Raw genomic sequence first — 55,925 nt, 5'->3', positions numbered from 1 at the left:
GGTGTAGCGCACGTCTTCGGCGGTAATCGGTTTGCCATCGGCAAAGCGCGCCTTGGGATTGAGGTAAAAGCGCAGCGACAGGCCGTCCTCGGAACGCTCCATCTTCTCTGCCACCAGGCCGTACACGGTGTACGGCTCGTCCAGCGAGCGTTGGGCCAGCGGCGAATAGAGCAAGCCGTCGATCTGTGTGACGCCGATGCCTTTGTCGATGTAAGGCAAGACATGGTCGAACTGACCGATTTCGATCGCCGAGCGCCGCATCGTGCCGCCCTTGGGAGCCTGCGGGTTGGTGTAGGCGAAATGACTGAAGCCGGCAGGGTATTTTGCCGGTTCGCCGTACACGGTCATTGCCGGTTGCGGTGCCGCATTCACACCCGCGGCACCCGACAGCAGGGCCACGGTCGTGAACAACAAGGTAGGGAAAGCCAATCGCATTGTCAGCCTTAGAGCCGGGTGGTCGTTAACGCCAATTTGTACGCTAGCAGCGCGTCCCTCGGCAGCCGAATTACGTGTCGCAAACACAACGGCCCACCAAAAGGCGGGCCGTTGTGTGAATAGCTCAAGCGTCGATCAGTCCTGACGGCTGGTCACTTCCAGCAGGTGGTAACCGAACTGGGTCTTGACCGGGCCCTGGACCACGTTGATCGGGGCGCTGAAGACCACGGTGTCGAATTCCTTGACCATCTGGCCCGGACCGAACGAACCCAGGTCACCGCCCTGGCGGCTGGAAGGGCAGGTGGAGTTTGCCTTGGCAACCTCGGCGAAATCGGCGCCGGCCTCGATTTGAGCCTTGAGTTCGTTGCACTTGGCTTCCGAGGCAACAAGGATGTGACGGGCAGTGGCTTTAGCCATGGGAAAATACTCCTTTCAATACTCGATAAAGTGCTGAGCCTACCGGATTCAGTGAGCTATTTCTCCTCAAAGTTCCGTTCCACGCGGGATCCACAGCGGGTGACACCTCAAAGACCCGCGTCTTTCAAGCGCTCGGCATGCTGGACATACAGTTCAATCGGGTCGACACCTGTGCGCAGTTGACCGGCCGGCTGGCCAATGGTGTCCAGATGATCCAGCGCATAGTCGGACCGGATAACCGTGCCCAGATGGGAACTGAAGCGACCGACCAAACCGTCGTTCTGCTCGCTTTCCGTGACGAAGTAACCGGAAAGGGCCCGGCAGAAGGCGTGGAGCGGATCAAGCGCATTGAGCCCTTCCTTGAGAACATTCGACTGCAGCACGCCGCTCCACGAGTAGTAATGAACACCGTTGACCTGTTCGCGCCCCTTGCCCCCCCAGGTGGTAGGCAGTCCTTGCGGGTATTTGTCGTTGAAGGCGCCTACGCCTTCGGTGGTCAGCGCATTCAGGGCCGCAATGGCGCTCTGTGGTTGGTACTGATTGTCGCTTAATGTCGCGAGGAAGTCGGCGAAGAGGGTCACGACCGTCTCGGCCACATGTTCCGGGAGGTAGCCCGGTATCAAAGCCTTGCGCAGGAAATCGGCCAGTTCCGAGCCATGATTCGGCCCGCTGACGGAAGTCACCGACGCCACACTGTGTGGCGCAATCGCTGCGGCATAACGTGCGGTCAGTGCGCCCTGGCTATGGCCTATGAGGTTGACTTTGCGTGCACCGGTTCCTTTCAGTACCCGCTCGATCTGCGTGAGCAATTGGTCTCCGCGTACTTCGTTGTCATGGGTGGCCGACAAGTGGGGAACGAACACCCTTGCTCCGGCGTTCCTCAGCGCCTGCCTGATGTCGTGAAAAAGCTCGAACTTGCCGATTCTTTCGAAACCGAAAAGGCCGTGGACCAGCAGTATTGGATAACAGGTGTTTGCATTCCTTTGCATGTTCATACCTTTACGCAGAAGTTCATTGGGACTGCATGGCACTTCACTCTAAAGCACTCGAGGTTGGCGCGATGTATGAAAAGTCCGTCGAAGCTTGCGGAAAGCGGAATAGAACAGGTACGAGTATTCAAGAGTGGCTGAGGCATTTGTCGGAATAGTTTGACGATTTTTCACGACAATCAGGTTGCTACTGATCAAAGACCTACTTCGTATACATCGATTTTCCGAGCGAGCCGGAGAGAGAGGCCGACATCACGGCTGTTTGCCGTGGGCTTAAATAGTCATCATCCAAAACCGGCCACCCGTTCGGTGTTTATTCCAGGGACAGGAGTGAATGAATGACTGTTTACGAACCCGACACCTTGAGTCTCGCGCAGCAACCCTTGCCACCTCCCATACTTGAACAGGCGGAAAATGGCGTTCTGAACCCCGCTGACAGAAAAGCCGTCATCAGGGTCTTGCCTTATCCAGGCATGACCTGCGGCGACAAATTGCTATTGAGTTGGGCGGGGCTGGATGCCGATGGCCTCGCCTGCAATCATCAGGTGGCGCGCTTTGTCAGTGAGGACCGGGTTGGCGAGGACGTCATTTTCACCGTGAGTCGCGCACATATCGCGGCGCTTGACGGTGGCTCACTCGAAATCGGTTACTCACTCATGAGCACCTGTTTTGCCGGGCCTTTGAATTCCCATCGTTTGCAACTGAGTGTTGGTGATGTGCAATCCGACCTGTTGCCTGCGACCGTGAACGATGCGATGGGTAAAACACTTGATCCGGGTCGGGTGGAAGAAGGGGCGATCGTTACGATCAAACCCTATGCGCGCATGGCGGCAGGCGACTGGGTGTTGCTGACCTGGGCTGGCGTTTCGATCGAAGGAAGTTTCAGTGATGCACTCAAGGTCGAGTCCTTTGCCGTAGGGGGCGAACTGGCTTTCTGGGTCAGCCCGGAGTGCATTGCGGCCAACCTGGGCTCCTCCGTGTCCGTCGACTATTGCGTCAAGCAAGCAGGGCAGGGGCCTCGTTACTCTGAAGTAACGACATTGATGATTGGCAAGCTGGAGCGGGGGGCACTGCCAGCACCCACTGTGCTGGAAGCAGACGAAGGTTGGGTGGATCTGCTTGATGCGCAGGATGGCGTGACCATCGTCATCGAAAACGCCAGGGCTGAAAAAGGGGAGCTGGTTTACCTGAAATGCGAGGGGGAGAAACTCAATCACTGTGACGACCGCGAAATAACCAGAGACACCGCCGGCGAACCGTTGGTGTTCATAGTTCCCTACTGCTTCTGGAGCGAGCATCGAGATTCTGCGATCCGTGTTTCCTATTCCGTCGAGCGCCTTGATGACACTTGCCAGCAATCCGGGGTGACACTGGTTCAGGTGCAGTCCCTGATGGGGCATTGATTGCCATTTTGCCCTCCAGTCTTCCCATGAAGGCCGGAGGGCGGACGGATGATGCGGACTATTGAGTGTTGTCTTGCGCTCGCAACCGATCTGCCGCTTCAAGCAGCAGTTGTTCTGTTCCTCAAGTACATCGTTGAGCACGGTCTGCAATCGACCATGATTCGAGCCGGAATCCTGAGTCTGGTCAGGTGGCTTTTTACCTGGGAGACCATGCGGTCAGTGCTCCGTGGTGATGTCCTATGAGGTTGACTTTGTGTGCACCGGTTTCTTCCAGTACCCGCTCAATCTGCGTGAGCAATTGATCATCGAGTGCTTCGTTGTCATAGGTGGCTGATAGGTGGGGAACGAACACCCTTGCTCCGGCGTTCCTCCGCGTCTGCCTGATGTCGTGAAATAGCTCGAACTTGCCGATTCTTTCGAAACCGAAAAGGCCGTGGGCCAGCAGTATTGAATAGCAGGTGCTTGCATTCCTTTGTCTATCGTACCTTTCCGCAGACGTTCGCGTCAGTGATATTGCGCCTAACTCTAAAACCCTCGATGGTAGTGGGGTATATGAAAGTTTCAATGAGTTTTGAAGAAAGTGGAACAGAATCAGTAGGGATATTCGCATTCATGGGCGGTCTTCGTCGGAATATCTCGACGTAATTCGTCAGAGAGCAAATTGTAAAGCGCTAATTCCTACCGCATCAATATCAATATTCTCCGTGGTGCGAAGTGCTCTCCCGACATCGCGAGATTTTTTATGACACTTAATAGGCTTCGTTCGATGCCGATTGTTGGGCGGCGAACTTTCAATGGATTGATAGGGGGAAATTACACATGGCAGATAACGGATTTGTTCGAGGCGAAACTTACTACATTAAACCTACGCACATTGTTGCTGGGCGTCAGCAAACCTTCGGTCCGGGTGGTGGCGGTGGTTACAGCGGAAATAATAGTGGATGGGGGCTGCAGGAAGGGCCACGTAGAGGGGAGGGAGGCCCAAGTGGAATTCGGGACATCGCGTTGCCAAACGTTATGGCTGAGTTTATGAATGAACAAATCTACAGTCAGTTGCAGATTGATAGTGAATACAATGCACGATTCAATACACTCATCACCGATACCGCGCGTGAACTGGAGGAAAGAAAAGTCGCCGCAAAAAGCGCTCAAGTTTTAGCTCCCCCAGAATCTGCTGCCGTAGACCAGCAGGTCACCCTAGAGCTTATTGACTCAAAAAAGAAACAATACATATCCATCGCACCAAATATCTATGGCCTTTTTGGTTAGAGCCCCTTCTTCATGATGGAGGTGCTGCTGCGTCAGAAGATGCGTGAGTTTCTGAACTCCGGTAGCGCCGACCGCCAAGGTCTCATAAGCCTATATGCCATATTTGACAATGTCTATAAGTCGGCATTGGAACTCAAAGCGCTTTCACTCTCGGTGGACATTCTGGCTGGCAAACTCGCAGATCTAGCTAACAGCAGAAATCAAGCGGAGTCGGTAGTTCCTCTGGATGGTCCCGCATGGTTCGCTGTGCAGAACCAGAGACTCAGCATCATTGGTTTGGAGCTGGATATTCACGCTCAGCAACTTCCCGAGTTTCTTCAAACAGAGCTCGTTGCTGCAGCAGGTTCCCTGACAGGCATGACCCAAACTCAAGTATTGTTACATTACAAGGCGACGCTAGAGCGTATGGCTTCGACAAAAATGGCAGAGATCAAACCTGTCGTTGCACCGCCTCCATACAAAAGCGGTGGGATAACCATCAATTTTCCAGCGAATAACCCGAAAATCAGCGCGCCTTTGAGCAAGCCGGAATTAGAGGCCCTCAACGAGTTGGTTTATTTGCAAACCCACACCCCGATTGGGACAAAGTGGCTCAGCTACCACGACGCCTTGTTGAAGACCGAATCTGCGAGGCACCTGACTTCAACTTCAAATGCATTGGGTGGCTTGGCAGAACGGTCAAATGAAGCTGAACAGATCCAGGGTGCGATCAAGTTCACTGCTGATTTTTACAAAGAAGTAGCGGTAAAGTTTGGTGATAAAGCCTCGGCGCTGGCGAAGGAATTGTCCGAAAATGTCAAAGGGAAAACGATCCGTAATGCGGAAGAAGCGATCAAGGCATTTGACAAGTACAACGATGTTCTGAACAGAAAATTCAGCGTTCAGGATAGAGAAGCCATTGCTAGGGCCATCGACGCGCTTGATAAGGATATGATGGCGAAGACTCTGGAAAAGTTTGGAAGAGGGTTCGGTGCGGTGGGTCATGCCGTCAACTTCTTTGACTTGAGGGATGAAGTCAAAAAATCGACTCAAAGCGGGGACTGGAAACCGTTTTTCGTCAAGGTGGAAACCATTGCCGCGGGTCAAGCGGTTGCAAGTTTGTTGGCGTTCATGTTTAGCTTTACGGTCCTGACACCGTTGGGGGTTCTGGGCTTCGCTTTACTGATGGCTGTCGTCAGTTCATTTATAGATGATGAGCTAGTTGATAAATTTAATGACTTCATAATAAGCATTTAACGGGAGGAAGGGGGCGCTTTAGTCGTCCCCTTGCTGAAAATCATAAAGGTTAAATATATGCTGCCGATTGGGATGGCAAAAACAATGCAAAAAAAATCAAACAATGCAGTGATCCCGCTAATGTCCGAATACTGTAGGCCAAAAGCTTTTTCCAGAAAATCGGGCTCCTGAGTTTGTAGGCGGTCGCTTCGATCAATTGCCTGGAGAATGGATACAGTAACGTGCTGAGAGCCATGAATAAAACCAGTTTTACATTCTTGTAAAACAGATCATCATCCAGGTAAAAACCGATTGATGCCGTAATCAAATACAAGCAGCCCATTGAGAAGTGTTTGATGAAATAATTTTTGTCCATCTTCATTCTCGCTAATTTATGGCAAAAACCTAGCGCCCGTGATGTGCGTGGCGACGCCTCGTGCAATCAACGGCCATGATTTCAAGCTTTAGGTTGTGATGAAACTCTTGTTTGTGAGTCAATATTACAAAATTTCTGGACAGCCTTTTCTAAAGCTCCCAATGCTCCTCGTGAGTTCACCTTGCACTACTAAATGCAGTGCAAGGAGTTTTTTGATCCTTTTGATTTCGCAAGATTACGCTGGTTGTTGAGTGCTGCGTGGAATTCGCAGTCGTTCCGCGGCCTGCCGCAGCAGTCGATCAGTCCCGACCCAGCTAAGACAGCCATCCGTCACCGAAACGCCGTACTGCAACGTCGAACCCAATGGTTGGCAGCCCTCGAACAAATGACTCTCGATCATCATGCCGATCAGCGAACGATCACCTTGCAGGCGTTGTTCAAGTACGTCGTTGAATACCGCCGGTTGACGCAGCGGGTCCTTGCCGCTGTTGGCATGACTGCAATCGACCATGATCCGCGCCGGGATCTTCAGTCTGGTCAGGTCGCTATTCACCTGTGCGACGCTGGCGCTGTCGTAGTTCGGCCCGCGATGGCCGCCGCGCAATACCAGGTGCGTGTCCGCATTGCCCGGGGTTTGAATGATCGCCGGGTGTCCCAGGCTATCGACACCGAAATGGCGATGGGGATGGGCGGCGGAACGCATGGCGTCGCTGGCGACAGCGACACCTCCGTCTGTCCCGTTCTTGAACCCTACAGGCATGCCAAGGCCGCTGGCCATTTCCCGGTGTATCTGCGACTCCGTGGTCCGGGCGCCAATCGCCACCCAGCTCAACAGATCGTCGAAGTAGCCGGCGGCCATCGGTTGCAGCAATTCAGTGGCAACGGGCAGGCCCAGGCGGAGCATTTCGCGCATCAGCTCGCGGGACAACGTCAGGCCGGCGGCCATGTCATCGCTGCCATCGAGGTGCGGGTCGTAGGCCAGGCCTTTCCAGCCAACCGTGGTCCGGGGTTTTTCGACGTAGGCGCGCATCACCAGCAGCATTTGGTCGCTGACTTCGGCAGCGAGGCGAGCAAGGTTACCGGCGTATTCGAGGGCTGATTGCGGATCGTGTATCGAGCAGGGGCCGACGATGACCAGCAAGCGGGAATCTTCACCGTTGAGGATCGCGCGAACCGCCTGGCGGTGGGCGGCGACTTGCCGGGTCAGGGCGTTGCTGAGGGGCAATTGCTGTTTGAGTTGCAATGAACCGGGCAGGCGCAGGGTCAGCGCTTCATTGGCAGGGCTCAAGGTGGACAGCGGCAGTGCAGAGACGGACGAGTTCATATTCAAGGCTTCCTGGGCTGGTGGCGGGTTCGTGCCCGCGCGCTCGGCCCTACTGGGGTGTTCGACAATTGGCCGGATTGGCTGCGTGTGTGTGCTTGCCACCTGTGGGTGACCGATCGGAGGCGGCAGGCTGTCCCGAGCGGAGGGTGGTAAATCGCCAGGCGGTAAAACTGTCGTAACGGTAATAAGTGGCGTAGTTCATGTTCTGAATCCTCTGAATGTCTGATGTGTCGCTAAAAGTCTTGGGGCTGAAAAAACGAAACCCCCGGTCGGGAGGCCGACCGGGGGTTGAGAATCTCTGGTGGCGACCCGTTTAAAGTGGGCGCCGTGTGGGTATCAGGCGCGCCAGTGGCTAAACCAATACCCAAAATAAAAGCTTACCGGAGCACAACCGTCGTTCACCCGGGCAGCCGCAACCGAGCGCAGGGCGCTGTCGCTACGAAGCTGTAAGAGGGCGTTGAACATGGTCTGTCTCCGGTGGATGGACCGAGCTTACTAGAGGCCGGTACGCAGATTCAATCAGAAAATGCTATCGGCCAACGACGGCGCTTTCTATCGTTTGAGTGCCCCGAAGGTTGTGACACACTCTGCACCTCAACAACAAACATACCGTCACAAGGACGCACCATGACGCCACTGACCCTCGCCGTGGAGCTGGAATGATGGAACGCCAATGGCGTCCGGCAATACCGGATGACCTGGAATTCGCCCGCGAACTGACCTGTAGAGGCATGCTGCGTTACTACATCGAGCATGATCTGTTGTGGCAGGACGAAGCATTCGACGTGGCCTGGGCAGGACGAGACAACCGATTGATTGCAAGGGGCGACAATGTCCTGGGTTATGTCAGCCTGAGTCGTGATGCCAGAGCCTTGTATATCCGCGAATTGCATATCGTCGAAGCGTTTCGTGGGCAGGGCACAGGATCCTGGGTGATCGATCAGGTACTGGCTCTTGCGCGCAAGGAGCGGCGCCCGGCGTTGCGCCTGACGGTTTTCGAAAACAACCCGGCGCAAGCGCTGTACGAGCGTAAGGGATTGAGGGTGGTAGGCAAGGACGAATGTTTCCTGAGGATGCAGCTGGAGATCCCGGGCCCGCATTGCTGAAGCACGCTTGCAACAAGCCTTTCAAGATGAATTGAAACTTTTAATCTGAAGCTTTCCGCTAGGTCTGCCAGATGCTTTTTGCTAAGGTGTCTGGCAACCCAATAAGACCATATCGCGAGGTGTCTGCTTGATTAGGGTGCTAGTAGTCGATGACCATGATCTCGTTCGTACAGGCATTACACGAATGCTGGCTGACATCGATGGCCTGCAAGTAGTCGGCCAGGCCGAGTCGGGTGAGGAATCCCTGCTCAAGGCGCGTGAGCTGAAACCCGATGTGGTGTTGATGGACGTCAAGATGCCGGGTATCGGCGGGCTCGAAGCCACTCGCAAATTGCTGCGCAGCCATCCGGATATCAAGGTCGTCGCGGTGACCGTGTGTGAAGAGGACCCGTTTCCTACGCGGCTGTTGCAGGCCGGTGCGGCAGGGTACCTGACCAAAGGGGCAGGATTGCCGGAAATGGTCCAGGCCATCCGCCTGGTGTTCGCCGGGCAACGCTACATCAGCCCGCAGATTGCCCAGCAGTTGGCGATCAAGTCCTTCCAGCCTACCAACGATTCGCCTTTCGATGCATTGTCGGAGCGGGAAATCCAGATCGCGCTGATGATCGTCGGTTGCCAGAAAGTACAGATCATCTCCGACAAATTGTGCCTGTCCCCGAAAACCGTGAACACCTACCGTTACCGCATCTTCGAAAAGCTTTCGATCAGCAGTGATGTCGAGTTGACGCTGTTGGCGGTTCGACATGGCATGGTCGACGCCAGCCTCTGAAAATGACCGAAACCTTTGATCCGAGCGCCTTTCTGTCGACCGTTAGCGGTCGCCCCGGCGTGTACCGCATGTTCGACAGCGAAGCGCGGTTGCTCTACGTCGGCAAGGCGAAAAACCTCAAGAATCGCCTGTCGAGTTACTTTCGCAAGACCGGGCTTGCCCCCAAGACCGCCGCACTGGTAGCGCGAATCGCCCAGGTCGAAACCACAATCACGGCCAACGAAACCGAAGCCTTGCTGCTTGAGCAGACGCTGATCAAGGAATGGCGCCCGCCCTACAACATCCTGCTGCGCGACGATAAGTCCTACCCCTACGTCTATCTCTCTGACGGAGAGTTTCCGCGCCTGAGCATTCATCGCGGTGCAAAAAAGGCCAAGAGCAAGTATTTTGGTCCTTACCCGAGCGCCGGTGCGATCCGCGAGAGCCTGAGCCTGCTGCAAAAGACGTTTTTCGTTCGGCAATGCGAAGACAGTTTTTACAAGAACCGCACCCGTCCTTGCCTGCAATACCAGATCAAGCGTTGCAAGGCGCCCTGCGTCGGGCTGGTGGAGCCCCAGGTGTATGCCGAAGATGTGCGCCACTCGGTGATGTTTCTTGAGGGGCGCAGCAATGCGTTGACCGACGAGTTGTCCGCCGGGATGGAAGAGGCGGCAATCAATCTCGAGTTCGAACGAGCAGCCGAGTTGCGGGACCAGATTGCGTTGCTGCGCCGGGTTCAGGATCAACAGAGCATGGAAGGCGGGACCGGAGACGTCGATGTGATTGCCGCCTTCGTCAACCCTGGCGGTGCCTGTGTTCACTTGATCAGCGTGCGGGGCGGGCGGGTACTGGGCAGCAAGAACTTCTTCCCTCAGGTTGGCATTGAAGAAGACGTTTCTGAAGTCATGGCCGCGTTTCTCGGCCAGTACTTCATCAGCAGTCCTGAGCGCGACTTGCCGAGCGAGCTGATCGTCAATGTGGTTCACGATGACTTTCCAACACTGATCGCCGCCATCGACGAGCTGCGCGGTCGTGAACTGACCATCAGCCATCGCGTGCGTGGTACGCGAGCGCGCTGGCAGCAATTGGCGGTGACCAATGCCGAGCAGGCACTGAGTGCACGCCTGGCGAATCGTCAGCACATTACGGCACGCTTCGATGCGCTGGCAGAGGTGCTGAAGCTGGATGAGCCGCCGCAACGACTTGAGTGCTATGACATCAGTCATTCCAGTGGCGAGGCGACGGTGGCGTCCTGCGTGGTCTTCGGCCCCGAAGGTCCGATCAAGGCCGATTACCGTCGGTACAACATCGAGGGCGTTACGGCCGGCGATGATTACGCGGCAATGCATCAGGCGTTGACCCGACGCTTCAGCAAGCTGAAGGACGGGGAGGGCAAGTTGCCGGATATCCTGCTGGTGGATGGCGGTAAAGGCCAGTTGTCCATGGCCCGCGACGTACTCGATGAACTGGCCGTACCTGATCTGATTCTGCTGGGCGTGGCAAAAGGCGCGACGCGCAAGGCCGGTTTCGAAACCCTGTACCTGAACGATGCTGCACATGAGTTCACGTTGCGCGGCGATTCTCCCGCGTTGCACCTGATCCAGCAGATTCGCGACGAAGCCCACCGATTTGCCATTACCGGGCACCGCGCCCGACGTGGAAAAACCCGTCGGACGTCTACACTGGAAGGCGTCGCCGGCGTCGGACCCACACGTCGGCGGGATTTGTTGAAACATTTTGGTGGATTGCAGGAGCTGTCTCGTGCAAGCATCGAAGAAATTGCCAAAGCCCCCGGGATCAGTAAAAAGCTCGCAGAGTTGATTTATGCAAATCTGCACAGCGAGTAGAATGCCCCCTCACCTCGTAGCCAGTTGTGCCGATGAATATCCCTAATCTGATTACCGTTCTACGCGTTCTGCTCATACCGATCTTCATTTTGCTGTTCTACCTGCCTTACCAATGGAGCTACCTGGCATCCGCCTCGGTCTTCGCATTCGCTGCCGCCACCGACTGGCTGGACGGATACCTGGCCCGCCGCCTGGAACAAAGCACACCGTTCGGGGCTTTTCTCGATCCGGTTGCCGACAAGCTGATGGTGGCGGTTGCACTGGTACTGTTGGTACAGGAACACGGAAACCTGTGGCTCACATTGCCTGCCGCGGTGATCATCGGTCGAGAGATTGTCGTCTCGGCACTGCGCGAATGGATGGCCGAACTGGGCGCTCGTGCCCACGTTGCCGTGTCGAACCTGGGCAAATGGAAAACCGCCGCGCAAATGCTGGCGCTGGTGATCCTGCTGGCCAACTCCAAGGATTTCAGTTTCTGGGTCTTGCTGGGCTACACCTTGCTGATGGTGTCGGCTGGCCTGACTTTGTGGTCGATGGTCCAGTACCTGCGGGCTGCCTGGCCACATCTGAAGACCGACGTTGAAAAGAAATAAAACTTTTTTGAATCAAAGGGTTGACGGGGCTTCTGGATTCTATAGAATGCGCCACACCAAGACGCGGGAATAGCTCAGTTGGTAGAGCACGACCTTGCCAAGGTCGGGGTCGCGAGTTCGAGTCTCGTTTCCCGCTCCAAGTTTGTACGCATTTGATGTCGCGCTACTAGACGCCAAATGTTTTGAGGCCGAGTAGCAAAATGGTTATGCAGCGGATTGCAAATCCGCCTACGCCGGTTCGATTCCGACCTCGGCCTCCACTATAAACAACCCCGTAGATCAATGATCTACGGGGTTTTTTATTGCCATCAGGAAAGTGATGTGTTCCGCAATTTTCTAAAGGTGTTCCGCAACTAGCCTATAGTTGTCTGTTGCGACGGGCTGCAATAACCCAAGGCTGCCATTGGACAAAGGCAGAAATCGGCCAGAAGCAGACCCTGTTTCCTCTAACGATTTTTAACCATCGCGATCCACCCGGTTTTTTATTATAACCATACTTCACATCTCCCTCACTTTGCTCTGGCTACTCGAGTTCAATTAAATGGCCATTATCCATTGCCAACAAAGGTGCTACTGATTTTTATGATATTTTGGCCAGGCAGATCAGCGTCATTTAGATAGATGCTTTCAAATATACGCACCTCAGTCGAGCCCGGGCGAAAAACCAAGGCTTTAATATGGAAGCCGGATTTGGATACTAATACTAACTCATGTGACGCACTTGGACTTAACGATCTATTCAGAATCGCTTGTGAATTCACCGGGTAATAAAGATCCAAAATTGAAATCTTGAGGTCCTCATGGTCGACATTTTCGATCGGGACTCTCTTTGTATGATGCATCATAGGTTGTCCACTTTTAGAACATTATAATCTCATGCGCAAATCAAAGCGTAGTGTCGTGGTGCTTATTAAGAAAGTTGCCGCAGCAGATTAGCTTTTTAAGCTTAAGCGTAATCACGCGCTCATTATTACCAAAAAACCCTTATAAAAATTGAAATAATAATGCCGTACTAATGTTGTTAGCAATGATTCAGCCGCAGATCCTGGTGGCGGCGCCGCTTAGACTTGGTCTCTTTTCAACTAAGTCGATATCAAGCAATGTCTGCCTTATTCAGTATCGCTCCGAGTATTTCCAAATTCTATACAGGCCAACGTGACCATTGTCGCTAGGTTTTTTACCAATTTACTGAAACGTGTCGCGGTGCCACGGTTTTCTTTCAGTCGGCCGAATACTCCGGTTTTCTAGACACTAGAAATAGCGTATTCAAATCCCACTGGAGATAGTTGTATAGCACTGCTGTGTTGACGCTTTTTAGGCGCTAGCCCTGTCGACAATGTCGTAGTCGCACGTTACATCGCATTTGGCGGTATCAGTCGCGGTTTCGTCAGTGCGTATGAGATCGTTTTGAATGCCGTATTCAGGTTGACGTTACCCCCTGCTGTGTTCGGGCAAGTGTCAGAGAAAAAATAGGAGGGGCCTGTTGCGATCTGTTGCATGGTGTTGCAAGGCGTAAAATCGCTACTACCGTCACTGCACGGCGCCGAAGTGGAACCACTACCGATATAGGCCACACTATAGATTTGCGTACTGGTCTGCTTGACGGTATTTGCTGCAGTAACGGCCGTCTTGCATTCCGATCCATATTGGCTTTTGTAGGTGTTGCCTAGTTGACTTTGCGATGAGGATGCGTCGCCGTCGCTCATCAGGACGATCACGTTTTGCCCGGGCGGCGACTGCCCTTGTGACATGCTCAGCAGGGCTGCCTGCGCGGATACAATCGCCTGAGTATAATACGTGCCTAAGCCGCCAACTGCCTGGATGCCGCTGCAGCCGCCTTTACCTAGCGCCTGCGCGATGCTTGAAGTCGTGTTGATTTGGCCGTTATTGAGAAAGCCGGAACTGAGCCCGGATATTTGATAGGTGGCGCCGCTCGTTACAACTCCCTGCGCCACAGCCGAGTAACTGCTGGCTATAGATTGCTTCGAGCCGCATGAATAGTTGGTATTTGTTCCGCTTCCTGCGAGCGGCGGGTATGTCATCAAGCCAACGTTATCGCCAGCGTTCGTCAAGTTTGTTATGAGTGTGAGTGCTGCCTGCTGGGCACATTGGAGTCGGGTCATTGACTTTCCATTTGCCCCCGGGCAATTAACGTCGGTGGTATTCATCGATGCTGTCGTGTCGAGCAAAATAATGACATTGTATTTGCTTGGCACGGCTCCGCCGCCGGCTGCAGCCTTCGAGGCAGCGGTAATTTGCATTGAAGGGAAACCAAGTATTTGGGCAAAGTAGAGCGGCACCGTGGCTTGCTGTACTACCTGGATACCATTGAATTTCGACACTGCTCCGGCTGCGGGCAACTGAGCATTTACCAATTGCAGACCTGTGATGCTGGCCGGCGACACTGTGACGTTGGAAGCCAACGTGTTCTTCCCCTGTCCGGCGGAGTACGCAGCGGCATTCGTTTTCGCCGTTGCAAACGGACTGTTCCAAAGGTCGGCGGCTCCGGCCAGCGCGGCAGCATCAGTGGCGGCCTGTAGGCGCTTCTGATTGTAGAGAACGTAGCCAGCATCGATGCTCAGGGCGACAAAACTCAGCAGGATGGGCATCGCGATGGCTACCAAGACAACCACGGCGCCACGTTGGTGGCCTATGGTCTGCTGCCGGTCAGAAATTCTTGACATGATGGTGTACTCCTTGAGTTGAGAGATTTGATAAGGAGTGTTCACTGCGCTCGCTCTACGACAGTGAAGCTCAGTGACGAAGGGAGCAGGTTCGTAATACCGGGAAAAGACCCTAAGAAAAGGGGCTTATAAGGGGAGTACGTCACCGTTACCGTGGCATTTGTGATTGCCCCATTCAGCACTGCATTGTTCAGGCCGACCGCGCAAGTAGCGTCAGCGCTGCATGAGGCGTTTCCCACGGAGGTCGAGTACGATAGATTCGCTACGGTCAAGTAGGCCGCCGATTTCTGTATCTGTGTTTTGGTGTCCGTGTATGGGGTGGTTGTCCCGCGCTGGCTTGCGAAGAAGCGCGCGCCTGACGACGCGACATTTATGACCATCACGTCGTTAACGAGCAACCAGCCAAACTCCGCAAGACAGATGAGTGATAGAATGAGCACTGGGGCCACGATGGAGAATTCGACGACCGCTATGCCTTTTTGCATCTTTTGCATCTTTTGCATCTTTCGCATCATGATCGTCCCCAACTTGGCATGGTGTTCGTTACTGATGCCCTTATCGCTCAAACGTCACAACGTTTTTGCTAGGTGTGGCCTAGTGTGGCAGTTACGACTCAAAGCCAGCCGGTTATTGCACAAGCTCCGACATTGTCGCATTCAAACTCGAGGGCACGATTAACCCGAGGCTGCCTAATGAACCACCAAATACCGGAGCGAACAGGTAACTAAGAGAAATACTGGCTTGTGTGCCGACAGCGGGGGCCTGGCTGGCCGTGCCCAGAGCGGTGGCGCAGGCGGCGTCGCTCTGGCACAACGCTCCATTCACGGATATGTTGATAGTCAACGTATTATTCAGGCTTGCTAAAGGCGCGATGACTCCCGCAGCTGAAAGCACCGCGTTTTTTGTGTCTGAATACGGGGTGGCATAACCACGCTGGGTGGCCAATAGACGTGCCCCAGTCGACGCTGCACTTGTTAACACGGCGTAGTTGAAGAGCAGCCAGCCAGACTGGAAGATCCCAAAGAGGAGCATCATCAGCAACGGTGCGACGAGTGTGAACTCCACAATCGTTGTACCGGTTTGGTGCTTGGAATTCATCATGTCCCCTCCCAATATCACTGTCCGCCGTGAAAAACTTCATTAGCCCACGCTATTCGCTTGAACATCTGCACGAAATCATTGTTCGTCAATGACTTCCTTATGCAATCAGGGAGTTTGCTTCATGCACTGCTTGTCTGAATCCTAGTCAGCGGGCAACAGATGGGTTAGGACTTTTTTGCCGATCACTATAATTTTTTTGCGGCCATGACTAGGGTCTGTTTGTAGTGGTCAACTAATCCCGGACACGACGTTAAGTTTTTTCTCGGCCTGAGCTGGGGCCAGCCCATCGTTGAACTGGTGCGGTCGAATCCAGTTGTACCGATGCATCAGGTAATGGCTGATGTCTCGGTGCGCTTCTTGGGCCGTCATGTAGCCCACGGTCGGTATCCATTCAGTTTTCAGGCTGCGAAACATGCGCTCCATCGGCGCATTATCCCAACAGTTTCCACGACGGCTCATGCTTTGGCGCAGGCGGTAACGCCAGAGCCGTTGGCGAAACTGGCGGCTGCCATATTGCGAGCCCTGATCCGAGTGGAACAGCAGTCCTTGAGGCCTGCCACGCTGCTCATAAGCCATGTCCAACGCCTTGATCACCAACTCGGCATCAGGCTTGTTCGACAGCGCCCAGCCCACAATTCGGCGCGTGTAGAGATCCAGAACGACAGCCAGGTAATGCCATTTACCCTGCGCCCAGATGCAGGTGATGTCGCCACACCAGACCTGATTGGGTGCCGGCACTTCAAACTCTCGATTCAAGAGGTTCGGAATATCAGGTCGCTCGACCGTCGCTTGTTTGTAGGCATGTGATCCAGGTTGTTTGCTGACTAACGCCAGTTCCCGCATCAAGCCACGCACCTTGAACCGCCCGATTTGCTCGCCATCTTCCTGCATCATCGACACGATGCTGCGACTACCGGCGGCGCTTCGACTTTGCGTAAACAGTTCATTGACCCGACTACGCAACCGAAGCCGCTCAACGTCCGGAGTTCGGCGTCTGAGGCGGTGGGCGTAGTAACACGAGCGAGTAATGTCAAAGACCGCGCAAAGCCAATCGACTGGCTCCTGGGCGCTTAACTGATCAATCAGCGTGTGCGCTCGTGCTCTTCCGACATCAAGAGCGCGGTAGCCTTTTTTAAAATGGATTTCTCCCGCTCAAGGCGAGCGATTCGAGCTTCCAGTTCCTGGATTTTCTGCTGCTCAGGTGTCAAAGCTTTGCTCTGCGGAGTAACGCCGTTGCGCTCTTGCTGGAGTTGGTTAACCCAGCGACGCAACGCGGACTCGACCACCCCAAGCGAGCGACTGGCTTCGATATGGCTATAGCCTTGATCGAGCACGAGGCCGAGAAAAACTTAACGTCGTGTCCTGGATTAGTTGACCACTACAGCTAAAGGCCGTCATGTAGAATGGCAAAAACTGATCAGCATTCCAAGCGCTATCTAAAGCACCTGAATTTCTTGGGGGGAGGATGGGAGGGAGCTGGTGATGGCGCAAACAAAGCGTTCCGCAACCCAAACACAGCCCCTTCAAAGCCGTGGGCTGTAGGTCTTTGAAAATCAGTAGCTTGCGGAACAGGGCATATGCTAACCTACTGATCTGCTTAGCTTTGTTAGTGGATTGCAAATCCGCCTACGCCGGTTCGATTCCGACCTCGGCCTCCACTAATAAACAAGCTCCGTAGATCTATGATTTACGGAGCTTTTTTATTTGCAGTAGCCTGCAAGATTTAGTCTTGAAAAGGGTATTTGCGAACTTGCTTCACCGGGGCGGGATGTATATATTTCCACCTCTGCTGCACAGGCGTCAGAACTGCCAGATCGTTGTTTGGCAAAACCTGGACGCTTCACCGCGCTACCGCCCGAATGGCGAAACTGGTAGACGCATGGGACTTAAAATCCCCCGCTCGTAAGGGCGTGCCGGTTCGATTCCGGCTTCGGGCACCATATAAATCAAGGGTTTGCGAGCGAAAGCTAGGCAAACCCTTGTTCGTTTCTGGTCCGCAATTATTGAATTGGTCCGCAATTCACTTGGTTGGTGAGACTTTCTTCCCCTTACGGTTTCGGATGTACTGCTCAGTCATTACGACGGTCGTATGCCCAAGTTGATCTCTGGCCTGCAAAATGTCGCCGCTTGATTCGGCCTTGTCAGTGCCAGCTTTAGCGCGTAAGTCGCGCATTTGGAACTCGGACTTTGCGACTCCGGCCGCTTCTCTGGCTAAGTCAAATCTTCCGCGCAACATCGCCACTGACATTGGTGTGCCATCCTCTGTAACGATCAGCCGCGTCGAGCGGACCTTGTGTTCTGACTTCCGGGACATAATTCGATCAATCAAAACCTTCAACTCACCAGTGATTTCAATTCGCCGCTTGGCGTTTGTCTTGCCCTGGAGGACCCATATCAGCCCTTCGCGGACGTCTCGCTCATCCATCAATCGTGTGTCGGTCACCCGTTGACCAGTCAAATAAGCAAGGTCCATCGCATCCCGAAGACCCACATCTGCTTTCTCGTACACGCGCTTGAACAGTGCATCCTCGATATAGATGTCCCGCCCCGTCTCCTTGTTGCCCTTTATCCCGGCGCAAGGATTGGCGAGTGCGGTATAGCCAATATCACGGGCGAAGTTCCAGATTGCACTGAGCAGGGCCTTCTCCCTGTTGGCACGCACCGGAGCGGCCTTACGCCAGGTCAGGTACTGGCGGACGTGCAGCGGCTGGATTGTTTCGAGTGGGGCCGGAGGGTCGTCGAAAAATGACATCAGGTTTTTTAACTCCCTGACGTTGTCCTTTTGCGTTGCTGGTTTCTTTGACGGCACCACGTCGACTAAGTACTTCTCGGCCACGTAGCGGAAGGTAATCACCTTGGCCACCAGGTCGGTAGCGGTGCGATCACGCTCGAGTTTCGCGTACTCCATAATCGCCAGGCCGTAGTCGCAGCCTAACGGAATCTCTTTGCGGTCCTTGCCGCCGGTGTCGTAATAATAGAAAACCCGGCCGCTGGCTTTCTTGCGCTCTCTAAACCGGGCAATTGATCCGGGTTTGCTTGGTCGTCGTCCCATGTCAGCTAGCCTTGCGTGGTTTCCATACGAGGTTCTCTGGCTCAAACATACCGACCGCTGTCACAGCCAACGCCGTAACACTTGGCCAGCCATTCACCTTAATGGTGTGCCTGACGCCGTTCTTCTTCAGGTTGAGGATCTGGCCTGCCTTGGTCCGCGCGCCGGTAAGCTCGCAGACCTCTGTGTGGGAAAGAAACTGGATGTTCATGAGCGTCTCCATGCCGCGCTTGGCGGCAGAATGTGGGTGAGTGGAGGTGGCAGTTCGTTTGCTGAAGGCAGCAGGTCGGAGACTGTCGCGCTGATGCTAATTAGCGACTTGCGGGTTCGGGTGAAACCGGGTGGATCGATTTTCTGTGGGCATGGGGATGTCCTTCGCCGATGATCGGCTACAGTTGATGGGTCACTGATATGGAGATCGGATATGAATTGCTTAATCTGTCAGGCTGCCGCCAGGATTGTTCACGCGCTTGGAGACTGGTCGGAGGTCAAATGCTCAGCTGGTTGTGGACACTTCAGAGTCTCAGCGAACCTTGTTGCGAAGATGAAGTTCAAGAACGAATTTTTTGACGTTGAACGAACAAGGCAATGGCTCGCGATGGCTCGGCGGGAGGCGGCGGTACCGTTGATTTCGACCTACGATTACAGTGTTTCTTTATTGCACCGCTCTGCTAATGAGCGATCCCCCAGCTTGCGGAGCCGCTCTGATAAGCCGATAACTACGGAATAAATGGACTTCTAACTTCGGCCCGCTGATGCGCGGGCCGGTGAAGGGTGGGTAGGCGTCACGCTCAACGGCGCAGACGGTGCGCCACCCGAGGAGGTGGCCTCCGAGAATTCCGCCACCAGAGCCTGCGAAAAGAGCCAGCTCATTCATTAATCCTCCATGCAGCCATCGGCCTCGCCGGCTGGCGTGATTCGTTGAAGTGGGGTATTTGTGTTCGTCTTGGCATGGGGCCGGGACAAGGAGGCCTATCAGTGAAAATCAACTCAAGCTGGAGCGGTAACGAGGGGGCCTCTGCTGGGGCTTTGGACACTCTTCGTGCTGCAGCGCCCCGAGAACTACCCTCTGAGTACTACCAGTTGCTGGAATTCAGCAATGGTGGAGAAGGCCCGCTTCCCGATCCTCTCTTTAATTTTTGTCTTGATCCAGCTGAAACGGCCTCGGACTTTGAGCAAATAAGCATGTTTGCGAAAACTGCTCCTGGTCTATTTGTTTTTGGAGGTGATGGCGGTGGTCAGCTGTTTGCTTTCAACCTGCGGGTGGCGGCTCCTTGGTCGATAGTTACCTTCGATGGTGTAGACCCAGACGGGAGCATGCAGACGGTGGCAAACAGCTTTGCTGAATTCACAGCGTTAATCGGTTAGACGTCGCCTTCCGTGACCGGATGCGCAGTGTAGTGGCAAAATAATGCTGCACGGTCTACAAAGATATGGCTTTTGTTCGTCCGATAACGGACTTAATCGGAGTATGTGCAATGGATTTCACACGAGACCCAAACGATTTCCTCAATTACATCACCAAAGTCAAAATGGACTGGGCTCGTGCTTCTTCTGAGTTGCTCGGCCTCGTTGAGCATTGGCAGGATTTGTCGATGAAGCATTTTGCAGGTATGACTTCTATAGCTGCGAAGGAGCGCAGCATCGAGGGAGAGGTCTTGGGTAAGCAGTTTTCCATCGAAATCAACCCAATCTCCCTGGATAAAGTTGGACTGGCAGAAGCTGTATTGTTCTTGCGCCAAGTCGGAGGTTCAAAATCGGAATTGGGTCGATTTAGCGTTCGTCGTGATGGAGCGATTTTAAGCGGCGATGGATCGGTTCTCGTACATCCGCAAGATGATCACTACAGCTACCAAATATTCACCACGATCATGCACGCTGTGGTTGAGGCGCCCACTCCAGTCGATGCCGGATAAACGACAGGTGTCATAGCAGCAGCCGCGTAACTCGTCATACCTGTATGCCCGTTCCAATTTTCGCGACACGTTTTCGCTGATCGTGATTTCGTGTCGCGGCATGTTGGCGAATTGGGCAGACTCCTCGGTGGGAGCCGCTGCTAGGTTAAGGATGAAGGTTGACACCGTCTCCTGCCATTCCTCGAAATCGCGGCGTTGGCCGAGCACCTGAAGTACATCAGTCAGCGCTTTCGACACTATCAGTGCGCGTTTCTCGGCCTATGCGGTCGAGCAAGGCCTGTTCCTTGGCGCACTTGTCGCTCTGAACATCCTTGCTGCACTTGGCAATGGACTACCTCTTCAATTCCGTGAGCAGGTAGATCCAGCCATGTCTGTCGTCGGCGCTGGCGTACCTGGTTGCTGATGCTTCTCATGCTGTCCTCTGCTGATTCCAGACACCCACGGCGTCGAACACCTGGGCGGCTTGCTCTTCAGTCAGCGATATTTCGGCGGGAATGGCGATCCAGCCCGAAGCAACCCGATGATTCGGATTGCTCTCGGCGACCAGGTCTTTGTAGGTTTCCTCGATCACGTCTTCGAGGTGCGCGGCCAGATAGTTGCCTTGGGGAGCAACCTCTACTGATTTAGTGTAGCGGTGCCCTTGTTGATCGCGACACTGGACGCTGACATAGATCGTCCAGCGGTGGGCAATGTCGCAGACTGCTTCTGCCATGCGCTGCCCTGGCGGGATGCTCTTGCAGCTCTTTCTGTTGATCATCCCTTGGCGTCCGCTCGGGTCGATGTGGACCACCGCGACGTGATTGGCATTGAGCAGTGCCCGGCTCGCTCGCTCTAACCGGGTACGCATGTTGTTTGGCTTCCGCTTTTTCATAGAGTCACTGCAACTTGGCGATTCGCTTTTGCTTCGAACTGCATGGCAAGGTCGTGAGCGGCCTTGTAGTCGGCACGGAAGGCGCAAGTCTTGCCGGTGGTGAGGTCTTTAATCTGATACATACCGAAGCTTCCGCCGGCGACTTGGTAGCGCACCGGTTTGGCTGGGGCTCGTCGATCAATACGACTGTAGAACCCGGAGCGGGCGGCCTTTGTTCGTTGCAGCAGTTCACCGACTTCATCGATGCGCTCTTGAGATGATGGATGCATGGTTGATCCCTCGGAGGAGGTTAGGCGTATTCATCAGCACTCCGACCACCTGCTGGTGGCCATTGGGCAGGGAAGGGGGGGATTGATAAAAGGCGGGCGTAAAAAAGCCCGATCGGAGCCGGGCCATTGTTTGCGTCAAAAAGACCTGCTTAAGTGATCGAAGGTGTTGCCATCGCGGACTTCGACAAACCCGCCTGAATGCGCTGCGTGATTTCTTCTCGATGCACCTGGACATCCTTTGGTGCGCTAGTTCCGATACGGACCTGTTTGCCGCTAACACCCAGCACTGTGATCGTGATGTTGTTGCCTATGTTGATGCTTTCGCCTTCTTTGCGAGTCAAAATCAGCATTGTCCATTTCCTTTCGTGAGTGGGTTTCCCAATGCCGCCTTGCAAGAAGCGGCATCAGTGAAACGTCACTGCATTACGCGGATTTCAGTGCGAGGGAACCACTCACCGTCGAGTTTCACCATGCAGCCAACAAACGCGGCGTAGCGAGTTTCTCGGTCAGTCTGGAAGCCGTAGTAAGAGCAAATTGCCCGAGAGGCAAGACTGCTCAGCAACATGCCACCCAGGATCAGTGCCAGCAGGATTAACAGAACCTTTGTCGCGTACTTCACACCTCGATACCGTAGTCAGCCAGGCGCAGGCCGAAGTGCATGCTTATTTCCTTCAGCACCACAAACTCTGCTGGCTCGATCAGGCCGTCAGCCTGGGCAATGGCAAGAATGTTGACGAAGGCTTCCTCCGCATCGGCCGGAACGTTTTTGATGTCGGCCAGTTCCCGCTTGATCGCCAATCGGCCTACTTGAAAGTTGGCGTTCAACTGACCTGTAAAACGATTGATGGTTTCGGTGATCTCGCTGCCGAAGTGCGTCAAATTCGGGTTGGAGCGAATCAATTCATCCAGCTTGGAAACCTCGCTGGCTTCAATCTCACCATCAGCCGCAGCGACCAATAGGCCGCCACCGACAATGGCCTGCATCAAGTCGCGGTTAACGACCTTCTTCATTTCGGCCTGGGCGTTGCCGACTTGTTTTCCGAAGAGTTTTTTCATTCCGAACATGGTGTTTCCTCATACAGGGGAGGGGATTTCCCACATGGCTCTGTTGCCAAGGCTATGTAGTGAAATCTGTTTGGGCTGTCAGCGGGACTCAGATACGGCGCACTTAGGTGGGAGTCGCCCACGCCTGGTGCGTTAGTCTTTTTGCAGCTGACAGCTTTGAATCGATTGGGTTGTTAAAGAGCGGCGGGTGGCCCCGTATTGCCGCTGCGATTCACTGCGGCGAACAAATATTGCCGCCGGGGATATTTAAAGTCAATGCCGCCGGAGATATATTTACGCTCTATGAAAAAAGCCCGTGCTGAGCGGGCTTGCTTTGGGCTAGATATTTGCGGGGAGGTCCCAAGAGATGCGCGCGGTGCAGTCATCTTCTCGATGCACTAGTACGTGCTCGGTTTCTGCTATCTCTTCAAGGAGCCGTTTCCAGTCCTTAAGGCATTCATCTGCTTCCCTGCAAATGACTGCCGTTTTTCGTTTTTGGGCGGCGGGGGCGCTGATGATTTTTTGGATGCGGAATCCAAGAAGCTCAAACGAATTTGGCGGTGTTGGTTTGTTTTTTGGCTTTGCCATAGCACTGCTCCTTTTATGTATGGATACACAGTGAATGGCTTGAATCCTAAGCGCTAAAGATTAACGATTAAAAACAATCATTTAACAGAAAGAAGCCCGCAATTTGCGGGCTTCAGGAGGGAGGTGTCCAAGGGAGTTAGAGACAAATCGAAGGGCTCAAATTTAGATTCTGCCCAGCACCTTGCTGGGGGCAAGAATTGCCCCTACGTAATGGATTCTCTCGATATCAATTCGAGCTACTGTCAGCCGCTCGCCGTAAGCGGAGTTGATCGACATGAGGCTGACCTCTTCTTCGGTCTCGAAGAGAAGTTCTTTAACCATGCTTTGTCCATCAACGGTGGTGACCATCACATACTCACCTGGCACTAGGCGGTGATTGGGTTCGCAGACAGCGACCCACCCGCTACGGATCGCTGGTGCCATTGAGTCACCCTTGAGCCGAAGTGCGTAGGCGTCCTCATCTCTGGAGTAGGTCTCAACCCAGCCAGCTGCCTGGTCAAGGCTTGTCCAATATCCCTCGCTGCCGAGCTGTGCGGTACCTTCGATATTGATTCTGCGAGGTGAGGAATAGATGGGGGGACCAGCCTCGACATTAGATTCGAAGCTGGACTGCGCCATTTTCGCAATCTCATCAGCCAGTCGAGGGCTGAATGACTCCACGGGTTTGGAAATCAATCCGGCAATTGCGCTAGCGACTTTCGCATTCAGTGCGTTGTAGCCGTTCAGGTACGAACTGACGGAGCCCTGATTTATGCCTAGGGCATCTGCGATTTTTCCCTGAGTCAGGGCGTCACGCCGCGATTTGCCTGTGTTGAAGGCATCCACAGCCGCTTTGAGTGCTGAGCACTCTTCTTTTTCCCAGTCTTCGAGTTCGCGTTTTTTCATTCCACGATTATTCCTAGCGGCGATATTTAATCAAATGCCGCCGGGCTTGATTAATTAAATTCCGCCGGAGATACTTGGTGGGTGTTTAATAAAGGAGATCGGCGAGATGAGCCGAAAAAGTCTGGATGAGTTTGCCCGTGCACGTGGGCAAACCAACGCAGCAAATCTGCTTGGGATGTCACAAGGGTCGCTCAACAAAGCTCTGCAGGTTGGTCGTGACATTTTTGTTACTGAACACGCAGATGGCTCTTTCACAGCTGAAGAGCTCAGACCATTCCCGGTCCAAAGCGCAAAAAGGTCGCGTCACCGGATGCTGCCCATTTCATGAGCAAACTTTGAGCGCAACGGCGCCGAGAGAAAACTAGACGATGAAATTGCCAGTACTAGACACCCGCCGCAAAGCCGTCATTGCCGCTGCCAATGCATTTCCGGGCGGACTTGCATACGCCTCTGACTTCCTGGGTGAGGTGAATCTCAAGCGATTCAAGAACCGGATTTACGAGTCGGCAGGGGTCAAGCCCCTCACCGACGATGAGATCTGCACGCTTGAGACTGAAGCGAAAACTACCTTCTTACCGGATTACATCTGCGCAATGTATGGCGGTGTGTTTGTCCGCCTGCCTGAGGTTGCCGATCTGGACAACGTCGACATCCATCGGCGCTCTTTGCGTACCTCTGTGAAACGCGGCCGGGTTGACCAGCTTCTCGCCATGGCACTGGATGACGGCGAAATCACTGCAGCGGAAGCGGCAGATATTTTGGCCGGGCATGCCAAGTACTTGGCTGCACGACACGAGGAGGTGATCGCACAGATTGAATTGTACAAGTCGAATGGCCCCGCCCGAATCCCAAGCGGGAAGGGTTGATATGCAGTTCACCATCACGATCAACCAAGTGAAAGCGCTGGAGTGGGGATTGAACTCCCAGCAGGCGCAATTGTTTTCCTTCGTTTACGAATGCCCCAGCTGGGCCAAAGCAATCAAGACCGATAACGGGATTTTCTTTGTCTTGACCAAGGCAAAGATCATTGAGGAATTGCCTCTGCTCACCGATAAACCCGATACGGCGTATCGGCTTCTCAAAGGGCTCGAAAAAGCAGGTTTGGTGGAGTTATCCAGCACCGCGAACGTTTCGTTGTTTCGCCTGACCGAGAAAGCCAAAGAATGGAATCGCAAGCTGGATGGGTCGGAAAAATATCCGACCTCTGAGGCGTTTGAGGGGCGGAAAAAAATCCGATCTACCTCGGAAAAATCTCCGGGCAAGGTCGGAAAAATCTCCGAACAGGGTCGGAAAAATATCCGAGGAGGGTCGGAAAAATCTCCGACAAATCAGGGTACCAGTAATCAGGGTACCAATCAGGTAACCAGTAATCAGGAAAAGCAGGGCGCTAACGCGCCAGGCAAATCATTAAAATTCGACCCGCTGACCGCCAAACCGGAAAACGTCAGCGTCGAGGTTTGGGCCGATTGGTGCCAGCACCGCAAGGAAATCCACAAACCCCTCACCGCCAAGAGCTGCGAACAACAGGCCAAGGCCTTGGCGAACCATCCAACCCCCGATTCCGTTCTGGCTCTTTCGATCAGCAACGGATGGACGGGGATCTTCCCCGACAAAGCAGTCATCCCCGCACCCGTTCCGACCAGTCGCCATTCCGGTTTTGACACTCGCGATTACAAGGCCGGCACCAAGGAGAACGCCGATGGCACTTTCCGTCTCTAACTTCGGCGCTCACATGGACCGCAAATTCGGCGTCATCGGCCGTCAGCCAGCGAGCTGCTTCGATCATGGCGAATACTCGGCGGTCATCCTCAAGGGTGGCAACCTGTCTGGGTGTCCCAAATGCGCGAGCAACAAGCGCGACATGCAAGAGCTCGAGCGCAAGCGCTGTCAGTTTCGGATAGTTCAGCAGTCATGCGCCCGGATCCCGAAGCGTTTCGCGGAGAAGACATTCGCCGATTTCGTCGTGTCGAATCCGGCCCAGCAGATTGCCCTGGATGCGTGCACCGACTACGTCGACAACTTTCGAAGCATCGCCGTGAAGGTCGCTGCATGTTGCTGTTGGGGAAGGTCGGTACTGGCAAGACCCACCTGGCCATTGCCTCGGCCAGTCACCTGATCAACGAATGCATGGTGAAGGCGATTTACCGCACGGTGGGCACGCTCATCGGCGAGATTCGGGCGACGTTCAATGATCGCTCGGGCGAGTCTGAGGCGCACATCTTGCGTGAGGTGATTGGCGCGGACCTGCTGGTGCTCGATGAAGTTGGTGCAACCAAGCAGAGCGAGTTCGAGCTGGCCACTCTATTCAGCATCATCAATGGTCGTTACGAGCAATGCCGTCCGACGATCATCGTCAGCAACCTGTCTCCCACCGAACTGAACGACGCCATTGGTGCGCGCTGTGTCGACCGCATCCGCGAAAACGGCTGCATTGGTGTGGCATTCGAGTGGGAGTCTCAACGCGGTAAGGAGGGCTTCTGATGAACGCCGCCAAGCAACAAAACATGCTCGTCGGGCAATCGTCGCTCGCTCGCAAAGTATTTCAAGTCGTGCCAATCCAGGAGCGCTGGAGTGCTCACGATATTTTCAATTCGTTGATGGTTGCCGAAACCACGGGTGCCCAGTTTCCGGCCGTACGTCGCGGCTTGGGCGAGTTGAAGGACGCAGGTCTCATTCGCGAACCCGTTAACGGACACTTCCAGCGCACCGCCATCACCAACACGCCCCAGAGAGAACAGAGCATGTCGAAAGAAACCAAGCCGGCCGTCGTTGCTATCAAGAACGCCAAGGGCAGTGCTCTGGATACATTGGCGGTGCTGTCTGGCGAGGTAATCAGCTTTGCCGAGGAAGTAGGGCAACGTATGAAAAAACTGGCAGCGCGGATCGAGGAAGTAGCCCTTTCAGCTGAGTTAGAGCGCGAAGCCAACGCCGAGGCGCTCGAAAAGTTCAAGCAGCTTCAATCTCTGCTGAAGGGCTTCTAAATGCTCAAGCGCTATGGCGCCTGGCTGTGGCCGACCACACTCCAGGCTGTTGACCTTGAAGATCCTTCTGGTGCCCGAGAATGACGGCCTTGATAAAAACCTTAACGGTAAAACTGTCGGATGCCGAGATCGAGCGCAATGCCAAGAAGCTGCATGTCCGCGATCTACGAGATGCCAGTCACCCGGCATTGCACTTTCGTTTTGCGAAGAACCGTTCCCGTGGCTCCTGGTACCTGCTCAACAAACGCACCTGGCACCGTATCGGCGGCTTCCCTGATCTGAGCACCAAGCAAGTGGTCACGGCACTGCCGGCAGTACGTTTGCGGGTGGCTGCCAATGAAGGTTCGGCGCTGTCAAAGTGGGTCACGACCAGCGAGCTGTTGGGATGGTACGCCGAACGCATGTCCCGTGATCGCAGCCTTTCCAGCAAGCGCAAGAGCACTGCCGCCTCGGCCATCAAACGCCACTTGATACCGCGTCTGGGTGATCTGCCTCTAAGCGATATCAACAAGGCCATGCTCGACAGCGAGCTGATCTGGCCGCTCCAGGAAAACTACTCAGCGGGCTATGTGCAGCTGGTGTTTAAGCTTCTGGTTCAGGCGATGAGCCAGGCGTTCAAACTTGGTTTTATCAGCGCTAACCCGATGCTGGGAATCAAATTCAGCGACTTCAGCAAGACGAAAGTCGGAGCCAAGCCTGGCCGGCTACGCGGCGTTCAATTGCCGCAGCTACTGGAGCAATTGTCCCTCGTCATGTCGACTGCCCCTTCCGACGCCATGTTGGCGTTGATGATGCTTTGTCACGGCACGCGCATTGGTGAAACCCGGCAGACACGCTGGTCGCATATCAGTTTGGCTGAGCGCGAGTGGTTCATTCCGGCCGAGCACACCAAGACTGGCGTCGAGCATCACCTGCCGCTGACAGACCAGGTGCGCGAGATTCTGATCCGCTACCGCGAGATTCAGCAGGCCAAAGGGTACGACGGTCAGTTTTTGTTCCCGGCACGCCATGGCAAGGCTCTCAGTGAAGGGCAGGCCAGTGCTGTCTTCACCCGGTTGGGGCAGGGTGAGTGGACCAGCCACGACCTGCGCAAGTTGGCCCGTACCGGCTGGGCTGACCTCGGCGTTGATCACCTGATCGGCGAGCTGCTGATCAACCACGCCATGGGCCACAACGTGAAGGTGTACATCCAGTCGGACGTCATGAGTCGCAAGCTCGATGCCTTGGAGCAGTGGCACGTTCATCTAGACCAGAAGGGGTTTGCCCTGATTCACGGGTTGACCGGTGTTAGATCCGGAGATTCCGGTAATCCTCTGGAGACCTTGCAGAACAAGGCCTGCGAAGCCCTTCAAGAAACAACCATAGGAGAGGATTTAAAACATGAAAAAAGCCCAGGCCCATGGCTTTCGTAAGGCGCAGATCGAACTGGAGCATTGCTCGACCTGCAAGGGAAAAGCCGTGGTACAGGGTGTTTTTTTTGAGCTGGTTTGCAGCGATTGCAATGGCTCAGGTTGGGTAATGGCGGGGAGTCGGTTGGTGCTTTCCACAGACGAATTGGTGACACAGCTCAGCCTCAGATTACAGCGGGCTCAGCGGAAAATTGAAGTGCTCCAGCAGGGCTCGTCGATATCTGGCCCGGCCGAGTACTTCCAAATGAATAACCGTCGGGGTGCTGGCGGATCAAATTATACAGGGGATTGAAAGCATGATGATTCGTAAGCCGGCAGGCCGACCATTGGGGGATACCGAGTACCTGCTGGAACAGTGGGGATGGTGGCGAATGGACGGGGCAGGGATACCCAATTACACCTCACCGACATTTGCTCTGATGCGCCATGCGATGCCGCAGGTGTCGCCCAGTAAGAATTATTGCATCACAGACGAGTGGGCCGGAGCTATTGACAGCGCAGTGGCACGGCTCTCACATCGTGATCAACAGATGGGCGATATTATTTGGCTCTACTACGGTGCTAAATGGCCCATGGTCCGGGTTGGCAAGCACTATGGCATAAGCGAGGGGAGAACGCGGGAACTGGTGAGAGCAGGGGCGGCATGGGTCGATTGTGCTGTCGATGCATTACGGCAAGCTGCTTAATCGACCCGCCCAGATGTTTGCATCGAATTTGACCTCGAAGCTTCGAGGCGTTGACCTGCACAGAACGACCCAAAGCAGCCACACTCGAGTTACGGTGTGGTCAGGGCGTTATTGGGCCAAGCGAGATTCAGTAACCGGAGCCAAAATGCTAGACCCGTGCTGCCATTTATTAGTACATACTTCGATTCGATAAGTTGCCATGAGCCTGACGCCAATGCAGATCAATACATTCCTAGAGCAGTCAGACGTTAAACATTTCGAGTTACTGGCTTGGTTTGAGCAGCATGCCGGCCAAGTGCTGACCTGGAAACAACTGCAACAGGCCCCTGATACGGTCACAACTTTGGCAAAGGGAATCTACAAACCCGGAAAGCTCAATTATGCGTTGTCGATCCGCCAAACATTGGGCAGCCCCTACAGCGATCAAGAGCCTGTCTATCAAGAGGACGGGAGCTGGTCTTACCAGTATGCCCAAGAAGAGGACAAGCTGGGTGATTCCGCTGCTCTGTTTACCAATCTAGGTTTGAAGCGGTGTAAGGATGACGGTGTGCCGGTGGCAGTACTGAAGCAGCTATCCAAGAAGCCAGATAAGACGCGCTATCAGGTGCTTGGTCTAGCCAAAGTCGTTTCATGGGAGAACGGAGTCTTTACCCTTCAGAGCACGACGCTATCAGACCCCACTATTAAACCAGGTCTGACCGTTGAGCAACCGATGTCTTCCTTTACACCAGATGGTGAAGTAGATAACCGAACGCGCACTCTACGTGAAATCGTCAAACGCCAAGGGCAACCTGCTTTTCGCAGCGGCTTACTCACCGCTTACGAGGGGCAGTGCGCTTTAACCGGCTGCACAGTAGTGGAAGTGCTCGAAGCTGCACACATTACGCCCTACTTAGGGCCGGAAACAAATCACATCACCAATGGACTGCTGCTACGCAGTGACCTTCACACCCTTTGGGACAGAGGCCTGATTTACCTAAGCGACGATTTCACACTGCAAATTCATCCTAGACTTGCAGCATCCGAATATGCCCCACTAGTGGGCAAGCAAATTAGGAAAGCAACGCATCAGGCACTGTGGCCTTCCCTGGTGGCGATTCGGGCACATCGAGAATGGTGCAATCGGGATGACTGAGGCGCCTCGGCCCTTTTTGCCGCTTTCCACTAAGGTAAACTCGGCCGATTTGGGGGTGGTCAACTCGCTCTCCCGAGCAAATGTAGTTACCTGTCGCGAAGGCCTGTAAGCGACCCAAAGCCCACGGTGGCGACAGGCAAAAATCGGCCGATTCTGTTGAAAAAGTCGGTCTGCCCAAATTGCCTGATCATTGACTAGTGAAAATGCCTTTTTTGCACGCTGCTACGTGAAATCCGAGTCCGGAAGCCTCTGCCAAAAGTAAGGATTTCAATCTCGGGCGCGTCCTTTTCTGATGCGCAAACCATGGCCGACTTTTTCAACAGAATCGGCCAGTAGCCGCCGTTCAAATGCGTTCAACAAACTGAACGCGATTCCGCGTATCGGTAGAACCGGCGTGGGGATGCGCAAAGAGCTGATGAGTCGTAGTGTTACTACTTAGCTGGATAAATTCTGGACGGTATGCTCCAGGTGAAGCTGACAATCTCGAATGATCTGCCCGGGCCCACACGGTCAGGTCGCAACGCCGGTCTGCCAGCTACCCCTGTCGCATGGTATAAATCCTCACTAATTTAAACTCATGATCAAGTCGAGGCTGCTATGAAGGTCGAAGAGTTCATCGGAAAATACCGAAATCATCCGATCTTATTTGTCGGAACCGGGGTCAGTCTTCGCTATTTGAGCCAGTCCTATACTTGGGATGGCTTACTCAGAAAAATTTCTTGCGACCTACGCGGTACTGATGAATTCTATTACGATATCAAAGCAGACTGCGAAGTGGATGGTGAGTTTCGATACGACCGGGTAGCCACGAAACTGGAAGAGGTCTTTAACAAAGAAATTGCGCGTGATCGCGACGGCCCATTGAAATTTGTTAATGACACGTTCTATGAAAACATGAAAAGTGGGGTGAGCGTCAGCCGGCTCAAGATCTACATTTCCCATCTTCTCGGCGAAGTAAACATCAAGGAAGAGTATGGGGATGAACTCGCCGCTCTCAAACGCGCCAGTAAAAACATAGGCTCCATCATAACCACTAACTATGATCGATTTTTGGAGCAGTTCTTTGAATTTTCGCCGCTAATTGGCAACGATATATTACTGAGCAACCCCTATGGGTCGGTTTACAAAATTCACGGGTGTGTAGATCACCCGACAAAAATTATTATTAGTGAAGCGGATTATGAGGCTTTTTTTGCTCGTTACGAATTGATCCGCGCCCAGTTGCTGTCTTTGTTTATACACAACCCAATCGTGTTTATCGGGTACAGTGTAAGCGATGAAAATATAAAAGCGCTCTTACGCACAATATTCACATACGTGAAACCAAATTCTGATCACGCGAAAAAAATTAGAGAAAATTTCTTACTAATTGAATACGAAGCGGGGTCGGACTCAACCGATATTGCTGAGCATGATATTGATCTTGAGGGGTTCTCTTCTACCATCAGAATCAATAAGATCAAAACCGACAATTTCGCAGCTGTCTACGAGGCAATTTCTGGCCTTACGTTGCCGGTAACTGCGATGGATGTTCGCAAAGTACAAAATATCGTCAAAGAGATTTTTGCAGGTGGGGAAATCAAAGTCACCATCACAGAAGATCTGGACACATTGAAAAACAGCGATAAAATTCTGGCCATCGGTTCCGCCAGAACGATCCAGTACCAGTACTTCACAATCTCCGAAATGATCGGCAATTATTTCAAAATTCTAGAAGAGTCAAATTATCAGCTGCTCGAGCTAATTAACAAGCAGAAAATTCAGTCTAGTCAGTTTTTCCCAGTGTTTGGTTTCTCTAAGGTCTGTAAGACTCTAAAGGATGAAGAGCGGCTTAAAGCGCAGCAGAAAGACAAAATCGAAACGGTGGTGGAAGCAACAAAGGAGCGGATTAAGACCGACCACACCACCATCAAAGCTATTTTGGATGATGAAGCAGTTGCACCAACGAATAAGTCAGCATCAATCATCTGGTCAGCTTACCACAGCAAAGTCACTGTTGATGATCTCGAGCAATATTTGAAATTTTATGGTGATCGGAACTGTACCGAATTTAAACGGTTGCTGTGTGTCTACGACTTGCTCAAGCATGGTTAGTGCATTTAACCAACTGTTGATAGACGGTACAAATGGTCGATACATTTTCGGCATGCTCGTCTGAAACGTTCCTTGCTAATGCGTAGCTCGCTGTCTAGCTAGGGAACTCACCAGTAACGTGGCATATACCGTGAAGGCCAAGCGCCATGATCTGCGTGCACATTACCGATGGATTAGCGGTGTGTCTATGGAGTTCTTTTGGCCGTTTTCTGCCCATTGCGAGAGGCAAAAAACGGCCGATTGTGTTGAAAAAGTCGGATTTTCAGCTCGCCTGAACTCAGGCTCGGCCACCTCTGGAGAACCTATTCACCACGTTGCGTGGTTTTTCGGCCCTTCGTTGACCTTTACTGCTCGGTTATTGGGTTAATTTGAGGTTTTTTGCTTCGTGCAGACGCACCTATCCCGTAGCAGGTGGCCCTTGAGAGGTAAATTTGGCCAGCCGTCGCAGGTTCTGCACCGCGGCGGCCAGCGTGAACTCATCGGACGCGCCACTCATACCACGTAGGCGCAAGCGATCCAGTTTCAGGATGCGCTTGAGGTGGGCAAACAACATTTCGACCTTCTTACGTTCGTGGCGAGAGCGCTGATACGCCGGCGTCGCTGCGATGCGTCGAGCCACATCACGCGCGGCTTCATGGACGCTGCGGACGATCTTGCGAATCGAAGTGTTCGGGCAGCACTTGGCTTTCATCGGACAGGCAACGCAGTCGGTCTGCCGGGATCGGAAGATGATGGTGTTGGCTTTGGTGACGTGCGAACGCTCGTTCTTGAAGGCTCGCCATTCGCTGCGCAATACGTTGCCGGCCGGGCAGCGGTATTCCTCAGCCTCTTCATTCCAGTGGAAATCGTTACTCGAAAAGCTGTCGTTCTTGCGCTCAGTTTTGTCCCACACTGGCACATGCGGTTCGATGTCTTTGTCCTCCACCATCCAGGCCAGCATCGGCGCTGTGCCGTAAGCGGTGTCGCCGATGAGGCGTTCCGGTTTGATGTCGAACTGCGCTTCAACCCGATCGATCATCGTCTTGGTGCTCTCGACTTCTGCGGTGCGATGAGCCGGTGTGGGTTCCACATCCATGATCACGCCGTGCTCGGTATCGATCAGATAATTCGTGGAGTAAGCGTAGAACGCTGGGCCGCCTGGAGCCGCGGTCCAGCGAGCCTGAGGATCCGTCAGCGACAGGCGCTTCGGTAGCGTTTCGGCCAAAGCCTCTTCATCGAGGCCTTCAAGGTACTCACGCACGGCGCGGGTGCTCAGGGCCGGATCGCTCCAGTTGATCGGTTCATCACCCGGTACGCCGCGCTGCCGACTCGCATCCGCTTTGATGATGCTGGCGTCCACGGCAAAGCCTTCGCCTTTAACCAGACCTGCGTCCATGCAGCGACGCAGCACTTCATTGAACAACCAGCGAAACAGCTCACTGTCCCGAAAGCGGCCGTGTCGATTTTTGGAAAAGGTCGAGTGGTTGGGGACTTCATCGTCAAGGTTCAACCGGCAGAACCAGCGATACGCCAAGTTCAAATGGGCCTCTTCGCACAACCGCCGCTCGGAGCGAATGCCGTAGCAATAGCCCACGATCAGCATGCGGATCATCAGTTCAGGATCAATCGACGGACGCCCAATCGGGCTATAGAAATCGGCGAGGTAATGGCGCAGGTCGTTCAGATCAAGACACCGATCAATGCTGCGCAGAAGGTGATTGGCGGGAATGTGATCTTCAAGGTTGAACGAGTAAAACAGCCGCTCCTGCCCACTCGATAACTGTCCCATCATGCTGCGTGCTTCCCTGCTGGCCAATGCAGAGATTTTGCCGCAGGCCAGACAGGGGAGCTACTTTTTCAACAGAATCGGCCAACAGCGGACAGTCCTCAGCCGGAAGCTGAAATCAGTAGATATAAATAATTAGGCACGGCTAAGCTGTAACCCTTTTAAAAACAGGGTCAAAGCAAATTTCAATCGGTTGTTCTGTAATGATAGTTTCCGATTTTGAATAGCCTTTAATGGGCTTTGTCTTTTGCTTTAAGATGATTCATGCATTACACATGCTTCTCTCGCTGAATGCACAACACCCTAAATATAATTCGTTGGCGCACTAGATTTGCCTTTGGTCTTTAGATACTCTCAATACTTGCTTTACAAGGGTGAAGGCAAATTCGTACGCGTCACTCACCCCCAGGCGCGTTAGGTCAAGCACAGGGTGTTAGGAGAGGAAATGGTATTCAAGAGTTTTATACGCAAGGAAAAAAATGCTATCTATATCGGTGCTCCTGAAGCGGAAGCCGAATCTTTACCGACATCAAAAGTTCATTTGAGAGATGTTTATGAAGACCTACACAACCTCTACGAAGAACTTTCTAACGAAAAATACATATTAATTGGGCGAAAAGGGTGCGGCAAAAGCGCATTTGCGGAATATACATATTTATCGTCTATCGATCAGCCCAATTTATTTTGTTCATTTGTAAGTCAGGATAACATGAGCCTGGAAAGGCTAGTTCAGCTAGGCAAGGAGCACAACTCCGAACATACTAAAGATCACTTATTTAAGTGGCTGATTTACACCAACATTATTAAGATGTTCTTCGAGAACGAAGCAGCCGCACAAGCGGATGGATACAAGTTGCTGCAAGAGTTCCTCAAGAAAAACAGTGGTTATATCGACATAAACACAGGTGAGATTGTCGAACTAATCAAGAAACACTCCTTTGAGATAAATATTGAGCAATTTAAAAGATTTTTCAAAGGAAAGTTCAATACTGACATACAGATCAAAGAGTCGAGAGCTGCATTCTACAAGTTAATACCGCACTTGGAAAAAGTAGTCGTAGAGGTTTTAACGAGCAAGCTTAATACGGAAAACGAAAATTCGTATGCGTTATTTTTTGATGACTTAGATATTGATTTCGATGCTAATGATGAGCATTCTACCGATACCTTGATACAGCTCATCAGAACCTCTAAGCATGTAAATAACACAGTATTCGCAAAAAATCATGCAGCCGCCAAAGTTATCATATTAATTAGAGATGATGTGGAGCGACTTTTATCTACGCAAGCAGCCGATATATCTAAAATTTTCTCCTCTTACGCTACTAGGTTATCTTGGTATGAGGATGACTATTCTGGAAAGTCTGATGAGAACAATCTTGCCATAAAGAAAATGATAAACAAGCGGATTGCAAATGCCTTTCACCAAGCAAGTCTACAGATCAGAAATCCAAACGCACCATGGGAAAGCCTTATAGATGATGATTTTTCTCCAAAAACTAGTTTTAAGTATGTGTGCGACCACACGCTAATCAGACCACGTGACTTGATACTTTTCTTCAAGCCACTTGAGTCCGGTCATTACTCAATACCATTAAAGAAGTTCGATGTTAATCAGTTGTTGGGCCAGTATTCAGCTGAGCTTGTTAAGGAGCTGAGTAATGAACTTTCTTCGTTCTACACGCACATTCAGATACAGAATATTTTCGATGCATTAAAAGAAATCAGCTCGAAATACGACTGCACTTACTCCGAAGCTACTGAGTTCATACAAAGCAACTGCTCAAATTTGCCATCAGAGAAATTGCTGCAGGAGCTATATGATCGGTCCATCATTGGTGGTACTAACGGAACTAATGGTTATGCTCACTTCAAACATCGTACAAGCAAAAAAGATGCTCATGAATATAAGCTTGATCCCACGGGGCTAGTTATAGTGCATTCGGGAGTAAGTATAAATCTGCGCAACCGATAGCTTAAAGTTTCCGACACGCGCTATAGTGCTTTAAAGCTTGCGACTCCTTTTGATATTGGCCGAGTAAATTTTTATAGCACTAAGCGCATCTGACTGACTGCTTCTGGCCGTTCTCTGCCGGGCACGACAGGCGAGAGTCTGCCAAGAACAGACGGTAACGGCCGACCGTTATAGATCAACCTAATACTGGACTCCAGCAGTGTCGAGAAGCCGTATCGGTTTTGAGTGGATTGTTAAAGCTCATCTAACGCAGACCTAATAGCGGAAGAGAAACGGGCCATAGCGCTCTTATCCGTTGTCAACGCATCTCTCAATCCGCGGGAAATTTCTAGCTGAAGGCCTTGCCCTTTGGTCCCACGATTACAAATGTTATTTTTGTCGCGCCCTTGAAGACGCGTATCGTTATGTTGACTTGCAGTGAAACCTGCGGCTTTAAGATGGCAGATCAGTGATGCACAGAGCTGGTCTGCCAAGCCTCCGACGTTGACGAAATGTTTATTCCCATTTTGGCCATGAAAGGTCACAACCACCTGAGCCGATTGGGCAACATCGATTCCTTGTGGCTCGTCAAAGCGTGAACTTGTGATATGCAGGTGTCGATTTCTGCTCGACTTGCAACCTTCAAACAAATAATACGTGAGATCTTCCCCAGCGACGCTCCTGCATATCTCCGATGTTCCAAACTCGATCTTTCCGGCGTGAGGAGCAATTAAAGCTACTGCACTGCCTTTCGGCCTCACCACGATGCGATAAGCGCCATCAGGCTCAGATGTTGAGAGGTCTGCAAAAGTAACGTACTTGTCGGACATGGGCTCGGATACCTGAATGGGCGAAGATCGATTAAGCAGTCTAGCCACTATCTAGCTTTCTACCGGGTCGCCTCTGATTTCTTAACACATCCAACGTCTGCTTTTGGCTGATTCTGTTGAAAAAGTCGACCATGGTTTCCGCAGCAGAAAAGTATGCGTCCGAGATTGAAATCTTTACTTTCGGCTGAGTCTTCCGGACTCAGACTTCACGTAGCAGTGTGCAAAAAAGGCGTTTTAACCAGTCAATGACCAGGCTGTTTGGGCGAACCGACTTTTTCAACAGAGTCGGTTGAATACCGCCTGTCGCGCAGGCCTGAATTGCGCAGTTTTCGACCCATCGTGGTTAAAGAGTGATGGGCAAATTCCATGCATCAGATGGCCAACGCGAATGCAAACGCGTGGTTAAGTTGGGTGCAATTTCGCATTTTCTGCGGAAAAGCCTTTTCCGCGCGGAATAGACCTGCTTTTATAGCAGCGTGTGTTGCTGTGAACGCAGCGAGACGCCTTTCAAGAACCCGGCCATTGAGTCGGGTTTTTTTGTGCCCATTTATAAGCCCTGCCATCGAGCAGGGCTTTTTCGTTTTCGGTTCCGCCACGCCCTTCGCTTCGAGCTGGGAAGTGCTGCTGGAGCCGGATCTATTGCGCTCTCCGAAAGGGAGGGATCTGGATGACAAACATGCCCGATAAACCAGACACATGGCTGCTCGTTCTCGCGTGGCTGGGGCAGCATGCGCCGACGATCTACGCCGGAGCATTGTCATTCGTGGTCGGTGCCTTGCGGATCATTTATGGCGGCGGTACGCGGCGACAGGCATTGCTTGAAGCATCGCTTTGCACGCTGATCACCATTGGCTTGATTCCGCTGCTGGAGTACTTCGGCTTACCGCAGAACTTCGCTACGGCTGCTGGTGTGTTCATCGGTTTCCTTGGCGTGAAGAAGATTGCAGATCTGGCTGATCGGTTCGCCGACTTCAAGTTTCCTAAATCAGATTCGGCGCCATGAAGTGCTGTCCTTGGATGTGCTTCTCGTGTTCCTACTGACTTATGCCATCACGGGACATATCCATTGTAGGGAGTCGCCTGCATGTCAGTCACACATCGCTCAATCATTCCAATCGTAAGGTTTCGTTAATGGCCTACACCCAATATGACACTGTCGTCGCAAACACTCCCGAGGAGCTGGCGGCCATGCTGGAACAATCCATTGCCAATGGCTGGCAGCCGTACGGTAGCCCTGTCTCCATCACTGAGGGCTTTCAAGTGCTTCAGGCTGTGGTGAAAGGGACGAACAATGCAGCCGGCACGCCAGGCGACATCACCTCTGAAAACATCTCGGACGCCTCGGATGTCGGCAAGGCCGTGCTGGTGAGCGTCGATGCCGCCGCTGCTCGTGTTGCTATCGGTAGTGGTACTTCGGACTTCTCGGGTAGCTACAACGACCTGACCGATCAGCCAGTCATTCCAGCCGAGGGTGATGCCGCGCTGCTGGAAGCCGGTACCGACCTCGTCGCGCATACCTGGTCAGCCAAACTTATCCATGACGAGGTTGCCCGCCAGATTGCAGCGCTATCAGCATGAGTCACAAAAAAGCGATCTCATCATACGAAGTGGTGGTCTATGACGACTGCGTCCGTTTTAAACGCGTTGATCACGGGCAGATGCAGGAAGCTTATCCGCCAGTCCCAACAGCAACAGCCGCGGTGTATGCCGCAGCTATCGTGCACGGTCTGGAACCGCCACGGGATATCCGCCCGTGTGGATTGCCCCGATGTTTCCAAATCCAGCGGGGACCCTGGCAACTTCCAAGGAGCACGGGGCATAAGACTCGCGCAAACGCGTTAGCGGCACCTCTCCCAACTTAGTTAACTGGTTAACTCAGCTGCTTCATTCCGCTGAAAGCCTTGTGGGCTGTGGCTTAGAGGGCAGTTAACTAACGAATTAACCTGGTTAACTCAGCTACCCGTTGAGTCGGCTGAAAGTCAGGCGGGCCGTGGCTTTCAGCCCGGTTAACTAAGGCAGTTAACCAAGAGTTAACTAAGCGATTGGAAAAACGGCAATGAGTTTGGCTGAAAGCCAGGCAAGCCGTGGCCTTGAGGTGGTTAACCTAGGAGTTAACCGACTAATTTACTCAGTTAACTCTAGGCCCCGCCGGGTTAACCGAAAGGCATGGACATGACAGTACTCACCAAAGCGGAGTTCGCCACTCGCCAAGGCTGGTCGAAACCCTATGTGTCGAAGTTGGCCAAGAGCGGGCGCTTGGTTCTGATGGCGGACGGCATGGTGGATGTCGAGGCCACGGACCGACTCCTGTTCAGCACGGCGGATCCGAGCAAAGCCAATGTGGCGGCGCGACATGAGCGCGAACGAACTCAGCGCAAGCCGGAGGGGAAGACTTCGGTCCCTCACATCGAATACGAGCCGCCAACAAGTGTTCCGCTCCAGGCACCACTGCCCGTCGAAGGCATCCCAGACTTTCAGGAGTCCCGTGCCTACCGCGAGTTTTACGAGTCACGCCTGACCGAGAGCGAGTTTCACAAGAATCGCGGTGCCCATGTCGAGTTGGAGGCTGTGAAAACGGCGGCGTACACGACTGGGCGGATGTTGCGGGATCTGTTGCTTGGCATGCCGCCGCAGTTGGCGCCCGAATTAGCCGCCATGAGTGATCATTGGCAAATCGAGAAGCACCTCACTGCCGCATTGCGTCGGGTGCTGGACGATGCCGAACGGATGTCCTCGACAGACCTCATCCATTCTTTGACTGCAGCGAGTTAATCCATGTCAGCGGAAATGCCCGACGGTGCAGCGGTGTACCGGGAGGCGTATTTCCGCGGGTTGCGACCAGAGCCGGATGTCTGGATCGATCAATGGGCTGACGAGTTCATGCGCATCCCGCGTGATGCGGGGGCTGCCGAGCCAGGGCAATACCGCACTGCACGAACACCGTATGCCCGCGAGCCGATGCGTTGCCTGTCGCCGGCACATCCGTGCAAGCGCGTGGTGACCATGGTGGCCTCGCAGTTGATGAAAACCCAGATCGCCTTGAACTGGATTGGCGGCCTGATCCATATGGCGCCGTCGAACATTCTCACGCTCCTGCCCAGCCTGGGATTGGCCAAACGAGTCTCGTCGCGCATCGGTAAGACCATCAAGGCCACCCCGGTGCTGCGTGAACGCGTGGCGGCGAACCGTTCAAGGGATGCGCGCAACACCATGGACACCAAGGAGTTCGAAGGTGGTTCGTTGTATGTCACCACCGCCGGCTCGGCAGCGAACCTGTCGGAGTTGTCGGCTAGGTACATCTATGGCGATGAAGTCGATCGCTGGGTGGTGGACGTTGGCGAGGAGGGCGACCCGATTGAGCTGGCGGAAACCCGCGGCAGTACGTTTGGCCGTAACGCCAAGTTCTACTTTTCCAGTTCGCCGACGATCCGGGGCGCCTCGCGCATTGCCGATCTGTTCGAGACCAGCGACCAGCGTTTTTATTACGTGCCGTGCCCGAATTGCGGGCACATGCAAATCTTGGAATGGGAACGTCTGCATTACTCGGCAGATTGCCAGCTGGCGCACTACGAGTGCGCCGGGCCTGACTGTGATGTGCTGATCGAGGAACACCATAAGGGCGAGATGTTGGCCAAGGGCGAGTGGCGCGCGCATGCCCAGGGCGATGGCGAAACCGTCGGCTTCAACCTCAATGCGTTGTACTCGCCACCCGGTTGGACGGGTTGGGCGGCGCTGGCCAAACAGTTCGAGAAAGCCAAGACAGCCATGTCCCGCGGCGATCTCGAACCGATGCAGGTGTTCTATAACACCCGTCTTGCCAAGGTTTGGGACAGCGCCCAAGAGCAAACGAAAGCTGATGTCCTGATGGCTCGGGCACGCTTGGAAACTTACGGGCTGGGCTCAATACCGTCCGCCGCGCTGATGCTCACGGCCTCGGTCGACGTTCAGGCGAACCGGCTGGAGTTCATGGTGGTCGGGTGGGGCGCCGGCATGGAGCGCTGGATCATCGACTATCAGGTGATCTGGGGCGACCCCTCCGACGACCGCACCTGGTCGGTGCTCGATGACAAACTCAAGGCGCGTTACCCGCATCCGTGTGGTGCAGAACTGACGATTCGGGCCGCCGGCATCGACTCCGGCGGTAACCACACCGACGAGGTGTACCAGTTCTGCCGACTGCGGCGCTGGCGCAACATCTTCGCGGTCAAGGGGGCGAGCAAGCCGGGTCGTCCGGTGATTGCACAGCGGCCATCAATGATGGATGTCACCTGGAAAGGCCTGACCGAGCGCAAGGGGGTCGAGCTCTGGTTCGTCGGTACTGACACCGCCAAAGACTGGATTTACAACCGCTATCCGGTGGAGGACGGTCCTGGTGCGCTGCACTTTGCCAATGACCTGCCAGATGATTTTTTCGCCCAGTGCGTTGCCGAACGCAAGGTGACTCGCTACGTCAAAGGCTACAAAAAAATCGAGTGGGTCAAGGGCAAGGCTGAGCGCAACGAAGCCCTCGACTTGATGGTGTACAGCTTGGCGATGGCGCATTACCTGGGGCTGAACCGCTACAAGGAGCACGACTGGGAGCGGGTGAGAAGTTCCCTGTTTCAGGCGGCGCCTCCGGGCGAGAAAGCCGTGTCGGCCGAGCGTATCTGCAACCCCGCGACACCCCAGCAGCAACCGGCTGATCCCGTACCACCACCGGCCAAACCGGCAGCAGCACCGCTGCCAATTGCACGGCCCCCACAGCGTCGAAGTTCCAGCAGCGGCTACCTCAAAAAACGACGCTGAGTGAAAACGCGCAGCTGCTATCCACGTTGTCTTTTTACTTTAGAGCGATCCCCATGGCCTTTACCCAACAGCAACTCGATGCGGTCGAGAAGGCAATCGCGCGCGGCGAAAAGATCGTGCGCTACGCGGATCGCAACGTCGAGTACCGCGACATTGACGAACTGCTCAGGGCGCGCGACGAAATTCGTAGCTCGCTGATCGCGGCGGCTGGTCCTCGGTCGCGCATCGTACGGCTCTATCATGGCGGTAAGGGACTGTAATGGCTCGTCAGTTTCCAACCTTGGGCCGCAGCGGTTTCCTGATCCCGTCGAACATCAAGGCCAGCTATGAAGGGGCTGCCGAAGGGCGCCGCTCTGCCAGTTGGGATGCACCCGACGCCGGCTTCAACAGCATCGCCATTCCGGCGTTACGCAACTTGCGCTCACGCTCACGGGCGGCAGTGCGCAACGACCCCTACGCCTTCAACATCATCGACAAACGGGTCAGCAACCTGATCGGTACCGGCATCACGCCGCGGCCGAAAACCCAGGACGATGACCTTCGACATCTATTGCAGGAGCTCTGGGCTGACTGGACTGAAGAGTCCGACGCCGATGGCCTGACCGACTTCTACGGGCAGCAAGCACTGATCGCCCGGACGGTGGAAACGGCTGGCGAATGTTTTATCCGCCTGCGCCCGCGCAACCTCGACGAAGGGTTGGTGGTGCCGCTGCAACTTCAGGTGCTGGCGCCGGAATTTGTCCCGCACGACAAATTCGAGATCGCACGTAACGGCAACATCATTCGCGCCGGTATTGAGTTCAGTCCGGACAGTCGCCGGGTCGCGTATTGGATGTACCGCTCGCATCCCGGTGATGCCTCGTCGTTGAACAGTGGCTACAACCAACTGGTGCGCGTACCGGCCAGCCAGGTGTTGCACATTTTTGAGCCGGTCGAACCAGGTCAGTTGCGGGGTCTTCCGCGTTTGTCGCCGGTGCTCAAGCGCCTGCGCAGCCTGGACAACTACGACGACGCGGTGTTGTTCCGCCAAGAGGTGGCCAACCTGTTCGCCGGCTTCATCAAGAAGCCTTCACCGGATGACATCCAGACCCCGGTAGACCCGGTGACCGGTGCGCCGCTGAACCTCGCCTCGGATGGTTTCACGCCCATGGTGGCGTTGGAGCCCGGGACCATGCAGGAGTTGTTGCCGGGGGAGGAGGTCGAATTTTCAACGCCACCGGATGCCGGCAACAACTATCCCGACTTCATGCGCCAGCAATTGATGGCAGCGGCGGCCGGCGCCGGGATGCCGTACGAAATCCTCACCGGCGACATGCGCGAAGTGAACGACCGCGCACTGCGCGTGGTGCTCACCGAGTTCCGGCGTCGTCTGGAGCAGCTGCAATTTGGTGTGTATGTGCACCAGTTGTGTCGCCCGGTGCGGGCCGCGTGGATGGACATGGCGGTGCTCAGCGGCGCCGTGTTGTTGCCGGACTACGCCCAGCGCCGCCGTGAGTACTTGCGTACGCGTTGGGTGCCACAGGGTTGGGCCTATATCCATCCGGTTCAGGATGTTCAGTCACGCACGATGGAAGTTAACGCCGGCTTTGCCTCGCGTAGCGAAATGGTCCTGCGCACCGGCTATGACGCCGAAACGGTGGACGAAGAAAACGCTGCCGATGCCGAGCGGGCTCGGGGTAAAGGTCTTAATTACAGCACGCTCGTCGAACTGCTTCAGGCGTTCGACGACAAGGAGCAAACATGAGCAAGAACACGACTCCGCGCATTTACAACAGAGCTGGCCAGCAAGTGTCCGTGCAGGACAAAAGCTGGTATGCCGTGCACGCCAGCGGCGAAGCCGCTGAGCGCGTGATCGAAGTCTTTGTGTACGGCGAGATCGGTACCTGGGGCATTACGGCCAGTCAGTTCATGCAGGATCTGCGCGCCATCGATGACGGCGTGTCACCGGTGATCGCGGCGTTCAACAGCATCGGCGGCGACCTGTTCGACGGGTTGGCTATGCACAACACGTTGTCGCGGCTGGGCGAGCGTTGCACAGCACGTATTGATGCCTTGGCCGCGAGCGCGGCGAGTGTCGCCGTGTGCGGTGCGCACAAGGTGGTGATCGCGTCGAATGCCATGCTGATGATCCACAACCCATGGACCTATGCCGCCGGCGATGCCGACAGCTTTCGCAAGGTGGCCGATGTCCTTGACCAAACCATGGAAGCGATCATTGCAGCCTACAAGGCCAAGGCACCCACCATCGATGAGGCGGAGTTACGGGGTTTGGTGGCCGCTGAAACCTGGTTGACCGCCAATGAGGCGGTGGCTCTGGGGCTGGCCGATGAGGTGGGCGATGGGGTACAGGTCAAGGCATGTTTGGGGCAGGGCGGGGTAATGCAGCGTTATCAGCACACCCCAGCTGAATTGTTGGCCCAACTCGATGAGGCGCCCGAGTCCGAGCCGGCTCCGGAGTTGGAGCCAAACGATCCACCCGCGCCTGTGATGGACTCGGCGAAACTGGCGTTGATGATCACTCAGCGTTGTGCAGAGGCGGGGATCAGCAACCTGGTCGCGCCGCTGCTCAGCTCGACCCAGCTTGAAAGCGAAGAGATCGTCCAGGCGGGGCTGACTCGGGCCAAGGCGGTGCATGACCTGTGTGTCGCGGCACGATTGCCAGAACTCAGCGCTGAGTACGTGACAGCGGGACTGGACGCACCTGCGGTACGCGCGCGGCTGTTCGACAAGATCGTCAGCAGCGGCAACGGTTTCGAAATCGACAACAGCGTGCCCCTCAACGATGACCCAGCACCGAAGGTGCAGGCGAAACAACCGGATCCGCCCTCGATCTGGGCAGCCCGTCAGGCCGCCCATGCGGGGCAATCCAACAGTGCAAAAGGAGCACGAGCATGACCGTAAAGTACGAAACGCTACACGCTGGCGAATTTCTGCTCTCCGAAGGGGCCGGAAAGATTTCTCGTGAATCCATCCTGGTAGCCGCTGGCCCCGCGTTGAATGCCGGCCAGGTACTGGGGCTGGTCACCGCGACCAATGAGTTTGCGCCTTACGATCCTGCCGCCATCGATGGCACTGAAGTGGCGACGTGCATCCTGTACGGGCCGCTGGGCGAGTCGACCGAGGAGCGCCGCGCCAGTGCGGTGGTGCGGCTGGCCGAGGTCAGTGAAGTGCATTTGACCGGTTTCGATGCTGATGCCGAGGTCGCTTTGGCGGCTCAGTTTGTGATCGCCCGCTAAGTCAGTCCCCCTTTTCCCAACCCCGCCCTGTGCGGGGTTTTGCATTTCTGGAGAGTCTTTTCATGGCCGATATTGGCATTTTTACCGACGATGTTTTTTCTGTGTCCTCGCTGACTGCAGCGATCAACGAGCAGGAATACCTGCCGGGCCGCATCAGTAGCCTGGGCCTGTTTCGCGAGGAAGGCATCAGCACCCTGACCGTGCAGATCGAAAAGGACGGCAACACGCTGGCGCTGGTGCCGGCGGGTGAGCGCGGTACCTCGGGTTTGGTCGTGGGTGCAAGCAAACGTCAGATGATCCCGTTCAATACCGTGCACCTGCCGCAGCGTTTCACCATCAAGGCCGACGAAATTCAGGGTATTCGCGCCTTTGGTACGACGACCGAACTGCAGGCGGTGCAGGGCGTAGTGAACACGCGCCTGAGCAAAGCCAAGCGTCAGCTCGACGCCACTCATGAATTCCAGCGCATGGGCGCGCTGAACGGCCTGGTGCTGGACGCGGATGGCTCGACGGTCCTGCTGAACATCTATCAGGCGTTTGGTGTGGAGCAACAAAGCTTGTCCATGGGCCTGAACGACCCGGCGACGAAGATCCGGGTCAAGTGTGCCGAAGCGCTGGACATGCAGGATGATGAGCTGGGCAGTGTTACCAGTTCGGGCGCGCGGGCCTTCTGTGGCAAGAATTTCTGGAACAAACTGATCACGCACAAATCGGTAGAGGAAACCTACCTCAATACGATCCAAGCCGCAGAACTGCGTGGTGACTCGCGTGATAGTTTCGAGCTGGGCGGCATTGTCTGGGAGCGTTATCGCGGGCGGATCGCCGGGGTGTCGTTCATCCATGACGATACAGCGCTGTTGATTCCCGAAGGCGTACCGGATCTGTACATCTCCTGCTTTGCTCCGGCGGACTACATGGAGACTGCCAACACCCAAGGCCTGCCTTATTACAGCAAGCTGGAGCCATTGCCGTTCAACAAGGGCATGGCCGGTGAAGCCCAATCCAACCCGCTGCACCTTTGCACGCGTCCACGGGCGCAGATCCTGCTGACGCTTTGACCATGGCCTTTCGAGACCTGGTCGAGACGATCGACAGTGTAGTGTTCGACACCCTGGCTGATGTTGGCTACATCGAAGGTCGGCGTGTGTTGGGCATGTTCTCGGCGCCCTGGTTGCAGCCCAAGATAGGGCGCCTGAACACCGGCCTGCGCGATCCGTGTTTTCACATTCGGGTTGCCGATGCCGCAGGCGTGGAAAAAACGCAGACGGTGCACATTGAGTTGCCCGCACTAGACGGTGGCGGCGAGTACACCCTGACTCACCTGGAACCGGCGGGCGATGGTCTGGTGGCCTTGTCTCTGAGGCTAAAGGCATGAGTGCCGTTCCGGTGACGCTGCAGCTTTCTGCCAACGATATGCAGGCCTTTGAACAGTTGGCCAAGGTGATGCCCAAGGCCGTTGCCGCGGCGCAACGACGGGCGATCAACAAAACGTTGGGCTGGTTGGCCACGCACATGGCGCGCGATGTCAGCAAACAGGAGCGGATTGCCGTCCGCGCGGTACGTCAGCGCCTGCGCAGCTATCCCATCAAAGGCCCGGGGCAGTTGGGCAAACTCTGGTTCGGCACCAACCCGATGGAGGCCAGCCGGATAGGGAATCCCCGTCAGGGTAAGGCTGGTGTTTCGGTCGCGGGGCGGCGTTACCAAGGCGCGTTTTATAAACGCGTCTATGGCAACAAGGCGGATATCTGGATTCGCACGTCCAGCAAACACTTCAACCCAGAGGACTATCCCGGCAGCAGCGCGTCGGCGGGTGGTGGCACGAGTTCGGGCTGGATCGCAGAAAACGACAATCGTTTTCCGCTGGCCAAGGCCAAGGTTTCGCTCGAAGACGTTGAAGGTCCGTTTTACACCTGGGCCAACAAGGCCGACGAGCGTCTGCTGGTCGTGTTCAAGCAAGAGATGAACTTTGAACTGCATAAATACCTGAAGGGGAGCGCTCGTGCCTGATTCTGTCTTTTCGCTGGATGCGTTGTACGCCGCCATCGAGGAACACATCCGCCAAGCGTTGCCGACGGTGCGATTTGTCGCGACCTGTCCGGACATTCAGGACCGGGTAGCGCTGCCGGCGGTGTTTCTGGAACCGGTGGAGTTTGAACCCGGGCAAGACATAGGCACCGGTGAAACGGTGCTGATCCTGCGCTTTGAAGCGCGGGTCATTGTCGCGCCCGAGTTGCCACGTCATCAGCAACTGGGCGCCCAATTGGCGGCACAAATTGCCATGTTATTGCGAGGGCAAACTTGGGGGCTGGATGACGTCGAACAGGCGCAGTTTGTGGCGTCGCGTCAGGACTGGACCAAACCGGAACTGGATGGCTACACCGTGTGGACGGTGGAGTGGACTCAGCAGATCTACCTTGGCGAGGTTGAGTGGCTTTGGCCTGATGAACCTCCAGGCACGTTGTACCTGAATGTCGACGGTTGTACCGGTACCGGCAATGAAGATCACTATTTTCAGCCGGAGGATCTGGCATGGGATACGCCAGCGCCGAACATGACCGGATGATCGCGGCGATGCTGATGCCCTGCGTGGTGGTCGGCGTCGATCTGAGTGCTGGCCGGGTGCGGGTCAAGGCCGGTGCCTGGGTCAGTGCCTGGGTGCGATGGCATAGCCTGGCCGCCGGCAAGGCACGTCATTGGCGTGCGCCGAGTCCAGGGGAGCAGGGCGTGCTGTTCAGCCCCAGCGGTGATCCGGCCATGGGCACCTTTATCCCAGGGCTGTATGGCAACGCCGGAACACCGCCGGACAACCGCGATCACGTTGAGGCTTGGTACTTCGACGATGGTGGCTCACTGATTTACGACTGGCAGGCCGGCAGCTACAGCATTGCGCTGCCCGAGGGCAGCCGCGCGACGATCACGGTTGGTGGCTCGCAGTTTGAGGTGACGCCGGATCAAGTCCGCGTTGTCGCCAGCCAGATCGCGCTGGTGGGTGAAGTGGCGATCGACGGATCACTGAGCGTGTCCGGTGATATCAGCGGTGCCGGCAGGATCATGGATGCCGGCGGTAACAGCAGCAACCACTCGCATTGAATACGCATTCACTTTCAGCCCGCCACGCGCGGGCTTTTTCATGTCTGGAGAAAAACATGACGAGTAAAACCAAGGAAGTCTCAGCAGTCACCGATGAGCCAGCTCCAGCCACGGTGAGTATTTTTCGCGACACGCTGTACACCTCGCGGGTGCTGATCCTGCTGGACGCCGGGCGCACCTTGAAAGTCAAAAAAGGACAAGTCGCAGTGGCGTCGGACGACACGGTCGCGCTCGAGTATTTGCATGGTCGCAAGGATTTTGTCGCGGTCGAGGGCTGATCCAATGATCGGGATGATCGGATTGGACCGCCGCACCGGCCAACTCATTTCCGGCCTCGATCACCTGCGCCAGTCCATCGAGGACATCTTGTCCACTCCCTTGGGCAGCCGGCGCATGCGCCCGGAGTACGGCAGCAAGCTGCGGCGCTTTGTCGACCTGCCGGTCAATGACGGCTGGAAGAGTGCCGTGCAAGCCGAGGTGGCCAGCACCCTCGGGCGCTGGGAGCCGCGGTTGAAACTCGGCCGCGTGCGCGCCGTGGCCATCCTCGACGGGCGTATCACCTTTGAGCTGACCGGGCAGTACCTGGGCAGCGACGTGACTTTGGAGGTGTCCGCATGACCATGGAACTGGCGGCCCTGCCGCCGCCGCAAGTGCTCGAAGACCTCGACTTTGCAGTGGTCTACCAGGAGAAGCTGGAAGCCTTCCGCCTGAGCATGGGCGACAACTGGAGTGCGGAGCTCGAAAGCGACCCGGTGCTCAAGCTGATCGAGCAGGCCGCGTATGGCGCCTTGCAGAACCGGGCGCGGGTCAACGACGCGGGCAAGGCTTTGCTGTTGGCCCATGCCGAGCGGGCTGACCTTGATCACCTCGCCGCCAACGTCAACCTGCAGCGCCTGGTGATTCAGGCTGGAGACCCGAGCACGGTGCCGCCTACGCCGCAGGTGCTTGAGGAAGACGATGCCCTGCGCGAGCGAGTGCAGCTGTCGTATGAGGGGCTGACCACGGCGGGACCGCGTAACAGCTACATCCTACACGCGCGCAACGCCTCGGGCCTGGTGGCCGATGCCACGGCGGAAAGTCCGTCACCCGCCGTGGTGGTGGTCACCGTACTCAGCCTGGAAGGCAGCGGCGCCGCCTCGCCGGAACTGCTGGAGGAGGTCCGGCTGCACCTCAATGACGAGGACGTGCGGCCGGTGGCCGACCGCCTCACGGTGCAGAGCGCTGTGGTCATCGACTACCGCATTGAAGCGGTGCTGTACCCACAGGCACCGGGTCCGGAGAACGAGGCCTACCTGGCTGAAAGTGAGAAACGCCTGAGCGAGTGGATCAACCCGCGCCGCCGCCTGGGTCTCGAAGTCGCACGCTCGGGGATCGATGCGCAATTGCACGTTCCCGGGATAGCCCGTGTCGAGCTGCTGGGCTGGACGGACATCAAACCGAGCAAGGCCGAGGCCGCGTATTGCACGGACTACAGCGTGATCCTGGGGGCCTGACATGAGTACTCAGCTGCCCCTCAACAGCACGCCGCTGGAGCTGGCTGTGGAAGCGGCCAACTATGAAAACACACTGATTCCGCTGCGCAGTTTGTACAACGCCGATACCTGCCCTGAACACCTGTTGCCGTATCTGGCGTCGGCCTGGTCGGTGGACCGCTGGAACAACAACTGGACGCTGGAGGCCAAGCGCACGGCAATCCGTTCGACGTACGACGTGCATGCACGCAAAGGCACCATCGGTGCACTGCGGCGGGTGGTCGAGCCCTTGGGCTACCTGATCGACGTCGTGGAATGGTTCAACACCGTGCCGGAAGGCGTGCCCGGTACCTTCGCTCTGGAGGTGGGGCTGAATGACGCCGGCATCACCGAGGAACTGTACGAGGAACTGGCGTGGTTGATCGACGACGCCCGCCCGGTCAGCCGGCACATGACCAACCTGGCGCTCAGTCTGCAGACCGAGGGCGTGCTCGGCATTGCCGTGTGCGTGCAAGAAGGCGAAGAGATCGACGTGTACCCGCCGGCCCCGAAAGACATCAACGTGACCGGCACTTTTGGCCCGGCGCTCTGCGTCGATGAAACCGATACTTTGGACGTTTATCCTTATGATTGATAAAACCAGTCAGTTTTTTGCCATTCTCACGGCTGTCGGTGAAGCCAAACACGCCAACGCCATCGCCATGGGCCTGGACTGGATGTTCACCGAGATGGGCTTGGGCGATGCCAACGGCACTGACCCGATTCCCGATCGCTTGCAAACCCAGTTGATCAACGAATGGCGTCGGGCGCCGATCAACCAGATCCGCGTCGATCCGGCCAACCCCAACACGGTGATCACCGAGCAGATCATCCCGCCGGAAGTCGGCGGTGAGTGGATTCGCGAGATCGGCCTGTACGATGTCGACGGTGATCTGGTGGCGGTGGCCAACTGCGCGCCTAGCTATAAACCCTTGCTCGACCAAGGCAGTGGCAAAACCCAAGTGGTGCGGATGAACTTCATCGTCAGCAGCTCGGCGAACATCGTGCTGAAGATTGACCCGGCGGTGGTGCTGGCCACGCGGGAATACGTCGACCTGGCTATCAGTGAGGCGCTGGCCAAGCTGGATCACAAACAGTCAGCGCGGGTGGCGGCCACAGTCCCCATCACCCTGAGCAATCTGCAGACCATCGATGACGTGGCCGTGGCCGCCGGTGATCGCGTGCTGGTGACCGCCCAGGCAGAGGCCCAGAACAACGGTGTCTATATCGTCAGCGCCGAAGGCTGGACGCGGGCCGCCGATGCCGACAACAGCCTGGAAGTGACTCCGGGGCTGTTTATCCACGTCGAGCAAGGCACCGTCAACGGCGACAGCCTCTGGCAGTTGGTCACCGACGCGCCGATCACCCTCGGCACCACCGGTTTGCAGTTCGAAATGATCGCAGGTGGCAGTGGGGGTGGTGTGGGCACGTTTCGCAGTGTCACCGTCGATGCCCTTGGGCGTGTGATCGCTGGCACCAACCCGACCACCCTGACCGGCTACGGCATCACCGATGCCCTGGCGGTGAGTGAAAACCTGGGCGATGTTGCGGATGTGGTCGAGGCTCGGAATAACCTCGAGCTGGGCACCGCCGCGACCGCTGCTGTGCAGGTCGATCTGCACGATGCAACGCCTGATGCGCTGATGAAGGTCGGAGCGTTCGGCTGGGGCGGGCCCGCCTATGCGGTCAGTGATGTTGACATCGGTGGCTTGAACGCGGAGACGGCCCTCTATTTCATCAGCAATGGCATAGGAGGGCCAGGAGGCGGGATCTATGAGGGTTGGGTTCGCGTCTCGGCGATTACACCAGGTCAATACGCCTTCCAGGAGATTTATGGGAATGCCGACCACACCCTTCACCGCCGGGCCTTGACTGCCGGTGTTTGGGGCGAATGGGAAAGCATCTGGGACTCAACCAATCTGGTTAAACAAACCTCTCCCCAAGATGACACGCCAGGCCGTGTATTGCTCACGGGTGCTTATGGCATCGGTCATGGGGGGATTGTCCTTCCCGACGGCACCGATCTAAACACAGTCACCACCGTGGGTATGTACCGGGTGAACCCCGGCCCGAACGTTCCAGAAGGCGGTCAATTCTCCCCCATGCTGGTTACGGTCAGTCAAGACACCCTCTGGCAACAAATCATCGGCTATAACACCGGTACTGTGATTACTCGTGGTGGTGTTCTGGGCCCAGAGGGATACGTATTCACTGAGTGGGCAACCGGTTGGGACACTAATAACTTTAACCCTGCTGCGTACCAACCTGCGTTGGGCTTCGCTCCCGTGCAGCAAGGCGGGGGGGTGGGTCAAGACCCCAATAAAATTCACATCGGCTACAACAACGCCACGGGTCAAATAAAAATACAGGTTGATGCGTCTGATTTCGGGCATCTCTGGACCCAGAGCAATTTTGATCCTGCTGCCATATTTTCGCTTCCCATCGGCGTGCCGTTTCCATGGCCAACCGCTACGCCACCCGACAAATGCGTTTTGATGGGGGGGCAGCCGTTCAATGTCGAGTGGTACCCGGCATTGGCAGCCGTGTATCCCACTGGAATGCTGCCAGACATGCGCGCCGAGTCGATTCGTGGTCTGGATGGCGGGCGCGGAATCGACCCCGACTCTGGGCGCGCCGTGTTGAGCCTTCAACTCGACACGCTACAAAACATGACGGGTGAACTCAGGCTACAGGACGATGATTCGATGTTGCTGGTGAATACCGCGACCGGCGTATTTACGGCTTCTGGTTACATGACGAGTGATATACCCGCTGCACCACGAGTCAGTACAACGGGCAACATGTCTGTAACTTTCAATCCATCGGCGGTCGCCCGTGTGAGTACGGAAACCCGTATGCGCAACGTGGCTTACAACTACATCTGCAGGATGTATTGATGACTACTTTAGTGAATGGCTTTTTTGATGAGAGTGGGTGGATCGACGGTTACACGTTCAGTGAAGCCACTGGTGAATACCTCGGAAAGAACGAAATCTATGTGAGCCGTGGCTGCGGTTTACCGGCTGGCGCAACGCTGGATGAACCACCACAAGCTCCGGAACAACAGGTGGTCGTTAGGCAGCAGGATGCATGGAGTGTCGTGCCCGACTTCCGGGGCGTGGTTTTCCGCACCACTGACGGTGCCGAGGTGACGCACTCGATGCCGGGCGAGTTGCCGGCCGAGCTGACGGCTTTGCCGCGACCGAGTGCGGCCTATATTTGGGATGGTCTCGTTTGGGTGCTCGATGCCGCACGCGACCTAGCGCTTCAGAGCCGCCGAGAAAAGTCATGGATCGAAAACGAACTGCACTGGGCTGGCAGAGAGATCGATAAGCATCTGGATGCCGACCCGGCCGCGCTCAACACGGAGCTCGCCTGGCGCACCTACCGCAATGAACTGCGGGCCTGGCCAACTTCGCCAGAGTTTCCAAGCAGTGATAAACGACCGTTAAAGCCGGACGGACTGACCCGCACCGCGTCCTGACGCCCCGCATTGCCGGGGCGTTTTCTTTTCCATGCTGCACGTCACCGTACATCCCCACGGCCTCGCTTATGCGGGGCTTTTTCGTTTCTGGAGCATCACTCTATGATTTTTTTTCACGGCGTCACCGTGACCTTGGTGGACACCGGCGCCCGGCATATCGCCACCCCGTCCGCGTCGATCATCGGCCTGTGCAACACCTTCACCGTCGGGCCGCCGGCAACCGCGGCGGCCAACGAATTGCTGTTGATCACCCGCGAAAGCGAAGCGGTTGCCGCCTGGGGCCCGGATGCGGCAATCACCCAGGACTGCAAGGCCATTTTCAAACGGTCGAAGGCGGTGATTGTCGCCGTCGGTGTGCCGGTGTTGGAGGATCCGGCTGAGCAGCTGTCAGCGATCATCGGTGGCGTTTGGGCCGATGGTAGCCGGACCGGCATGCAGGCGTTGCTCAACGGCAAAAGCAAGTTCAACGCCCAGCCACGCTTGCTGGTTTCCCCGGGGTACTCGTCGACGCTGGCGGTGGCCACCGAGTTGGTGGCACTGGGCGACAAGATGCGGTCCATGGCCATCCTCGACGGGCCGAACACCACCGACGAAGCGGCGATTGCTTATGCCGAAAATTTCGGCAGCAAACACGCCTACATGGTCGACCCTGGCGTGCAGTTCTGGGACACCGGAACCAGCGCTACCGTCAACGCACCAGCATCGGCCTGGACCGCCGGCCTGTTTGCCTGGACCGATGCCACCTACGGTTTCTGGGCCTCGCCGTCGAACAAGGAGTTTGTCGGCATCACCGGCACCACGCGGCCGATCGAGTTTCTCGACGGCGATGCGTCCTGCCGGGCCAACGTGCTGAACAACGCCAACATCACCACGATCATCCGTGATGACGGGTACCGGCTGTGGGGCAACCGCACACTGTCCAGTGACCCGAAATGGAAGTTCGTCACCCGCGTGCGCACGCTGGATATCGTCATGGACGCCATCCTCTACGCGCACAAGTGGGCCGTCGACCGCTCGATCACCGCGACCTACGTCAAGGATGTGACCGAAGGCCTGCAGGCGTTCATGCGCGACCTGAAGAATCAGGGCGCGATCATCAACTTTGAGGTCTATGCCGACGAAGAGCTGAACACCTCCAGCGAACTCAGCGACGGCAAGGTGTACTGGAACATCCGGTTCACCGATGTGCCGCCGGCCGAAAACCCGAACTTCCGCGTGGAGGTGACCGATCAGTGGATCACTGAAGTGCTGGACACCGCTGCCTAAGGAGGCCGTTTTATGATTCCGGAAGTGCTCTACAACACCAACCTGTTCGTGGACGGCATCAGCCTGCAAGGCGATGTCCCGAGCCTGACCCTGCCCAAGTTGACCCTCAAGACTGACGAATACCGCGCGGGGGGCATGGACGCGGCGGTCGAACTCGACATGGGTATGGAGAAGCTGGAAGCCAGCTTCCTCACCAATGGTGTGCGCCGCGAGGTGCTGAAGTTCTTCGGCCAGTCCGACTTGACCGGGTTCAACGCCTCGTTCCGCGGTGCCTTTAAGGGCCAGAAAGGTGTGGTCAAGTCGGTGGTCGCCACCCTGCGTGGCAGCCTCAAGGAAGTCGACCCGGGGGACTGGAAACCGGGTGAAAAAGGCGAGTTCAAGTACGCCGTCGCCGTGACCTATTACAAGCTGGAGATCGACGGCAGCGTGATGTTTGAAATCGATCCCCTCAACTCGATCCGCGTCATCGATGGCGTCGACCAACTGGCCGCCGTGCGGTCTGCCCTGGGCATGTAAGGAATACCACCATGAATAACGCGAAAGACAACGTCCTGCCCAAGTGGCTGCAACTGGGCGATGGCATCGCCACCGTCATCCTATCCAAACCGAGCGAGGCCAATGGCATCAAGGTCGACAAGCTGACCCTGCGCGAGCCGACGGTGCGCGAGATGCGCGCTGCGACCCTGCAGGGCGGAAACAACGAAGAAGAACAGGAAATGGTCTTGTTCTGCAGCCTGGCGAGCATCGGCCGCGCGGATTTGGAGGGGCTGCTAATGCGTGATTACCGTCGTCTGCAGACCGCCTATTTTCGTCTGGGAGCAGACGACGGGGTTTAACCCCCGCCTGCAAAAAGCCCTGGCTAAACGCTTGGCCGTCGAGCTGAACTTTTCGGCGGCCGAGATCCAGGGCCTGTCGTTTTCCGAGATGGTCTGGTGGCTCACGGATTGAGTCCACCCCGTCGCACGTAGGTGATAAGCATGGCGAACAAACTCTCGCTCGGGTTGGTGATTGGTGGCGCCGTCGATTCTTCGCTCGGCGCCGCCTTCAAGAACGTCAGCGGCGAAATGAAAAAGCTCGAGGCGCAAACCACCCGTGCCAAGGGCTTACAGAAAGTCATCGGCGAGACCATACGTCTGCGCGATGAATGGAAAAAGGCTCACGACAGTGGCGCGGCAAATGCCGATGCCTTACTGCGCAAGCTGGAGACCAACACCAGCAGCCTACGTAAGCAGGGGGTTGAAGTCGGGCGCCTGCGTCAGGAGTACCTGGCACTGGGTAAGGTGGTGCGCAGCGCCGAGTTCAAGGCCAAAGGGATGGGCCAGGTCGAGGAGGGGCGGGAAAGTTTACGCAGCGGGTTTGGCACGGCAGTGGCCGGCACCACCCTAGCGGCCGTGCCGACTAAGGTCAGCGCGGATTTTCAGGCGATCATTCGTGACATCGCGATCAAGTCCGGTACCGCCAATACTCAACAGGAAGTAAATACCGCCCGCGACATTGTGCAGACTTCGAAAGACACCGGCATGGCCAACACCCAGGTGGCCGAGCTGGTGAACCAGCTGGTCGGTGGCGG

General features: G+C 55.4%; 62 protein-coding genes, 3 tRNA genes and 1 pseudogene (2 of these 66 only partly in view). 47 read left to right on the top strand and 19 right to left on the bottom strand.

Annotated features, from left to right (window positions below; translation table 11 throughout):
- From RS887_RS23110 to RS887_RS23100, 3 genes are all read right to left on the bottom strand, one after another.
- Positions 1–435 carry the 5' portion of an extracellular solute-binding protein gene (locus RS887_RS23110; protein WP_322617189.1) on the bottom strand. Its footprint begins 1,434 nt before the window's first position, so only the first 435 of its 1,869 coding nucleotides appear in the window; its start codon is at positions 433–435; its stop codon lies beyond the left edge, outside the window.
- Positions 436–570: 135 nt separating this feature from the next.
- Positions 571–852: a peptidylprolyl isomerase gene (locus RS887_RS23105; protein ID WP_007984657.1), complete on the bottom strand. Its 282-nt coding sequence runs from the start codon at positions 850–852 to the stop codon at positions 571–573.
- Between the two features lie 107 nt (positions 853–959).
- Positions 960–1,841 (bottom strand): triacylglycerol lipase, encoded by an 882-nt coding sequence (locus RS887_RS23100; protein ID WP_322617299.1) that lies wholly within the window; start codon positions 1,839–1,841, stop codon positions 960–962.
- Positions 1,842–2,179: 338 nt separating this feature from the next.
- On the opposite strand from RS887_RS23100, the gene RS887_RS23095 reads away from it, so the two are divergent.
- The gene (locus RS887_RS23095; protein WP_322617188.1) at positions 2,180–3,244 is read left to right on the top strand and encodes a hypothetical protein; all 1,065 of its coding nucleotides are present in this window, start codon (positions 2,180–2,182) and stop codon (positions 3,242–3,244) included.
- A gap of 211 nt (positions 3,245–3,455) precedes the next feature.
- On the opposite strand, the pseudogene RS887_RS23090 reads toward RS887_RS23095, so the two are convergent.
- A pseudogene (locus RS887_RS23090) lies at positions 3,456–3,752 on the bottom strand (esterase/lipase family protein); the annotation flags it as partial.
- Positions 3,753–4,063: 311 nt separating this feature from the next.
- On the opposite strand from RS887_RS23090, the gene RS887_RS23085 reads away from it, so the two are divergent.
- Together RS887_RS23085 and RS887_RS23080 are read left to right on the top strand one after the other, a co-directional pair.
- Complete coding sequence (locus RS887_RS23085; RefSeq protein ID WP_322617187.1) at positions 4,064–4,513, top strand: hypothetical protein; 450 nt, start codon at positions 4,064–4,066, stop codon at positions 4,511–4,513.
- A 12-nt stretch (positions 4,514–4,525) separates the two neighbouring features.
- Positions 4,526–5,749, top strand: coding sequence for a colicin-like pore-forming protein (locus RS887_RS23080; protein WP_322617186.1), 1,224 nt, complete (start codon positions 4,526–4,528; stop codon positions 5,747–5,749).
- A gap of 590 nt (positions 5,750–6,339) precedes the next feature.
- On the opposite strand, the gene RS887_RS23075 is transcribed toward RS887_RS23080, so the two are convergent.
- Entirely contained in the window at positions 6,340–7,428 is a 1,089-nt protein-coding gene (locus RS887_RS23075) for a 3-deoxy-7-phosphoheptulonate synthase (protein WP_322617185.1), read from the bottom strand.
- A gap of 662 nt (positions 7,429–8,090) precedes the next feature.
- Here RS887_RS23075 and RS887_RS23070 point away from each other — a divergent pair.
- The 6 genes from RS887_RS23070 to RS887_RS23045 all read left to right on the top strand — a co-directional run bounded on the left by RS887_RS23070 (position 8,091) and on the right by RS887_RS23045 (position 11,982).
- Entirely contained in the window at positions 8,091–8,534 is a 444-nt protein-coding gene (locus RS887_RS23070) for a GNAT family N-acetyltransferase (protein ID WP_322617298.1), read from the top strand.
- 127 nt (positions 8,535–8,661) lie between these two features.
- Positions 8,662–9,303: a UvrY/SirA/GacA family response regulator transcription factor gene (gene uvrY, locus RS887_RS23065; protein ID WP_008015884.1), complete on the top strand. Its 642-nt coding sequence runs from the start codon at positions 8,662–8,664 to the stop codon at positions 9,301–9,303.
- 2 nt (positions 9,304–9,305) lie between these two features.
- Entirely contained in the window at positions 9,306–11,129 is a 1,824-nt protein-coding gene (gene uvrC, locus RS887_RS23060; RefSeq protein ID WP_322617184.1) for an excinuclease ABC subunit UvrC, read from the top strand.
- A 32-nt stretch (positions 11,130–11,161) separates the two neighbouring features.
- On the top strand, positions 11,162–11,722 hold the full coding sequence (gene pgsA, locus RS887_RS23055) for a CDP-diacylglycerol--glycerol-3-phosphate 3-phosphatidyltransferase (RefSeq protein ID WP_008015882.1): 561 nt from the start codon (positions 11,162–11,164) through the stop codon (positions 11,720–11,722).
- A gap of 63 nt (positions 11,723–11,785) precedes the next feature.
- A tRNA-Gly gene (locus RS887_RS23050) sits at positions 11,786–11,861 on the top strand.
- Between the two features lie 47 nt (positions 11,862–11,908).
- A tRNA-Cys gene (locus RS887_RS23045) sits at positions 11,909–11,982 on the top strand.
- Between the two features lie 1,092 nt (positions 11,983–13,074).
- On the opposite strand, the gene RS887_RS23040 is transcribed toward RS887_RS23045, so the two are convergent.
- From RS887_RS23040 to RS887_RS23025, 4 genes are all read right to left on the bottom strand, one after another.
- Positions 13,075–14,451, bottom strand: a complete 1,377-nt coding sequence (locus RS887_RS23040; protein WP_322617183.1) for a vWA domain-containing protein — start codon at positions 14,449–14,451, stop codon at positions 13,075–13,077.
- Entirely contained in the window at positions 14,448–14,909 is a 462-nt protein-coding gene (locus RS887_RS23035; protein WP_322617182.1) for a TadE family protein, read from the bottom strand. Before RS887_RS23035 ends, RS887_RS23040 begins: the two co-directional genes overlap by 4 nt.
- 124 nt (positions 14,910–15,033) lie before the next feature.
- Entirely contained in the window at positions 15,034–15,507 is a 474-nt protein-coding gene (locus RS887_RS23030; RefSeq protein WP_322617181.1) for a TadE/TadG family type IV pilus assembly protein, read from the bottom strand.
- A gap of 228 nt (positions 15,508–15,735) precedes the next feature.
- A protein-coding gene (locus RS887_RS23025) for an IS3 family transposase (RefSeq protein WP_322617180.1) occupies positions 15,736–16,841 on the bottom strand; the annotation gives its coding sequence in 2 pieces (ribosomal slippage) (positions 15,736–16,643 and positions 16,643–16,841; 1,107 coding nt in all).
- Between the two features lie 519 nt (positions 16,842–17,360).
- Between RS887_RS23025 and RS887_RS23020 the strand changes: the two genes are divergently transcribed.
- A tRNA-Leu gene (locus RS887_RS23020) sits at positions 17,361–17,447 on the top strand.
- 80 nt (positions 17,448–17,527) lie between these two features.
- Here RS887_RS23020 and RS887_RS23015 read toward each other — a convergent pair.
- Both RS887_RS23015 and RS887_RS23010 read right to left on the bottom strand, forming a co-directional pair.
- Positions 17,528–18,559, bottom strand: coding sequence for a site-specific integrase (locus tag RS887_RS23015; RefSeq protein ID WP_322617179.1), 1,032 nt, complete (start codon positions 18,557–18,559; stop codon positions 17,528–17,530).
- Between the two features lies 1 nt (position 18,560).
- A complete protein-coding gene (locus tag RS887_RS23010; RefSeq protein ID WP_322617178.1) occupies positions 18,561–18,767 on the bottom strand; it encodes a DUF4224 domain-containing protein in 207 nt (68 codons plus the stop codon).
- Between the two features lie 767 nt (positions 18,768–19,534).
- On the opposite strand from RS887_RS23010, the gene RS887_RS23005 reads away from it, so the two are divergent.
- Both RS887_RS23005 and RS887_RS23000 read left to right on the top strand, forming a co-directional pair.
- Positions 19,535–19,924 carry an SMI1/KNR4 family protein gene (locus tag RS887_RS23005; protein WP_322617177.1) on the top strand — a complete coding sequence of 130 codons (390 nt, stop codon included), beginning with the start codon at positions 19,535–19,537 and terminating at the stop codon, positions 19,922–19,924.
- 110 nt (positions 19,925–20,034) lie between these two features.
- Positions 20,035–20,472: a hypothetical protein gene (locus RS887_RS23000; protein WP_322617176.1), complete on the top strand. Its 438-nt coding sequence runs from the start codon at positions 20,035–20,037 to the stop codon at positions 20,470–20,472.
- Between the two features lie 409 nt (positions 20,473–20,881).
- Here RS887_RS23000 and RS887_RS22995 read toward each other — a convergent pair whose 3' ends face one another.
- The 6 genes from RS887_RS22995 to RS887_RS22970 all read right to left on the bottom strand — a co-directional run bounded on the left by RS887_RS22995 (position 20,882) and on the right by RS887_RS22970 (position 24,129).
- On the bottom strand, positions 20,882–21,343 hold the full coding sequence (locus RS887_RS22995; RefSeq protein WP_322617175.1) for a hypothetical protein: 462 nt from the start codon (positions 21,341–21,343) through the stop codon (positions 20,882–20,884).
- Positions 21,340–21,612 (bottom strand): hypothetical protein, encoded by a 273-nt coding sequence (locus RS887_RS22990; RefSeq protein WP_322617174.1) that lies wholly within the window; start codon positions 21,610–21,612, stop codon positions 21,340–21,342. Before RS887_RS22990 ends, RS887_RS22995 begins: the two co-directional genes overlap by 4 nt.
- Positions 21,613–21,761: 149 nt before the next feature.
- Positions 21,762–21,962, bottom strand: coding sequence for a carbon storage regulator CsrA (csrA, locus tag RS887_RS22985; RefSeq protein ID WP_322617173.1), 201 nt, complete (start codon positions 21,960–21,962; stop codon positions 21,762–21,764).
- A 265-nt stretch (positions 21,963–22,227) separates the two neighbouring features.
- Positions 22,228–22,677, bottom strand: a complete 450-nt coding sequence (locus RS887_RS22980; RefSeq protein WP_322617172.1) for a tellurite resistance TerB family protein — start codon at positions 22,675–22,677, stop codon at positions 22,228–22,230.
- Between the two features lie 318 nt (positions 22,678–22,995).
- Positions 22,996–23,244: a DUF1654 domain-containing protein gene (locus tag RS887_RS22975; protein ID WP_322617171.1), complete on the bottom strand. Its 249-nt coding sequence runs from the start codon at positions 23,242–23,244 to the stop codon at positions 22,996–22,998.
- Between the two features lie 162 nt (positions 23,245–23,406).
- A complete protein-coding gene (locus tag RS887_RS22970) occupies positions 23,407–24,129 on the bottom strand; it encodes a LexA family transcriptional regulator (protein WP_322617170.1) in 723 nt (240 codons plus the stop codon).
- Between the two features lie 106 nt (positions 24,130–24,235).
- On the opposite strand from RS887_RS22970, the gene RS887_RS22965 reads away from it, so the two are divergent.
- The 11 genes from RS887_RS22965 (at position 24,236) to RS887_RS22915 (ending at position 32,434) form a co-directional block, all read left to right on the top strand.
- Positions 24,236–24,457, top strand: coding sequence for a Cro/CI family transcriptional regulator (locus RS887_RS22965; protein WP_322617169.1), 222 nt, complete (start codon positions 24,236–24,238; stop codon positions 24,455–24,457).
- 40 nt (positions 24,458–24,497) lie between these two features.
- Complete coding sequence (locus RS887_RS22960) at positions 24,498–24,995, top strand: YmfL family putative regulatory protein (RefSeq protein ID WP_322617168.1); 498 nt, start codon at positions 24,498–24,500, stop codon at positions 24,993–24,995.
- A gap of 1 nt (position 24,996) precedes the next feature.
- Entirely contained in the window at positions 24,997–25,848 is an 852-nt protein-coding gene (locus RS887_RS22955) for a hypothetical protein (protein ID WP_322617167.1), read from the top strand.
- Positions 25,829–26,245: a hypothetical protein gene (locus tag RS887_RS22950; protein WP_322617166.1), complete on the top strand. Its 417-nt coding sequence runs from the start codon at positions 25,829–25,831 to the stop codon at positions 26,243–26,245. Before RS887_RS22955 ends, RS887_RS22950 begins: the two co-directional genes overlap by 20 nt.
- Complete coding sequence (locus tag RS887_RS22945; RefSeq protein WP_322617165.1) at positions 26,179–26,610, top strand: ATP-binding protein; 432 nt, start codon at positions 26,179–26,181, stop codon at positions 26,608–26,610. The genes RS887_RS22950 and RS887_RS22945 overlap by 67 nt, the downstream gene beginning before the upstream one ends.
- Complete coding sequence (locus tag RS887_RS22940) at positions 26,610–27,110, top strand: hypothetical protein (protein WP_322617164.1); 501 nt, start codon at positions 26,610–26,612, stop codon at positions 27,108–27,110. Before RS887_RS22945 ends, RS887_RS22940 begins: the two co-directional genes overlap by 1 nt.
- Positions 27,111–27,190: 80 nt before the next feature.
- Positions 27,191–28,522: a site-specific integrase gene (locus tag RS887_RS22935; protein ID WP_322617163.1), complete on the top strand. Its 1,332-nt coding sequence runs from the start codon at positions 27,191–27,193 to the stop codon at positions 28,520–28,522.
- Positions 28,491–28,811, top strand: coding sequence for a hypothetical protein (locus RS887_RS22930; RefSeq protein WP_322617162.1), 321 nt, complete (start codon positions 28,491–28,493; stop codon positions 28,809–28,811). The genes RS887_RS22935 and RS887_RS22930 overlap by 32 nt, the downstream gene beginning before the upstream one ends.
- A 4-nt stretch (positions 28,812–28,815) precedes the next feature.
- Entirely contained in the window at positions 28,816–29,205 is a 390-nt protein-coding gene (locus tag RS887_RS22925; RefSeq protein ID WP_322617161.1) for an antiterminator Q family protein, read from the top strand.
- A gap of 199 nt (positions 29,206–29,404) precedes the next feature.
- Positions 29,405–30,340 (top strand): HNH endonuclease, encoded by a 936-nt coding sequence (locus tag RS887_RS22920; RefSeq protein WP_322617160.1) that lies wholly within the window; start codon positions 29,405–29,407, stop codon positions 30,338–30,340.
- Between the two features lie 597 nt (positions 30,341–30,937).
- A complete protein-coding gene (locus tag RS887_RS22915; RefSeq protein WP_322617159.1) occupies positions 30,938–32,434 on the top strand; it encodes an SIR2 family protein in 1,497 nt (498 codons plus the stop codon).
- Between the two features lie 397 nt (positions 32,435–32,831).
- On the opposite strand, the gene RS887_RS22910 is transcribed toward RS887_RS22915, so the two are convergent.
- Positions 32,832–34,205 carry an IS1182 family transposase gene (locus RS887_RS22910; protein WP_322616531.1) on the bottom strand — a complete coding sequence of 458 codons (1,374 nt, stop codon included), beginning with the start codon at positions 34,203–34,205 and terminating at the stop codon, positions 32,832–32,834.
- Positions 34,206–34,644: 439 nt separating this feature from the next.
- Between RS887_RS22910 and RS887_RS22905 the strand changes: the two genes are divergently transcribed.
- Positions 34,645–36,174 carry a P-loop ATPase, Sll1717 family gene (locus tag RS887_RS22905; RefSeq protein ID WP_322617158.1) on the top strand — a complete coding sequence of 510 codons (1,530 nt, stop codon included), beginning with the start codon at positions 34,645–34,647 and terminating at the stop codon, positions 36,172–36,174.
- A gap of 233 nt (positions 36,175–36,407) precedes the next feature.
- Here the strand turns inward: RS887_RS22905 and RS887_RS22900 are convergent, their stop codons facing one another.
- Positions 36,408–36,983 (bottom strand): poly-gamma-glutamate hydrolase family protein, encoded by a 576-nt coding sequence (locus tag RS887_RS22900; protein ID WP_322617157.1) that lies wholly within the window; start codon positions 36,981–36,983, stop codon positions 36,408–36,410.
- Between the two features lie 667 nt (positions 36,984–37,650).
- Between RS887_RS22900 and RS887_RS22895 the strand changes: the two genes are divergently transcribed.
- The 23 genes from RS887_RS22895 to RS887_RS22785 all read left to right on the top strand — a co-directional run.
- Entirely contained in the window at positions 37,651–37,986 is a 336-nt protein-coding gene (locus RS887_RS22895; protein WP_104449534.1) for a phage holin, lambda family, read from the top strand.
- Positions 37,987–38,114: 128 nt separating this feature from the next.
- Positions 38,115–38,561 (top strand): DUF1737 domain-containing protein, encoded by a 447-nt coding sequence (locus RS887_RS22890; RefSeq protein WP_322617156.1) that lies wholly within the window; start codon positions 38,115–38,117, stop codon positions 38,559–38,561.
- Between the two features lie 594 nt (positions 38,562–39,155).
- Positions 39,156–39,755, top strand: coding sequence for a terminase small subunit (locus RS887_RS22885; protein WP_322617155.1), 600 nt, complete (start codon positions 39,156–39,158; stop codon positions 39,753–39,755).
- Between the two features lie 3 nt (positions 39,756–39,758).
- On the top strand, positions 39,759–41,768 hold the full coding sequence (locus RS887_RS22880; protein WP_322617154.1) for a phage terminase large subunit family protein: 2,010 nt from the start codon (positions 39,759–39,761) through the stop codon (positions 41,766–41,768).
- Between the two features lie 53 nt (positions 41,769–41,821).
- A complete protein-coding gene (locus tag RS887_RS22875) occupies positions 41,822–42,028 on the top strand; it encodes a phage head-tail joining protein (protein WP_027923826.1) in 207 nt (68 codons plus the stop codon).
- On the top strand, positions 42,028–43,512 hold the full coding sequence (locus RS887_RS22870) for a phage portal protein (protein WP_322617153.1): 1,485 nt from the start codon (positions 42,028–42,030) through the stop codon (positions 43,510–43,512). Before RS887_RS22875 ends, RS887_RS22870 begins: the two co-directional genes overlap by 1 nt.
- Positions 43,509–44,663 (top strand): head maturation protease, ClpP-related, encoded by a 1,155-nt coding sequence (locus tag RS887_RS22865; RefSeq protein ID WP_322617152.1) that lies wholly within the window; start codon positions 43,509–43,511, stop codon positions 44,661–44,663. The genes RS887_RS22870 and RS887_RS22865 overlap by 4 nt, the downstream gene beginning before the upstream one ends.
- Positions 44,660–45,004, top strand: a complete 345-nt coding sequence (locus RS887_RS22860) for a head decoration protein (protein WP_322617151.1) — start codon at positions 44,660–44,662, stop codon at positions 45,002–45,004. The genes RS887_RS22865 and RS887_RS22860 overlap by 4 nt, the downstream gene beginning before the upstream one ends.
- A 62-nt stretch (positions 45,005–45,066) precedes the next feature.
- Positions 45,067–46,062: a major capsid protein gene (locus tag RS887_RS22855; protein WP_322617150.1), complete on the top strand. Its 996-nt coding sequence runs from the start codon at positions 45,067–45,069 to the stop codon at positions 46,060–46,062.
- A gap of 2 nt (positions 46,063–46,064) precedes the next feature.
- On the top strand, positions 46,065–46,379 hold the full coding sequence (locus RS887_RS22850) for a hypothetical protein (RefSeq protein ID WP_322617149.1): 315 nt from the start codon (positions 46,065–46,067) through the stop codon (positions 46,377–46,379).
- Positions 46,376–47,011, top strand: a complete 636-nt coding sequence (locus RS887_RS22845) for a phage tail protein (protein ID WP_322617148.1) — start codon at positions 46,376–46,378, stop codon at positions 47,009–47,011. Before RS887_RS22850 ends, RS887_RS22845 begins: the two co-directional genes overlap by 4 nt.
- Entirely contained in the window at positions 47,004–47,567 is a 564-nt protein-coding gene (locus tag RS887_RS22840) for a hypothetical protein (protein ID WP_322617147.1), read from the top strand. Before RS887_RS22845 ends, RS887_RS22840 begins: the two co-directional genes overlap by 8 nt.
- Entirely contained in the window at positions 47,534–48,094 is a 561-nt protein-coding gene (locus RS887_RS22835) for a phage baseplate assembly protein V (protein ID WP_322617146.1), read from the top strand. Before RS887_RS22840 ends, RS887_RS22835 begins: the two co-directional genes overlap by 34 nt.
- Before the next feature lie 56 nt (positions 48,095–48,150).
- The gene (locus RS887_RS22830) at positions 48,151–48,372 is read left to right on the top strand and encodes a hypothetical protein (protein ID WP_322617145.1); all 222 of its coding nucleotides are present in this window, start codon (positions 48,151–48,153) and stop codon (positions 48,370–48,372) included.
- A 13-nt stretch (positions 48,373–48,385) separates the two neighbouring features.
- Positions 48,386–48,712 carry a GPW/gp25 family protein gene (locus RS887_RS22825; RefSeq protein ID WP_043302559.1) on the top strand — a complete coding sequence of 109 codons (327 nt, stop codon included), beginning with the start codon at positions 48,386–48,388 and terminating at the stop codon, positions 48,710–48,712.
- Complete coding sequence (locus tag RS887_RS22820; protein ID WP_322617144.1) at positions 48,709–49,587, top strand: baseplate assembly protein; 879 nt, start codon at positions 48,709–48,711, stop codon at positions 49,585–49,587. Before RS887_RS22825 ends, RS887_RS22820 begins: the two co-directional genes overlap by 4 nt.
- 1 nt (position 49,588) lies before the next feature.
- Positions 49,589–50,200 (top strand): phage tail protein I, encoded by a 612-nt coding sequence (locus RS887_RS22815; RefSeq protein WP_322617143.1) that lies wholly within the window; start codon positions 49,589–49,591, stop codon positions 50,198–50,200.
- Positions 50,193–52,502, top strand: a complete 2,310-nt coding sequence (locus tag RS887_RS22810; protein ID WP_322617142.1) for a phage tail protein — start codon at positions 50,193–50,195, stop codon at positions 52,500–52,502. The genes RS887_RS22815 and RS887_RS22810 overlap by 8 nt, the downstream gene beginning before the upstream one ends.
- Entirely contained in the window at positions 52,502–53,089 is a 588-nt protein-coding gene (locus tag RS887_RS22805) for a hypothetical protein (RefSeq protein ID WP_322617141.1), read from the top strand. Before RS887_RS22810 ends, RS887_RS22805 begins: the two co-directional genes overlap by 1 nt.
- Before the next feature lie 102 nt (positions 53,090–53,191).
- Entirely contained in the window at positions 53,192–54,355 is a 1,164-nt protein-coding gene (locus RS887_RS22800) for a phage tail sheath family protein (RefSeq protein WP_322617140.1), read from the top strand.
- Positions 54,356–54,367: 12 nt separating this feature from the next.
- Positions 54,368–54,871 carry a phage major tail tube protein gene (locus RS887_RS22795; protein WP_322617139.1) on the top strand — a complete coding sequence of 168 codons (504 nt, stop codon included), beginning with the start codon at positions 54,368–54,370 and terminating at the stop codon, positions 54,869–54,871.
- An 11-nt stretch (positions 54,872–54,882) separates the two neighbouring features.
- Positions 54,883–55,191 carry a phage tail assembly protein gene (locus RS887_RS22790; RefSeq protein ID WP_322617138.1) on the top strand — a complete coding sequence of 103 codons (309 nt, stop codon included), beginning with the start codon at positions 54,883–54,885 and terminating at the stop codon, positions 55,189–55,191.
- Positions 55,192–55,332: 141 nt separating this feature from the next.
- Positions 55,333–55,925: the 5' portion of a phage tail tape measure protein gene (locus tag RS887_RS22785; RefSeq protein WP_322617137.1), read on the top strand. 1,744 nt of this gene lie beyond the right edge of the window; 593 of the gene's 2,337 nt are visible here — the first part of the coding sequence; the start codon lies at positions 55,333–55,335; the stop codon falls past the right edge of the window.

It is taken from the genome of Pseudomonas sp. BIC9C (assembly GCF_034541995.1).
In the GTDB taxonomy this organism is placed as follows: Bacteria; Pseudomonadota; Gammaproteobacteria; order Pseudomonadales; family Pseudomonadaceae; genus Aquipseudomonas; species Aquipseudomonas fluorescens_CC.
The sequence above is the reverse complement of the archived record's forward strand: the minus strand, read 5'-3'. Positions and strand labels throughout refer to the sequence as shown.

Coding starts and splice junctions, on each gene's coding strand:
- RS887_RS23105 (WP_007984657.1), bottom strand. CDS start 852: ATGGCTAAAGCCACTGCCCGTCACATCCTTGTTGCCTCGGAAGCCAAG.
- RS887_RS23100 (WP_322617299.1), bottom strand. CDS start 1,841: ATGCAAAGGAATGCAAACACCTGTTATCCAATACTGCTGGTCCACGGC.
- RS887_RS23095 (WP_322617188.1), top strand. CDS start 2,180: ATGACTGTTTACGAACCCGACACCTTGAGTCTCGCGCAGCAACCCTTG.
- RS887_RS23085 (WP_322617187.1), top strand. CDS start 4,064: ATGGCAGATAACGGATTTGTTCGAGGCGAAACTTACTACATTAAACCT.
- RS887_RS23080 (WP_322617186.1), top strand. CDS start 4,526: ATGATGGAGGTGCTGCTGCGTCAGAAGATGCGTGAGTTTCTGAACTCC.
- RS887_RS23075 (WP_322617185.1), bottom strand. CDS start 7,428: ATGAACTCGTCCGTCTCTGCACTGCCGCTGTCCACCTTGAGCCCTGCC.
- RS887_RS23070 (WP_322617298.1), top strand. CDS start 8,091: ATGGAACGCCAATGGCGTCCGGCAATACCGGATGACCTGGAATTCGCC.
- uvrC (WP_322617184.1), top strand. CDS start 9,306: ATGACCGAAACCTTTGATCCGAGCGCCTTTCTGTCGACCGTTAGCGGT.
- pgsA (WP_008015882.1), top strand. CDS start 11,162: ATGAATATCCCTAATCTGATTACCGTTCTACGCGTTCTGCTCATACCG.
- RS887_RS23035 (WP_322617182.1), bottom strand. CDS start 14,909: ATGCAAAAGATGCAAAAGATGCAAAAAGGCATAGCGGTCGTCGAATTC.
- RS887_RS23030 (WP_322617181.1), bottom strand. CDS start 15,507: ATGATGAATTCCAAGCACCAAACCGGTACAACGATTGTGGAGTTCACA.
- RS887_RS23015 (WP_322617179.1), bottom strand. CDS start 18,559: ATGGGACGACGACCAAGCAAACCCGGATCAATTGCCCGGTTTAGAGAG.
- RS887_RS23010 (WP_322617178.1), bottom strand. CDS start 18,767: ATGAACATCCAGTTTCTTTCCCACACAGAGGTCTGCGAGCTTACCGGC.
- RS887_RS23000 (WP_322617176.1), top strand. CDS start 20,035: ATGGATTTCACACGAGACCCAAACGATTTCCTCAATTACATCACCAAA.
- RS887_RS22995 (WP_322617175.1), bottom strand. CDS start 21,343: ATGAAAAAGCGGAAGCCAAACAACATGCGTACCCGGTTAGAGCGAGCG.
- RS887_RS22990 (WP_322617174.1), bottom strand. CDS start 21,612: ATGCATCCATCATCTCAAGAGCGCATCGATGAAGTCGGTGAACTGCTG.
- csrA (WP_322617173.1), bottom strand. CDS start 21,962: ATGCTGATTTTGACTCGCAAAGAAGGCGAAAGCATCAACATAGGCAAC.
- RS887_RS22980 (WP_322617172.1), bottom strand. CDS start 22,677: ATGTTCGGAATGAAAAAACTCTTCGGAAAACAAGTCGGCAACGCCCAG.
- RS887_RS22975 (WP_322617171.1), bottom strand. CDS start 23,244: ATGGCAAAGCCAAAAAACAAACCAACACCGCCAAATTCGTTTGAGCTT.
- RS887_RS22970 (WP_322617170.1), bottom strand. CDS start 24,129: ATGAAAAAACGCGAACTCGAAGACTGGGAAAAAGAAGAGTGCTCAGCA.
- RS887_RS22965 (WP_322617169.1), top strand. CDS start 24,236: ATGAGCCGAAAAAGTCTGGATGAGTTTGCCCGTGCACGTGGGCAAACC.
- RS887_RS22960 (WP_322617168.1), top strand. CDS start 24,498: ATGAAATTGCCAGTACTAGACACCCGCCGCAAAGCCGTCATTGCCGCT.
- RS887_RS22955 (WP_322617167.1), top strand. CDS start 24,997: ATGCAGTTCACCATCACGATCAACCAAGTGAAAGCGCTGGAGTGGGGA.
- RS887_RS22950 (WP_322617166.1), top strand. CDS start 25,829: ATGGCACTTTCCGTCTCTAACTTCGGCGCTCACATGGACCGCAAATTC.
- RS887_RS22945 (WP_322617165.1), top strand. CDS start 26,179: ATGTTGCTGTTGGGGAAGGTCGGTACTGGCAAGACCCACCTGGCCATT.
- RS887_RS22940 (WP_322617164.1), top strand. CDS start 26,610: ATGAACGCCGCCAAGCAACAAAACATGCTCGTCGGGCAATCGTCGCTC.
- RS887_RS22935 (WP_322617163.1), top strand. CDS start 27,191: ATGACGGCCTTGATAAAAACCTTAACGGTAAAACTGTCGGATGCCGAG.
- RS887_RS22930 (WP_322617162.1), top strand. CDS start 28,491: ATGAAAAAAGCCCAGGCCCATGGCTTTCGTAAGGCGCAGATCGAACTG.
- RS887_RS22925 (WP_322617161.1), top strand. CDS start 28,816: ATGATGATTCGTAAGCCGGCAGGCCGACCATTGGGGGATACCGAGTAC.
- RS887_RS22920 (WP_322617160.1), top strand. CDS start 29,405: ATGAGCCTGACGCCAATGCAGATCAATACATTCCTAGAGCAGTCAGAC.
- RS887_RS22915 (WP_322617159.1), top strand. CDS start 30,938: ATGAAGGTCGAAGAGTTCATCGGAAAATACCGAAATCATCCGATCTTA.
- RS887_RS22910 (WP_322616531.1), bottom strand. CDS start 34,205: ATGATGGGACAGTTATCGAGTGGGCAGGAGCGGCTGTTTTACTCGTTC.
- RS887_RS22905 (WP_322617158.1), top strand. CDS start 34,645: ATGGTATTCAAGAGTTTTATACGCAAGGAAAAAAATGCTATCTATATC.
- RS887_RS22900 (WP_322617157.1), bottom strand. CDS start 36,983: ATGTCCGACAAGTACGTTACTTTTGCAGACCTCTCAACATCTGAGCCT.
- RS887_RS22895 (WP_104449534.1), top strand. CDS start 37,651: ATGACAAACATGCCCGATAAACCAGACACATGGCTGCTCGTTCTCGCG.
- RS887_RS22890 (WP_322617156.1), top strand. CDS start 38,115: ATGGCCTACACCCAATATGACACTGTCGTCGCAAACACTCCCGAGGAG.
- RS887_RS22885 (WP_322617155.1), top strand. CDS start 39,156: ATGACAGTACTCACCAAAGCGGAGTTCGCCACTCGCCAAGGCTGGTCG.
- RS887_RS22880 (WP_322617154.1), top strand. CDS start 39,759: ATGTCAGCGGAAATGCCCGACGGTGCAGCGGTGTACCGGGAGGCGTAT.
- RS887_RS22875 (WP_027923826.1), top strand. CDS start 41,822: ATGGCCTTTACCCAACAGCAACTCGATGCGGTCGAGAAGGCAATCGCG.
- RS887_RS22870 (WP_322617153.1), top strand. CDS start 42,028: ATGGCTCGTCAGTTTCCAACCTTGGGCCGCAGCGGTTTCCTGATCCCG.
- RS887_RS22865 (WP_322617152.1), top strand. CDS start 43,509: ATGAGCAAGAACACGACTCCGCGCATTTACAACAGAGCTGGCCAGCAA.
- RS887_RS22860 (WP_322617151.1), top strand. CDS start 44,660: ATGACCGTAAAGTACGAAACGCTACACGCTGGCGAATTTCTGCTCTCC.
- RS887_RS22855 (WP_322617150.1), top strand. CDS start 45,067: ATGGCCGATATTGGCATTTTTACCGACGATGTTTTTTCTGTGTCCTCG.
- RS887_RS22850 (WP_322617149.1), top strand. CDS start 46,065: ATGGCCTTTCGAGACCTGGTCGAGACGATCGACAGTGTAGTGTTCGAC.
- RS887_RS22845 (WP_322617148.1), top strand. CDS start 46,376: ATGAGTGCCGTTCCGGTGACGCTGCAGCTTTCTGCCAACGATATGCAG.
- RS887_RS22835 (WP_322617146.1), top strand. CDS start 47,534: ATGGGATACGCCAGCGCCGAACATGACCGGATGATCGCGGCGATGCTG.
- RS887_RS22830 (WP_322617145.1), top strand. CDS start 48,151: ATGACGAGTAAAACCAAGGAAGTCTCAGCAGTCACCGATGAGCCAGCT.
- RS887_RS22825 (WP_043302559.1), top strand. CDS start 48,386: ATGATCGGATTGGACCGCCGCACCGGCCAACTCATTTCCGGCCTCGAT.
- RS887_RS22820 (WP_322617144.1), top strand. CDS start 48,709: ATGACCATGGAACTGGCGGCCCTGCCGCCGCCGCAAGTGCTCGAAGAC.
- RS887_RS22815 (WP_322617143.1), top strand. CDS start 49,589: ATGAGTACTCAGCTGCCCCTCAACAGCACGCCGCTGGAGCTGGCTGTG.
- RS887_RS22810 (WP_322617142.1), top strand. CDS start 50,193: ATGATTGATAAAACCAGTCAGTTTTTTGCCATTCTCACGGCTGTCGGT.
- RS887_RS22805 (WP_322617141.1), top strand. CDS start 52,502: ATGACTACTTTAGTGAATGGCTTTTTTGATGAGAGTGGGTGGATCGAC.
- RS887_RS22800 (WP_322617140.1), top strand. CDS start 53,192: ATGATTTTTTTTCACGGCGTCACCGTGACCTTGGTGGACACCGGCGCC.
- RS887_RS22795 (WP_322617139.1), top strand. CDS start 54,368: ATGATTCCGGAAGTGCTCTACAACACCAACCTGTTCGTGGACGGCATC.
- RS887_RS22790 (WP_322617138.1), top strand. CDS start 54,883: ATGAATAACGCGAAAGACAACGTCCTGCCCAAGTGGCTGCAACTGGGC.